Below are 57,671 nucleotides of genomic sequence, written 5' to 3'. Positions count from 1 at the left end.
TTAATCAAATCCTTAGAATCACTTCGTGATATTGGAAATTCCGTTTTAGTGGTAGAGCACGATAAGGATATGATTGAACGCGCAGATTACGTGATTGATATTGGTCCTTATGCAGGAAAAAGAGGTGGACAAATCATTAGTACGGGGACACCCAAAGAATTATTGAAAGAAAATACACTTACGGCAAAGTATTTGAATGGAGAACTAGCGATTGCTGTACCCAAAGAACGTAGAAAAGGCAATGGTAAATCTATCAAATTAGAAGGAGCAACGGGAAATAATCTGAAAAATGTGACGGTTGAGATTCCTTTAGGAACGCTAACTTGTGTAACAGGAGTTTCTGGATCAGGAAAGTCAACCTTGATTAACGGAACGCTATATCCTATTCTAAATAATCACTTTTTTAACGCTGTGGCTAAACCACAACCGTATAAAAAAATTAGCGGTTTAGAGCATATTGACAAAGTGATTGGCATTGATCAAAGTCCAATTGGACGTACGCCCCGATCGAATCCTGCAACCTATACGGATGTTTTTTCGGATATTCGAAACCTGTTTTCACAAACCACGGAAGCATCTATTCGAGGGTATAAACCTGGTCGATTCAGCTTCAATGTTAGCGGTGGACGCTGTGATACTTGTGAAGGATCAGGAGTGCGTACCATTGAAATGGGCTTTTTACCCGATGTATACGTAGAATGTGAAACTTGTCAAGGTAAACGTTTTAACCGAGAAACACTTGAGATTCGCTACAAAGGAAAATCGATTTCTGATGTGCTCGAAATGACCGTGGCAGATGCAACAGAATTCTTTGAAAATATTCCGAAGATATACCGAAAATTAAAGACGATTAATGATGTTGGATTGGGCTATATTACCCTTGGTCAGCAGAGTACTACCTTATCAGGAGGAGAAGCACAACGCATTAAATTAGCAACCGAGCTTTCTAAAAAAGATACAGGAAATACGTTTTATATTCTAGATGAGCCTACAACAGGATTGCATTTTGAGGATATTCGCGTCTTGATGCAAGTCATCAATACCCTAGTTGAAAAAGGGAATACAGTGCTGATTATTGAACATAATTTAGATGTTATTAAATTAGCGGATTATATTATTGATATTGGATATGAAGGAGGAGCCAATGGCGGAGAAGTATTAGCAAAGGGAACACCCGAACAAATAAGTAAAGTAAAGAAGAGCTATACGGCTCATTTTTTAAAAAATGAACTAAAAAAATGATTGCATTATGAAAGAAATTTTAGGAAATGAAGAAGAAAAAATTCAAGAAAAATTCAAGCAAAAGTCTTGGACGGAGATAAAAACAAATGATTCTTGGGGGATTTTTAAAATTATGTCTGAATTTGTCAATGGATATGAAAAAATGGGTCGTATCGGACCGTGTATTTCTATCTTTGGATCAGCTCGAACAAAAAAAGAAGACCCTTACTATAAATTGGCGGAAGAGGTTGCTTTCAAAGTAAGTAAAGCAGGCTATGGTGTTATTACTGGGGGCGGACCCGGAATTATGGAAGCAGGTAATAAAGGAGCGCACTTAGGGCAAGGAGTTTCGGTAGGATTGAATATCGAATTGCCTTTTGAACAACATTTTAACCCCTATATTGACAACGATAAAAATATTCAGTTTGATTATTTCTTTGTACGCAAAGTAATGTTTGTCAAATATTCACAAGGTTTTGTTGTGATGCCAGGTGGTTTTGGAACATTAGATGAATTGTTTGAAGCAATCACGTTAATCCAAACTAAAAAAATCGCGAAGTTTCCCATTATATTAGTAGGAACTGATTTCTGGGGAGGGATGTTGGAGTGGATTAAAAGCGTTTTGTTGGATAAATATGCGACTATTTCACCAGAAGATATGAATTTAATTCAATTGGTAGACACGGCAGATGAGGTTGTGGAGCGCATTGATGCTTTCTATAAAAAGTACACGTTGAAACCTAATTTCTAAGGAGAGAAAACGATAAACATAAAAAAACCAGTGTAACGTAATTTTACACTGGTTTTTTTTATACTTTAAGATTAGCTGTTATTTTAGTTCCAATTGAACCACATTTTCAACGTGGTGGGTTTGAGGGAACATATCCACAGGACGAACCTTAGTTACTTTGTAATTGGCGTCTAAGAGTGCTAAATCACGGGCTTGTGTCGCTGAGTTACAGCTTACATACACAATGCGTTGCGGAGCAACTTTTAGTAACATATCCACAACATCTTTATGCATACCATCGCGCGGAGGATCGGTAATAATTACATCTGGATGTCCATGTGTAGCAATGAATTCATCATTGAATACATTTTTCATATCTCCAACGAAGAAATCACAATTCGTAATGCCGTTGCGTTCTGCATTGATTTTTGCATCGGCAATCGCTTCAGGAACGGCTTCAACGCCCACAACTTTTTTCGCCTTTTTAGAAACGAATTGTGCAATCGTTCCAGTTCCTGTATATAAATCAAATACTAATTCATTTCCTGTTAATTCAGCGTAATCACGTGTAATCTTATACAATTCATACGCTTGGTCTGAATTGGTTTGGTAAAAAGACTTTGCATTAATGCTAAATTTTAAACCTTCCATTTCTTCTAAGATATAATCGCGGCCTTTGTATAGTACCACATCTTGGTCATAAATGGTATCGTTAGCTTTGCCATTAATTACATATTGTAATGAAGTAATCTCTGGGAACTGAGCTGCTAAATGATCTAAAAGCAATTCTCTTTCTTGTTTGTGGTCATGGAAGAATTGGATCATCACCATAATTTCACCAATGGAACTAGTGCGAATCATCAAGGTACGCAACAACCCTTCTTGCTCTCTCGGATTGAAGAAAGAGAGGTTATTGGCATTGGCAAAGGCGCGAATTTCATTGCGAATCGCATTAGACGGATCTTGTTGTAAATGACATTTTTGGATGTCTAATATTTTGTCCCACATTTTTGGAATGTGAAAGCCCAAAGCATTTTCTTTGCCAATCTCGTCTCCGCTCGCAATTTCCTCTGGAGTTAGCCAACGGGCATTAGAGAAAGAAAACTCCATTTTATTTCTGTAAAATAGCGTTTTTTCAGAACCTAAGATAGGCTCAAATTCAGGAAGCTCAATTTTTCCAATTCGCTTGAGGTTGTTTTGAACTTCTTGATTTTTGTAAAATAATTGTTGCTCATAAGACATGTTTTGCCATTTACATCCACCACAAGCACCGAAGTGTTGACACACGGGTTCAATTCGGTTTTTAGAGTAACTGTGAATGTTAATAGCGATGCCTTCATAATAAGCTTTACGCTTTTTAACGGTTTGAATATCAATAACATCTCCTGGAACAACATTGGGAATAAAAATAACTTTCCCGTCAGGAGCTTTAGCTACCGAAACGCCTTTTGCACCTGCATCAAGGACTTCTACGTTTTCGAATACGATTCGTTCTGTTCTCTTTCTTTTCATGCCACAAAAATAGCTTTAATTTCGTTTCCTTACTTATTTTTTACTTTTTCTGAAGATGATTTTGTATGGGTTTAAGTGGTTTATTTTCAATGGATTGTGTTTTTTTAAAAGAGATAATCTAGTAATTTATATTGATTCTATTTAATGATGCATAGAGGCATATACGATTTGCACTTTAGTGTAAAAATTGCGTTTTGTCAAGAGTAAAGATAAATAGTCCTTTGTTTTTTCACGTAGAAAATTGCGCCGTCGTGGAGCTGGGAATAAAGAACTAGTTGTGTCTTATTACACTAAGTCAAGGGGTTAGGGAGGAAAAAAAAGAAACGGTTGCTGGTAAAAATACAAATCAAGCGAACATTATAAAAATATAGTTAGATTTTAACAAAAAAATAATAACATTTGGCTAAATAAATCGCAAGAATGGATTGATTTAATCTGGGGTATTCCTTAAATTTACTAAAAATAAAAGTGATTATGAGTAACCTTATAAGAAAGATAGGGGTTTTAACTTCTGGGGGTGATGCACCTGGAATGAATGCAGCAATCCGAGCGATTGTTCGTACATGTTCCTACCACGATGTGATGTGTGTAGGTGTATTTAGAGGATTTCAAGGATTAGTGGAGGGGGATTTTGAAGTGTTGGGACCTCGCGATGTAAATTACATTATTAACAAAGGAGGAACGATTTTAAAAACGGCTCGTAGTGCAGCCTTTCGAACAGAAGAAGGAAGAAAGACGGCCTATGAAAATTTGAAAAATGCACAAATTGATGCGTTGATTGTCATTGGTGGAGATGGAAGTTTTACAGGAGCAATGATGTTGAGTAAAGAATTCGATATCCCTGTGATGGGGATTCCGGGTACCATTGACAATGATATCAACGGAACGAGTCATACCATTGGTTTTGATACCGCATTGAATACGGTTGTGGATGCAGTGGATAAAATTCGAGATACCGCTAGTTCACACAAACGCTTGTTTTTTGTAGAAGTAATGGGACGTGATGCAGGACATATCGCCCTAAATGCAGGAATTGGAGCAGGAGCGGAGGAAATTATTATTCCAGAAGAAAATTTGGGCTTAGAGCGTTTATTGGAATCGCTGAAAAAGAGTAAGTTATCTGGCAAATCGTCAAGTATTGTAATTGTTGCTGAAGGAGAAAAATTGGGTAAAAACGTCTTTGAATTAGGGGAATATGTAGAAGAACATTTGCCTGAATACGAAGTTCGTGTATCCGTTTTAGGTCATATGCAACGCGGGGGAGCACCTTCGTGTTTTGACCGTGTGTTAGCGAGTCGCTTGAGTGTAAAAGCGGTAGAAACTCTACTAGAAGGAGGAAAAAACTTTATGGTTGGGTTAATCAATGACCAAGTAGCACTAACACCCTTAGAACATATCGTTAAAGGTCATACAGCTGTTGATGCAGAATTATTACGCGTATCAGACATCATTACAATTTAGTATAAGAACTTAATAAGAAAGCAAATATGAAAACAAGAGTAGGTATCAATGGATTTGGACGTATTGGACGTCTAATGTTAAGAGAAGCAGTAAAGAGAAACGATATAGAAATCGTTGCAGTAAACGATTTAATGGCGGTAGAACAATTGGCCTATTTAATCAAATATGATTCGGTTCACGGTCGTTTTGACGGAACAGTTGAGGTGGTGAATGGACATTTGTTAGTCAATGGAAAAGAGATACGTGTTACAGCAGAGCGCGATCCTTTATTGTTGAAATGGGATGAGGTAAACGTAGATGTAGTAGCAGATTGTACAGGGGTGTTTAAAGATTTAGCAGGTTGTCAAAAACACTTGGATGCAGGAGCGAAAAAAGTATTAATTTCTTCTCCATCACCAGATGCACCAATGTATGTAATGGGAGTAAATGAAAAAGAATTAAAAGCAACCGATACGATTGTGTCCAATGCTTCTTGTACGACTAACTGTTTAGCGCCTTTAGCTAAAGTGTTGAATGATAATTTTGGTATTGTTGAAGGGTTAATGACAACGATTCATGCAGCTACAGCAACACAATATACGGTAGATGGTCCTTCTAAAAAAGATTTTAGAGGTGGGCGTTCTGCTTTAGTGAATATTATTCCAGCTTCTACTGGAGCAGCTAAAGCTGTTGGAAAAGTAATCCCTGCGTTAAAAGGAAAAATAACTGGAATGTCTATGCGTGTACCAACGGCAGATGTATCGGTTGTGGATTTAACGGTAAAATTAGCGAAACCTACCACATACGAAGACGTTATGGCAGTATTTAAAAAAGCAAGTGAGAACGAACTAAAAGGAATCATGGCCTTTGTAGAAGACGATGTGGTTTCTCAAGATTTTGCTTCTGATCCACATACGTGTATCGTAGATGCAAAGGCTGGTATTGCTTTGAACGAAACTTTTTATAAATTCGTTGCTTGGTATGATAATGAATACGGATATGCTGCTAAAATGATAGACATGGCTGTATTGTTAACTACGGTAAAGTAATAGATTAAGTAGATGAAAATAATCGTTGATAGCGGTTCTACAAAAGCAGATTGGATCTTTTTTGATCAAAATAACAATGTACTAACTTCGGTGACAAGCCTTGGGCTTAATCCCGAAGTTATTACTTTAGAAGAGTTCCATACGCGAGTAAATACCGTGCCAGATATTGCCAGGAATAAGGATCAAATTACACAATTGTACTTTTATGGATCAGGTTGTGGATCAAACCGAAGTAAAACTACTGTACGTGATTTTTTTACCTCCTATTTTGTGAACTGCCAATCGATTCATGTGCATGAAGATACGTATGCTGCAGTTTATGCTACGGTGGGGCAACGAGAAAAAGGCATTGTTTGTATCAACGGAACAGGGTCTAATGTATCCTATTATGATGGAGGTGCCATTCATCAAAAAGTGCAATCTTTGGGGTATATGGCGATGGATGATTGCAGTGGAAGTGCTTTCGGACGATTGATGATTAAAGCATTTTTTCTCAATTATATGCCAATAGAATTGGCGAAAAAGTTCAATCAAAAGTATGATTTAGATGCGGATGTCGTCAAGTATAATTTTTATAAAAAAGAAAACCCGAATGCCTATTTGGCTTCTTTTTTGCCTTTCTTAATTGAACATAAGGATCATGCCTTTTCTCAAGGAATGATTAAAGAACAAGTGGCATTTTTTGTTACACACTATATTAAAAGTCATCCAGAATCAAGTAGTGTACCTGTTCATTTTGTTGGTTCAGTTGCTTATTTTCTCCAAGATGAATTTAAAGCAGTCCTCAAAGAGCACAGGATTACAGTTGGAAAAATCATTCAGAAACCACTGGATGGATTAATTGATTATCACAAATAAAATAAAGATGGAAATAGCAATAATTGCCCACGATGGGAAGAAAGAGGAAATGTTGGCGTTTATTCAAAAAAACAGAGCCCTTTTGTCTAGCGATGGTATTGAATTAATTGCCACAGGAACTACGGGTGGAATTGCACAAAAAGAAGGCTTTGAAGTCTTGCGTATGCTTTCCGGGCCTTTAGGTGGGGATGCTCAAATCGCAGCCCGTGTAGCAGAAGGGAAAACGAATATGGTCTTGTTTTTTAAAGATCCACTGGGAAAACACGCACATGAACCCGATATTAATATGTTGCTTCGCGTTTGTGATGTACACAATGTGCCTTTAGCAACAAACGAAGCAAGTGCGCAATTGTTGTTGAAAGCTATAATGGTTGACAGTTTATAACTTAAGGGGTATGGGGATTTTTCTCTATGAAAGATAGTTTTTGTTTCTGAAGAAGAAACGAACAGTTCACCGATAACTGTAAACGGTAAACTAAAATAACAAAAGAGGGTGTCTTGATCAGGACACCCTCTTTTGTTATTTTGTAGCAATCATTGAAATTTCAACATTGACGTTACGCGGTAATTTTACCACCTGAATGCACTCTCTTGCAGGAGCGGTTTCTGCTTGGAAAAAACTACCGTAAATTTCGTTTACTTTAGCAAAATCATTCATATCTGTTAAGAAAATGGTTGATTTTACAACGTTTTCAAACGTCATGTCTGCTGAGGTAAGAATAGCTTTTAGATTGGCCATTACTTGTTTTGCCTCATCTTCAATACCTGTAGTTACTAAGGTTTCTGTTGCTTGGTTAAAAGGAATTTGACCAGAGATGAACAGCAGGTCACCAACTAATACCGAATGGTTATAGGGGCCAATAGGCTTAGGGGCTTGATTTGAATTTATGATTGTTTTTTTCATGTTGATATTGAATTAAAAATAGCGTTTATCTGGTGCTTTTCGTTTTTCCCACTTGATATCACTTAACATAGACGATTTGATTCCGATAAAGAAGCCCCAGCTGGTATACGTACCAATAGGAACCCAGGTAAAGTCCATGCGCCAGCTTAATAAATCTCGTTCAAAGCGGAATTGAGTAAAGGTAACTCCTTTTTGAGCAAAGTCATAACCCGAAGAAAAACCAACTTTCCAACGAGGCGTTAGCTCAATATTTCCAGACATCATGACTGAGTTATTGGAAATTTCATTTTGACGAGCCGAGTTACTGTAGGTCAAAGAATAAGCAAAGGTTAAGTCCCACGGGAGTTTAGCATTATAGAATCCTTCAAAGGGACGATCTTCTTTGTTGTTGTCAAACATACTTTCGCGATTGTCTCCTAAATTACCTGCTTGTCCAAATAAATCATCACCACGTCCACCATTGTCAATGGAGTTCTGGTTGGGATTTTCTCTATTGCCAAATAATGGGTCATTGCTGTTTAATGACCAGTTCACCGTTACGTTAGCACTTGTTAAACGGAATAAACTTCCGCCGTTGTTGATATTAAAAACATCAATACGTTGATTGTTGTTATTTAAAGCGTAAGGGTCTAAAGTAGCTCCTACGTTAATTTGCATCTTGTTTTGAAAAAGGGCAGTACCCGTGGATATACGCATCGGAGACCATTTCAAGGAGTCTGCTGACATATTATAACTCGTCGAAAGGTTTAAACTGTTTAATAGCATTAACTTTCTAAAACCGTCTTTTTCTTCATCATCTCGTATTTTGGCTTCAAACGTATTGCTCAAAGACATATTCAACATATTGGAGTTCATCTTTCCAGGTGCACCAAATAGTCCGCCTTGGAAACGCGTATAGTCCTGCATCGTTAAGCCAGTAGCGTCTATACTATAGGTGTCGTAATACTTCTCAAAACTAGGGGTGTAGGAGTATCCCACACTTGGGCGCATCACGTGACGAATGGCTTGAATTTTACTGTCTTTGCTAAAGTTAAATGTACCGTAAATGGTTGTCCCAATATTTGTGTTTAGGTTATAGGTACTAAAACGATCAAATCCATTAACGCGAATATCTTCTACGCGATTGGTCTCTGGATTGTACTGTTTCTTAATTGTATTAAATACCCAGGTTTCATTATACGTACCCCCTGCAGAAACAGAAAAGTATTTAAAAAGCTTAAAGTTTGTAGTAATCGGAATAGTGTGTTGGAATCCAGAATTCAAACTGTCAAACATCGGTTGTTTGAAGAAGTTGTCTTCGTGAATATCCACGCGATTTTCCCCTCTTAAGTTATAGGAAAGGTTTAAGTTTTTGATTAACCCTTTCTTAGAGCCATTTTTGGGAGCAAAAGGGAACATTCGATCCACACTAGCTTGGAGCGTCGGTAATGACATATTTACACGACCCGTATTGGTGGATTGAGAGTGGGTCGCCGACAAGGACATATTCACTTGTGGTGTACTTTCAAAGGTTTTAGAATAGCTGATGGAGGAGTTCATCGTATTGTTTAACGAGGCACCTACATTGTAGGAGTTATTCGATTGCCTAAAGTACTGACCACTACCCATGTTTACCGAGGCAGAGAAACGAGAACCTGGATTGGCTTTTCCATCCTGTGCGTGATTCCACTGGATGTTGTAAATCGTGCTTTTTTGGTAATCGGGCAGTCCTCGTTCACTGAATACGTTATTTTCATAACGAACTAATACACGTCCGTTGTATTTATAGCGCTTCGCATAGTTACTGCTCGATCGCATGGCCCAGCTACCGTTGGTATAGTAATCTCCTTGTAAGGTTAAATCGGCCTTCTCACTTAAGGCAAAGTAATATCCTCCATTTTGAAGGTAATACCCTTGTTGATTGGTTTCCCCTACACTGGGAATGATAAAACCAGATTCAGCCTTTTCTGACATAGGGAAAAAAGCAAACGGCAATCCCAATGGAGTAGGAACATCTGCAATAACCATATTTGTTGGTCCAACAACAACCTTTTTGTTGGGAACGAATTTTACTTTCTTGGTTTTGAAGTAATATTCAGGATCGTCTAAATCTTTCGCTGTCGTAAAAATTACATCTTCCATGAAATACACCGAGTCATTCTCCTTTTTCGTCATTCCTGACTTGATGTTGAACTCTCCCTGTGATGTTCTCGATTGCCATACTAATGCGCGTTGAGATTTGGTGTTGTATACAATAGAATCAGGCTCTACTACTTGCCCTCCTTGTTTGAAAACAGGTGCTTGACTTAAATTCCCTAAGCTATCTTTGATACGACCAGCGTAAATTTGATTTTGTTCGTAGTTGAAAACAATAATCCCTGCAGTTAATTCAAAATCTTGATACTTTATTTCTGCTTCATTGAATAAAGTAATCTGTTTTTTCTTTTGATCGAGTTTATTATAGTCTTTAGCTTTGCGATAGACAATGTCTTCTAGAAAACCCTTAACGGGTGGTTTGATGCTATCCTTTGGATTCGCTAGGGCGGGTAAGGAATCTTGAATTGGAACAATAGTATCCGTGTCTAAACCAGGTAATAGTTTAGAGTCTTTGTTGTTGACTTTCAGTGAAGTAGTGGTTTTGTTGAATTCTTGAGCTTTAACTCTAGGGAATGAAAATACCCCTAAAACAAACAAAACTATGACGATATTGAAAATATTAGTACGCAAATCTATGAATATGTGCTATTTTTGTAAAATCAAACCCGTTGTTTTTAACGTGTCAAACTTACATATATTTTTTCTGAAAAATGTAATTTAATTTATATTAAACGAATTCTAAACGACTTTTTTATGAACAATAGACTTGCTCAATTGCTGTTAGTTTTTTCTTTCCTATGTATTACGGTTACTACCTTGGGACAAAATAAAAAATTTAAAGTAGTATTAGATCCTGGTCATGGAGGAAAGGATTCGGGTACGAACCATTCAAGTAACGTAGAGAAAGACATTGTCTTAGCGGTTGCTTTAGAAACCGGTAAGATTTTAGAAAAGAACAAAGATATTGAGGTGATTTACACGCGAGATAAAGATGTTTTCGTTGAGGTAAAGCAACGTTCGGTGATCGCTAATGATAAGGGAGGAAATGTTTTTGTTTCGATTCACTGTAATGGAGTAGATGGAAATGCTGCTTATGGGACTGAAACCTATGTGATGGGTTTAAGTAAGAATAAGTCGAATTTAGATGTGGCAAAGAAAGAGAACTCCGTAATTATGATGGAGGATGACTATAAGACTAAATATGCGGGGTTTGATCCTAAAGCTCCTGAATCTATTATTGGATTGACGTTAATCCAAGAGGATTACATTCATCAAAGTATTGATTTAGCTAGTAGAGTACAGGATGGATTTACCTATGATTTAAAACGCAAGAATAGAGGAGTGAAACAAGGGCCTTTCTGGGTGCTACACGGCGCATTTATGCCAAGTATTTTAATTGAGCTTGGATTCGTTTCAAACAAGGACGAAGGTGCTTATCTATCGTCTAAAAAAGGACAAAAGGAATTAGCTGAATCTATTGCCAAAGGAATTATTGAGTACAAAAATGCCTACTATGGAGGAGATGCGACTCTTAATCTAAGTTCTTCTTCTGAAACAACAACTTCATCCAAGCCTACCCAGACAAAAACGGAAAAAAGCAAAGAAAATAAGGAGAGCACTAAAGAAGTGAAAACGGTAAAAGGAGTGATTTTTAAAGTGCAAATTGCTGCGAGCTCTCGCGTTTTAGAATTAAAACCAAAGAATTTTAATGGTTTGGCTAACGTGACAATGGAAAAAGCAGGAAAAATCAATAAGTATTTTTATGGACAAACTGCCAATTACAACGAAGCAAAAAAACGATTAGAAGAAGCTAAGGCAAAAGGACATAACTCTTCTTTTATCGTGGCATATAAAGACGGAAAGAGCATTTCTGTAGAGGAGGCATTGAAATAAACACTGCTTTTTAAAAAATAAAAGTTTAATTTTGCGTGTTATATAAAAATATAGAGTTTTGAAAATATCTAGAGAAATTAAAACAGCTGTTTTAGTATTAGGAGCAATCGCTTTATTTATTTGGGGGTATTCTTTTTTAGATGGAAGAAATCTTTTTGATAATAGTACTAAATATTATGTTGAGTATGATAATGTTGAAGGACTGACAACATCTTCAAATGTAACAATTAATGGTTTAGTAGTCGGAAAGGTCTCTCGTATCAATATCAATACACAGACTGGAAAGCTGGTGGTGGAATTGATGATGACGCATCCGATCGATATTGCAAAATCAAGTGTAGCGACGATTTATTCGCCTGGACTATTAGGTGGAAAAGGAATTTCTATTGATCCTAAATTTGGAGAGACTGATTATGCTGAATCAGGACAATACTTAAAAGGAGACGTTCAATTCGATATTACTGAAAAATTAGTGGGGGAGTTAGAGCCACTAAAAGATAAGCTGGATGCAGTATTGACTAATGCAAACGCCATGTTAGTATCGGTTAATGGTATTTTAGATGAGCAAATGCAAGCGGATCTAAAAACGAGTGTGTCTGAATTAAAAGGAACTTTAGCTGGTGCAAATAAATTAATACAAGGAGTTGAACCTCAATTGAAAGGAACAATGACCAACTTAAATGTGATGAGTAAAAACTTTGTCGGTCTTTCTCAAGAGTTAAGCGAGTTGGATATTAACGGAACATTTGCTAACTTACAGAGTGCTTCGGCTAATATCGATAAGTTGTTAGCTGATATTGAGAACGGAAATGGTTCGGTTGGTAAGCTGTTAAAGGATGAAGAACTCTACAAAAACCTAACGGGGGCTTCTAAAGAATTAGAGCAGTTAATGCGCGATTTAAAAGAAAATCCGAAGCGCTATGTTCACTTCTCTCTTTTTGGTAAAAAGGCGACACCTTACCAAGAAAAAGAAGAAAAAACGGAATAACAGAAATTTAGAATCAATCTAACCAAAAAAACTAACAACTTTACAGAAACAATTTATTACAACTATGCAGTATTTAGGGCAAGCATTATTTTTAGTATTACTTATCGCTGGATTTGGCTTCTTTATTCGAAATGTAAAGAAATTAATTCGCAACATTAAGTTAGGTCGAAAACTTGACCGCACCGATAGACCTAAAGACAGATGGCGCAACATGATTCGCGTAGCTCTAGGGCAATCGAAAATGGTTAAACGCCCAATACCTGCTATTTTGCACATTTTTGTGTATGTAGGATTCGTCATTATTAACATTGAAATGTTAGAAATTATCGTTGACGGATTATTTGGCACCCACCGTGCTTTTAGTTTTTTAGGCGCTGCTTATGATGTGTTAATTGGAAGCTTTGAAGTACTAGCTTTCTTAGTCATCTTTGGGGTGGTTGTTTTCTGGATTAGAAGAAACATCATTAAATTAAAGCGTTTCAACCAACCTGAAATGGAAGGATGGGCCAAACGCGATGCCAATAACATTATTTACATTGAAACAATATTGATGGTATTCTTCTTGGTGATGAATGCAGCCGATCACTATTTACAAGTAAATAATTATCCACACTATAGTGTCGCAGGATCTTTTCCGATTTCAGGCTTTATTACGCCTGTATTTAACGGAATGGATTTTGCTACTGTTGCTTTTATTGAGCGTTTTTGTTGGTGGGCTCATATTGTAGGAGTAATGTTCTTTATGAACTACTTATATTATTCCAAACACTTGCACATATTCTTGGCTTTCCCGAATACATATTACGCTAATTTAGAGCCACAAGGCGAATTCGATAACTTAGAATCAGTAAAAAATGAGGTGGCTTTGATGATGGATCCCAATGCAGATCCATTTGCAGCTCCTGCTGAGCCTGTAGGTGAACCAGAGAAATTTGGTGCACAAGACGTTATGGATTTAAGCTGGGTTCAATTGCTAAATGCATACTCGTGTACAGAATGTGGTCGTTGTACTTCTTCGTGTCCACAAAATATAACAGGGAAAAAATTATCGCCTCGTAAAATCATGATGTCAACTCGTGACCGTTTAGAGGATGTAAGTAAGATATTAGATGCAAATAACGGCAAATTTGTAGATGACGGAAAAACACTGTTAAACGATTATATCACCCCAGAAGAACTTTGGGCATGTAATACGTGTAACGCTTGTGTGGAAGAGTGTCCAATCGATATTAGCCCTTTGTCCATCATCATGGATATGAGAAGATTCTTAGTAATGGAACAAAGTGCAGCACCAATTGAGTTAAACAATATGATGCAGAATATTGAAAACAACGGAGCGCCATGGCAGTATAACCAAATGGATCGCTTAAACTGGAAGGACGAAAACTAAGTAACTAACAAAATAAATTGACAACAGCTGTTGATTTTAAATAGACACCAATAAATTATGTCAGAAAATTTAGTAGTGCCTACAATGGCCGAAATGATGGCAAAAGGAGAACAACCGGATGTTTTATTTTGGGTGGGTTGTTCAGGTAGTTTTGACGATAGAGCAAAAAAAATAACAAAAGCATTTGTAAAACTGTTGAATAAAGCTAAGGTTTCTTTCGCTGTATTAGGTACAGAAGAAGGATGTACTGGTGATCCTGCAAAACGCGCAGGAAATGAGTTCGCTTTTCAAATGCAAGCCATGATGAATATTCAAGTATTAGACGGGTATGAGATAAAGAAGATTGTAACAGCTTGTCCACATTGTTTTAATACTTTGAAAAATGAATATCCTGATTTGGGAGGAAAATACGAAGTGGTTCACCATACCCAATTCTTAAAATCTCTGTTAGATGAAGGAAAATTAACCATTGAAGGTGGAAGCTTCAAAGGAAAACGCATTACTTTTCACGATCCTTGTTATTTAGGACGTGCCAATAGTGTGTTTGAAGCACCTCGCCAGTTAATTGAAAAATTAGATGCAGAATTGGTGGAAATGAAACGTTCAAGATTGAATGGGTTCTGCTGTGGAGCAGGAGGAGCCCAGCTGTTTAAAGAACCTGAAAACGGAACAAAAGAAGTACACGTAGAACGCACAGAAGAAGCACTGGGTACGAATGCAGAAATTATTGCTGCAGGATGTCCATTCTGTAATACGATGTTGACCGATGGTGTGAAGTTTAAAGAAAAAGAAGGCGAAGTTAAAGTACTTGACGTGGCCGAATTAATCGCAAATGCAGAAGATTTATAATTATGTTTAAGCCATTTGAAGAAATGCCTGATCATTCCAGAGTTTGGATTTATCAGTCAAATAGGAAGTTTACCGATGAAGAAGTGCAAGATATCGATCAGGTATTAAGCCAATTCACGGAAGAATGGGTGGCTCATGCTACGCCATTAACAGCTTCCTATGAAATTAAATACAATCGCTTTATTATTTTAGCGGTAGACCAAGATATTCACCCTGCTTCAGGATGTTCTATTGATGCCTCTGTACGTGTCATTCAAGATATCGAACAGAAATACAACGTAGATTTGTTGGATAAAATGAATGTAACGTATAAAACAGGTGAATTTATAGCGTTTAAAACCGTGATGGAATTTAAACAGATGGTGAAAACCAAAGCAGTATCTGCTAATACAATCGTATTCAACAACCTGGTGAATGATTTAGGTGAATACCGTGAGTTTTGGGAAGTGCCCGCAGAAGAAAGTTGGCATAGTCGCTTTTTTAGATAGAAGTAATCAAGCTTATATAGCATAAAAAAATCGTCAATACTTGACGATTTTTTTTTGACTCTTTTTTCCTCTCCGAAAGGGTAAAAAAGTAAAGTAAAAATAAATTAGGGGTGTTTTTTAAAATAATCGGGAACCAATTGATAATTAGTAGTGATTTTAATTTTTTAGTATATAAGATTGATGTTTTTTTTATAAAATTGATAAAATTGTAAGGTTATCGTAAAATAAACTTAGGATATATTCTTTTTTAAATAAAGGAGATTTGCTAAGTTTGCACGTATAGGAATTCAAGCCGAAGGGTGATGATTTTCTAATTTTTAAAAAGCTAAAAAAAATATATGAAAAAAGTATTGTTAACACTGTTGGTACTGCCCTTGTTGTCCTATGGACAATATAAAACTAATTCGAATACGATTGAACTTCAAAAACGCCAATGGGTAGATAGTGTTTACAATTCTATGTCCTTGGAACAACGCATAGGTCAATTATTTATGGTTGCGGCCTATTCGAATAAAAATGAAAAACACATACAGGAATTAGAGAGTCTAGTAAATACTAATTATGTTGGTGGTTTAATTTTCTTTCAAGGTGGACCTCAAAGACAAGCGGATATTGCCAATCGTTTACAAAAACAAAGTAAATTGCCGATGTTAGTGGGAATTGATGGGGAATGGGGATTGCGTATGCGTTTGGATTCTACCTATCGATTCCCGTATAATATGACCTTGGGAGCCATTCAAAACCTCGATTTGATCGAGGAAGTGGGGAAGGCAATGGCTCAGCAATCCAAACGCTTGGGGATTCACTTTAATTTTGGCCCCGTAGTCGATGTGAATATCAATCCGCTTAATCCTATTATTGGAGTGCGTGCCTATGGAGAAACTAGAGAAATTGTAACAGATCGTGCTTTGGCTTTTATGCATGGGTATCAAAAGGAAGGATTGTTTGCTACAGCTAAACATTTTCCTGGACATGGAGATACGTCTAGTGACTCTCATTATAAATTACCTCTTATTGACCTAGATAAGGATCGTTTACAACGTGTAGAGTTATATCCCTACAAAAAGTTGATTAAAGAAGGGTTATCGAGTGTTATGGTAGCTCATTTGAATTTGCCAGCCTATGAACCAGACAATGCAATTCCGAGTTCATTGTCTTACAATGTGGTAACCAGACTATTGCGTGAGGAAATGGGATTTGAAGGCTTGATTTTTACAGATGCGCTGAATATGAAAGGCGTTTCTTCTTATTTGTCTCCAGGTGAAGTAGATTTTGCTGCCTTTATGGCTGGAAATGATCTTTTGCTATTTTCAGAGGATGTAGCTAAAGCCGCTTTAAAAATAAAGGAAGCCTATATGCTAGGAACTATTACTGAACCACGCTTAGCATATTCAGTAAAAAAAATATTGGAGTATAAGTACCGTGTAGGATTGAACAAGCCATTGCAAATCAATACGAAGAACCTCGTTGAGGATTTAAATGCTCCGAAATATGATGATTTGAATACTAAGTTGTACCAGGAAGCTATTACGGTGGTTAAAAATAGTAATAAGGTGCTTCCGATTCGAAAATTGGATCAAGAGAAGATAGCCTATGTTCGATTGGGTGATGATGATAGTACCCCTTTTTTAGACATGATGCGCAATTTTACGGACGTTGATGTAGTTGATAGCGCAGATTTAATGCGTTTGAAAGCGTATTCCCTTGTGATAGTTGGCTATCATAAGATAGATAACCCTTGGAGAAATCACAATTTTTCAGCTGAAGAAAAGACCATCATCCATACAATCGCAAAAAATAATCGTACAATTCTAGTTTCTTTCGCTAAACCCTATGCCCTTTCTGGACTTGAGACAGAAATAAAAGAGTTAGAGGCATTAGTAGTCGGTTATCAGAATAATTCGTTCGCAGAAGAGGCCGCAGCCCAAGTCATTTTTGGTGCTTTAGGAGCAAAAGGAGAATTACCCGTAACAATTACCCATAAATACGATGTAGGAACGGGAATTAAAACAAAACCCATTCATCGCCTTGGGTTTTCCACCCCATATAATGAAGGACTGGATCCCAAAGTATTGGCAAAAATAGATAGTATTGCCAATCATGCAATTGTCAACCAATGGATGCCTGGGGCGCAAATCTTAGTCGCACGTCACGGCAAAGTGGTTTACAATAAATCGTTTGGCTACCATACCTATAAAACGGATTTTGCTGTTAAAAATACGGATTTATATGATTTAGCTTCGTTGACTAAAATCTTAGCTACTTTACCGATGGTAGTTAAGTTGTATAATGATCAAAAGATTACCATGCAATCAAAGTTAGGGGATTTAATGCCTGTATTTAAAAAAACGGATAAAAAAGATATTACGTTAAAAGATGTGTTGACTCATCAGTCGGGGTTGCCTGCTTGGTTGCCTTTTTATAAAAGTACCCTAGATAGTACCAGACATCCTGATCAAACCTTATATCGCTTGCAATATTCGCCCGAATTTCCTACCCAAGTTAGTGAAAATCTATTCTTGAAGAAAGGCTATACCCAAGTGATGTTAGAAGAAATAGCCCAAAGTAAATTAGCAAATAAAATTGAGTATAAATACAGTGATTTAGGTTTTATTTCACTAAAAGAATATATTGAATCGAGCTATCACCAACCTTTGAATCAATTGGTTCACGATAAATTTTATGCGAAAATAGGAGCCACTCGTTTGACGTATTTGCCTTTGCAAAAATTTGATATCAACGACATTCCACCTACAGAAGAAGATACCTATTTTCGTTATACAACGGTCCAAGGGTATGTACACGATATGGGAGCCGCTATGCAAGGTGGAGTAGCAGGACATGCAGGACTTTTTGGTACGGCCTTAGATGTGGCAAAAATGATGCAGCTGTACTTGAATGAAGGAGAATATGGAGACGAGCACTTTTTTTCAAAAGCTACTTTTGAAACCTTTAATGCCTGTGTGTATTGTGCTAAAGGAAACCGCAGAGGCATTGGATTTGATAAACCCCAACAACAAGGAAAACCTGGTCCGACCTGTGGATGCGCTTCAATGACAAGTTTTGGACATACCGGGTTTACTGGAACCATGACTTGGGCCGATCCAGAACAGGACCTGATTTATGTGTTTCTTTCCAACCGTACCTATCCCGATTCGAATGTCAATCGCTTGTCCAAAGAGAATGTGCGTGAGAATATTCAACAGGTTATCTACGAATCAATTATCCCTTAATTGTCGCTCTAGTTTGTGTTAAATTCGAACAGTAGTTGAAATCTGAGGGTAAAGTTTATATTGAGTATAAATAATTCGAAGTATCTTTAAGCACCAAATTATTCAACTATGAAAATCGCAATCGTATGCTACCCAACTTTCGGTGGAAGTGGAGTTGTAGCTACAGAGCTAGGTTTGGAACTAGCAAAAAGAGATCACGAAGTACATTTTATTACCTATAGTCAACCCGTTCGTTTAGCCTTGTTAAATCCTAAGATTTACTACCATGAGGTAAATGTGCCTGAATATCCGTTATTTCACTATCAACCCTATGAATTGGCGTTGTCTAGTAAATTAGTAGATATTGTTAAGCTATTCAATATTGATGTCTTACACGTACATTATGCCATTCCTCATGCTTATGCAGGGTATATGGCTAAGCAAATGCTCAAAGAAGAAGGGATTGATTTACCGATGATTACCACCCTACATGGGACGGATATTACCCTAGTCGGGAATCACCCTAATTACAAAAGCGCGGTGACCTTTAGTATTAATAAATCTGACTTTGTTACGTCTGTATCCGAGTCGTTGAAACAATCAACCTATGAGCTGTTTCAAAGTAAAAAAGAAATCTGCGTTATCCCCAACTTTATCGAAGTAAAAGAAGTTGATTGTTCAGAAACTCCGTGTAAACGTAGTGCTATGGCAGAAAAGGGAGAATTTATTATTACGCATATCAGCAATTTTAGAAAAGTAAAGCGCATTGGAGATGTTGTGAAAATCTTCTACGGTATTCAGCAGGCTGTACCCGCCAAACTAATGTTAGTAGGAGATGGACCAGAAAAGGAAAAAGCAGAGCGTCTAGCGATGGAGTTAGGTATCTATGATAAGATCATCTTCTTTGGAAATAGTAACGAAGTCAATCAAATTTTGGGCTATTCAGATTTATTTCTACTGCCTTCAGAAACGGAGAGTTTTGGTCTGGCAGCTCTAGAAGCAATGGCTGTTGGAGTGCCTGTAATCTCCAGTAATACAGGAGGATTACCTGAAGTAAATGAACACGGTGTTTCGGGTTATTTAAGTGACGTAAAGGATATAGCCGATATGGTTAAAAATGCGCTGGCTATCTTGAAAGATGAAGATACTTTATGCCGTTTTAAAGAAGGAGCCCGTCAAACGGCCAAACGCTTTCAGATTAGTGAAATTCTTCCCAAGTATGAAGAACTATATGAAAAAGCAGTTGCCTTAAAAGAAAAAAATTAATACAAGGAGTTATATTGTGCTCGCTTCCCCAAGGAAGCGAGTTTTTTTTGCTTATCTTGTAATCAAGTAAAGGAAACAAAAACGCATGTTCCAATGGAAAAAACAAAGGAAATCGAAACTTGGAGTCAAGCCAAGATAATCGGAGCAGAGACTTGGGATATTACCTTATTTGAGCATGCCGAAAAAGGGAAAAATGATCTTGTTCGCCCCCATAAACACGATTTTTATTTTCTTTTTTTTGTAGAGCAGGGGACGGGAATTCACGAAATTGATTTTATACCCTTGGATGTACACGCCTTTCAAATTCACTTTCTTCGTCCACAACAAGTGCATTATTGGAAATTAGCACCAGATACCAGAGGGTATCAACTGATGTTTTCCGCGAATACCGTCCATCTCATGGATCGTTTAAGTGCATTGCCTTTTTTTCAACTGGATGTTCCTCCTGTATTGTCTTTAAATCAAGTGGATTATGAAAACATACAACAGGAATTGAAAAAACTACAGCGCCTATTGGCAGTAGAAGATACCTTAGGAAAAGAAATAAGTGTCTTACAACTTTTTTTGGTATTGAAAACGATTCAACGCTATTATTTCCAACTAAATCCAGGGATAGAAGCGCAAGTAAAGGACAACAAAGTTCAAGCGTTTAAAATGTTGTTAGAAACCCATTTTAAGACGCAGAATCAAGTCGCTTTTTACGCAGAAAAATTGCATATAACACCCAATTATCTCAATATACGCGTCAAGAAAGTATTGGGAATGTCTGCCAGTCATTGCATTCAACAACGCGTCATTTTAGAAGCAGAGCGTTTGTTAACCACTACGGATCTGTCGATTAAAGAAATTGCCTATACCTTAGGGTTTCACGATACGGGTTACTTTAATCACTACTTTAAGAAATGGAGCAATAAAACACCAGGTCAATTTCGGAAAAGTTATAATATTCTCAATAATGGAGCGTAAAAACACAACAGCTATGTACTAGACTCTTTTTATCTTTGTATTTGAATCATTTAATCCATAACGCTTATGACTAGATATATAAGACGTTCGTTGTTGTTGATTTGTGTGATGGGGTTATCAACAAATCTACTAGCGAGCTGTTCAGATAATCAAACCAAAGAGATAGAAAGTACAATGAAAAACTTCACAGAAAAAGAATTGTTTCAAGCCATTGCTGCTAATGATATTGCAACAGTAAAAGAAATTTTAGCTAATCATACAGTGAATCTGGAAGTGAAAAACAGCAAAGGAGAAACACCTTTGATGATGGCCACTTATAAAAAATACAATGCCTTAGCACTATATTTGATTGATCAAGGAGCTAACGTCAATGCCCAAGATGATCGTTTGAATAGTCCATTCTTATATGCGGGGGCGGAAGGAAATATAACAATCGTTCGAAAATCTTTAGCACATGGAGCTGATTTTACGGTATTCAATCGATATAACGGTACAGCTTTAATTCCAGCTGCGGAGAAAGGACATTTGGAAGTGGTTCAACTTTTAGTGGCAACTCCTAATTTTCCTATTGATCACGTGAATCGCTTAGGATGGACAGCATTAATGGAAGCCATTGTTTTGAGTGATGGAGGAACGGTGCACGTTGCGATTGTAAAGGCATTAATCGAGGGAGGCGTGGACGTAAACATTCCTGATCACGAGGGTAAAACACCGTTGTATCATGCAAAATCAAGAAAATTTACCGCTATTGTTCGCTTATTAGAAGCAGCCGGTGCAAAAGAATAAGTATACGATGAATAGAAAAGAATTTCTTCAATTGACAACAGCAGGAGCGGGTGGACTTTTCCTGGCTGGAAATGCTTGGGCAGAAGAGAAAAAGGAAAACCAAACGGTGTTGACAGATACATTGACTTTTGTGTTGATTAATGCTCGTTTAGAGGAGGGTTTTGTATATAATGATGTAGGACAGGTAAAAGCAACGAAAACTGGATTATACGATCTTCATATTCAATCAGGTAAGATTGCTAAAATTACGCCTGCTCAAAAGGAGATGTATGCTATTCCTGTTTTTGATGCTGGAGGGAAACTGTTACTTCCTGGATTGCGCGACATGCATATTCACATTGATAAAACGTTTTATGGCGAACCTTGGCAGGCAGAACCCCTGCGAGGTAAAACAGTCAAAGATATGATTGATTTAGAGCGTCGTATTTTACCTGAATTATTAGTGAATGCAACGGAGAAAGCAGAAAAAGCTATTGATTTGATGAATAGTAAAGGTACTTATTTTGCTCGCTGTCAGACGAATATAGAACCAACAAGTGGGTTGAAAAGCTTAGAAAAACTACAACAGGCGTTAACCCAAAAGAAAGATACTATTCAAACGGAGATTGTTGCTTTTCCACAGCATGGAATCCTGTATTCTGACGCCGCAGGTTTACTTCGTGAAGCCGCTCAAATGGGGGTTGATTATATTGGTGGATTGGATCCAACGACAGTGGATGGAGAGATGGAGAAATCCTTAGACGTGATGTTTCAAATTGCCTTGGATTACGATAAAGGTGTAGATATCCATTTGCACGAAGGTCGCGCAACAGGATTACCCGCTATTGAATATATGATTGCTAAAGTAAGAGAAAATCCCGTGTTAAGCGGAAAAACTTTTATTAGCCATGGATTTGCTTTGGCACAGTTAGATGCAAAAGAAACGGAAGCCATATGCAGACAGCTAGCAGAGGTAGGCATTGGCGTCATTTCAACAGTTCCCATAGGCAAATTGAATATGCCAATTCCTTCGTTGTATAAGCACCAAGTGGCTTTGATGACAGGAACGGATAGTATTATTGATCATTGGTCTCCCTTTGGCTCTTGTGATATGTTAGAAAAAGCAAAGCTAACGGCAGAGTTATACGGTTGGCGGGATGAGTTTACCCTTTCTAGGGCACTACGTATTGCAACAAAGGATCAGATTCTTCCCTTAAATGAAGAAGGGAAGCAAACTTGGCCTTTAGTTGGAGATGAAGCGAGCTTTGTTTTAGTTGAAGCTTCTTGTTCCGCAGAGGCTGTTGCACGTACTCCACAAAGAAGCGCTGTTTTTAACAGCGGAAAATTAGTCTATCAAATCTAAGACAGCTGTTTTAGTAGTAATAGGAACAACAAACAACAAGAACAAAAAAAGAGCGATGGATATTCCTCGCTCTTTGATTATATATTGTATGTATTATTTTAAGTATACGGATTCTTTTTTAAAGTGAACGGTTAGTAAATAATAAACTACAGCTCTATATTTATGCTTGTTTGACACTCCATATTGCTCAATGACTTTCTTTAATCCCTCCTCTAGCTTTGCATCGTCTTTTAATCCCAATTTTTTAATCAAGAAATTCGTGCGTACAGTTGCCATTTCAGATTCAGATGAACTAGAAACCGTGGAGGAATCTTGATTGTAAATCGAAGGTCCACAACCAATCGTTACTTTTTCTAATAACTCCATGTTGGGTTTTACACCGCATTTGTCTTTCAAATCAGCAGCGTACTTCTCAATTAATTCAGCTCTTTTACTCATAATTTTATTTTTTTTTGTTCCCTACAAGTTACTAAAAATAAAAGAGATAGCGTGAAAAAAATTACAAATTGCGATAATATTTTTTAAATACTTCATCATTCAAGAAGGTAGGTGTTTTTACCTCTAGAATAGCTGGGCCATGAGAGTGGCTAAAAAAGGCTTTTGCTTGTTTAGCAAGGCTTTCTGTTGTATCGGCTTGAAAATAGGTCCAACGGTACATAGCGGCTAAATGTTGTGCTGTATGGTCATGGGTAGTTTCAAAATACGTATTGAAAACATCATTCTCTTGATGTCCTGGTAGGGTTCTAAAAATGCCTCCACCGCCGTTGTTGATGATAACGATTTTAAAGTCTTGTGGTACATACGCATTCCACAACGCATTGCTGTCGTAAAAGAAGCTAATATCCCCAGTGATGAGTAGTGTAGATTTACCTGATCCTAGAGCCGCCCCAATAGCGGTTGATGTACAGCCGTCAATTCCACTCGTTCCTCGGTTGCAAAATATCGTTATACTCGGATCTATCGCTAGCAATTGCACATAGCGAATAACAGCACTATTGCTCACTTGTAGCTGACTGTTTGTAGGTAATTGACGTACAATGTAATCAATAGCGGTAAAATCAGAGAAAATAGCGTCGTTTAGATATTGACGATGCTTGGTCTCCCGCTTAATCATTAGATCATTAACCCATGTTTGGTACGCTGAAGATTGAGGTATTGCGTTTTGGGTTAGTTGCGCTAAAAACGATTGCGGATCAGTGTGAATAGAATCTGTCAAGCAATCATAAGTATTGTAATGACGAATTTTATCTACGTGCCAATGCTGTTTAGGAGCATATTGACGTAAAATTTGCTTGATTTTTTTGCTGACCACCATTCCCCCAAAAGTCAATAAAATATCTGGCTGGAAGTGGCGTAAGCCTTCCTCATCCATCGGAATAACCAAGCGATCAAGAGCGTTAATAACTCCAGGAGCCTGAATATTGCTGATTGTTTCGGCTAAAAATACAACCGAATCATCGCTAGTTAAGGCTTTTATAACACTTGTTGTTAGGCTATGAGGAGGAAGGCTACCGACTAAAATAAGTTTTTTAGAAGCTTTGTTCCATTCTTGGATATAATGGGGGTAATCTAGTAGAGGTAAGGCTGGTAAAACAGCCTGATCTACAAGAGGATTGACACTTAAACGTTCCGTTGTTTGGTATAAAGGCTCTTCAAAAGGCGCATTGATGTGTACGGGGCCGAGTTGCGTGATGGCCGCGTTAATAGCTGCATTTACTTCTTGGTCATTTAATGCATTTGCTTCCTCCGTTAAATTGGCACTGTATAAAATATGGTTTTGATACACGTTTTGTTGACGTATCGTTTGTCCATCTCCAATGTCAATTTTGTGTAAAGGTCGATCGGCAGATAGTACAACCAAGGGAATTTGACTGTAAAAGGCTTCTGCTACAGCTGGATAATAGTTTAATAAGGCAGAACCAGAAGTACATACGAGGATTGTGGGAATTTGCATTTGTTGGGCAAGTCCCATTCCAAAAAAGGCAGCACAACGTTCATCTGCAATACTATAACAGGTAAAAAAAGGATCATTCGCAAAGCCGATAGTCAACGGGGCATTACGCGAACCAGGAGAAATAACAACGTTTGTTAGATTTTTTGCTTTACAAAGTTCAATAATGCTTTGTGCAAGCGGTATAGTAGGATAAACCATAGTAATTTCAAAAAGATAAAATTACGAATAAAATTACTATGGCTTCCTTATTCTAGCTTATTTCTTTTTAATCCATTCCTTGATTTCAGGGTCGTTGGGTAAGATTCTCGGGTTAATTACTTGTACAACATGGCCTTTTTCATCCACTAAGTATTTTTGGAAGTTCCACTCTACGGTACTATCAGCAAATCCGTTCTTTCTCTTTTCGGTTAAGAAGTGATAGATAGGTGCCATATCTTCCCCCTTTACGGATATCTTCTCCATCATCGGAAAGGTTACTCCAAAATTGGCTTGACAAAAACTAGCGATTTCTGCATTGCTTCCTGGTTCTTGATTGCCAAAGTTATTGGCAGGAAATCCAATAATAACAAAATTATCTCCACCAAATTCTTCATATAGACTTTGTAATTGTTCATACTGAGGCGTTAACCCACATTCAGAGGCGGTATTGACAATCATTACTTTTTTTCCCTTTAAAGTGGCAAAGTCAAAATCATTTCCATACAAATCTTTTACCTTGAATTGGTAGATGGTTTGTTGGTTTTTTACAGTTTCTTTCATGGTTGATGTTTGTTTTATGTATTCGTTAGCTTTTACCATTGATGGGCTCATTGCAAGTAATGCAAAGGCCAAAACATATTTTTTCATGCTATAATTGTTGCTGAGTGATTTACTTCCAGGTAAATCGGATTACGATGTATTAAAATTACAAATAGATTTCGTATATACTAGGGTTTTAACGTTTTAAAATGGGGAAAGGGAGGGGGAGCATAAGAAGCCAAAGGAGAAACTGCTTTTTTCTTCTGAAGTAAAGGAATGCTAATAAACCCGTACAATTGTTGTTTTATTCTAAATGTAAATTAAATTTCGTGTTAATTCCCTATTAAACTGCAAAGCAATCAGCAATCTACTAGAAATTCTTGCGTTAGCAGTATAGCATTAACAAGAAAGAATAACAGGATGAGAAAAGCAATTGTGTTTTTGTTTTTTATACTAGCTGTAACGGCTCAAGCAAAGCGAAAACCCAGTCTGAAAAAAGCGGATAAATATTTCGCACAAACCACCTATGTCAAAGCAAAAGATGAATATACACGTTTGTTGAGAGGTAGACATACCGCTACGTATATCTATCAGCAATTGGCCTTGTGCTATGATCATCTAGGACTTTCGGTTCAAGCGGCTCAATACTATGCTAAGGCATTAGAACAAGATCCAAGTTTAGATGTAGCGTTTTACTATCGATTGGCCTATCATCTCACGCAGAATGGTCGATATGAAGCTGCAGAAGCTGCCATGCGAAAGTTTGCTCATGGAGCAGCAGAGGATGCTAAAGCGCGCTATTTCTTACAACATGAGAAAGAATATCCGAAGGCAGGAGCCAATCCTTCAATATACTATGTGGAAGAATCTGGAATTAACGACCCTTTTTACGCAGACCACAGTCTTTCTTGGTCTGCAACGGATACGCTCTTATTCGTATCCAATCGTACGAAATACAACCAAAAATGGATTCGTCGTTGGTTTGAAGTAAAAGAAAAAGGCACGAATGTACCCAATACGGGGATTTATCAAACCACCATCAAATCAAAAGAAGAACCACTATATGAACACAGTTTACTTCGCGGGCGTATTAACCGTCGTTTTATGGAGGGACAAGCAGTTATGCATCCTTCCCATAACTTGATTTACTTTACTTCCGAAAGTTACCGTCATCGGAAGTTTAGAAAAAATAAGGAAGTAAAAAAGCGACAAGGGCTGATGAGTTTGTTTTCGGCAGAACGCAAAGGAAAAAAATGGAAGAAAATAAAAGTGTTACCTTTTGTACAAGCAGGATATATCTATACGAATCCCTTCGTTACCGCGAAAGGGGATTATTTGTATTTTGCTTCTAATCAACCTGGAAGTATAGGAGGATTAGATCTTTGGCGAGTACCTATTTTAGAAGAAGGAAAGGCGTTTGGCGAACCAGAATCGCTGGGTGAACGCATCAATACAGGCTATAATGAAGATTATCCCTATGTCAGTGAAGAGGAGATTTTATATTTTGCATCGGATCGATGGGGAGGCTATGGTGGATTAGATGTTTATGCTATCGATTTAAAAGATCCGCAAGGGCAACCCCAAAATTTAGGAGAGGGAATTAATACCCCAAAAGATGATTTTAATTTTGTGTACAATAGTTCACGTGGTTTTGGCTTCTTGTCGAGTAATCGCATTGGGAGACAGGATATTTATCGGGTAAAGCCGATTTGTAGTACGGTCGTTCAGGGTCGAGTTCTAGATGTTGACACCCAAGAAGTCTTGGGGAATGTTCAACTGGTTTGGGAGGATTTATCCCGTCAGGTTTTGGCTGAAGTACAAACGAATGCACAAGGAGAATTTACGGTTGAGCTTCCTTGTGAAAAGACTTATAAGATTAAAATTGAAAAAGAAGGCTATTTCTATAAAGAAGAGGAGGGAAGAGTTTCAAAAGAAGAAGGAGAACCCCTTATTCTATCGGTAAAAAAGCAGGAGAAGCCAAAGATTGAAGACCATCGAATTGTATTAAATGACATTCCCTTTGCTTTTGATCAAGCGACTATTACCACAGTAGGGGCACGCGAATTGGATCGTTTGGTACAGTTGATGCAAGAACATCCTGAGATGCGTATCTTAATTGTAGCGCATACGGATGAGGTTGGAAAAGCGAAATACAACAAAAAATTGTCACAAGCTAGAGCAGAAGCAACAGCCCAATATTTATACGATCAGGGGATGGAACCTCAGCGAATAGAAGCTAAAGGTGTGGGGAGTAGCGAACCTAAGGTCGCTTGTACGAATTGTACTGAAGAAGAAAATCAACAGAATAGACGTTCTGAATTTATTATTCTTGAGCGATAAAATAAAAGAGTTGATACTATTCCGTTTGTATTTTATTCAACACAAAGTTTGCCTTCAGCTGTTGGACAATCACTTGTTGGGTTGTTGGATTGAAACTGTAGGTCACAGTTCCCTCTGGTGATCGAAAGGTGTTTTCCCCAACAGCGTCAAGTAGTGCGTAGCGATTACACCCGGAGGGCTTTAAAAATAGTTTGTTTTTTTCGATCACAAATTCAATTGTCAGATCTAATTGGGGTTGGTGATAGGTTCCAATATAGGTTTTCAATTGTTCATCTGTTACAGGAATTGTCTCAAATTCAGGCAGGCTATATTTTTTATTGTAGAGAATAGCCAATAAAGCATCAAAAAGTTGATAATGTGAAAAAGCGGCTCCATTGATGCCATAGACTACAGTCAATTTTTCTGCTTCATTGTAGTAAAGCAAAGAAAAAGTTCCAAATGTGCCTCCTGTATGTCCAATGAAGTTCTTCTTTTTGTAGAGGTAGTACATCATCCCTCTTCCGTATTTTTCTTTGTAGGGAATGGGCTTCATACTAGCTAAACTACTTTTAGAGATGAGCTTATGTGCAAATAACGCTTGATTAAAACGCGCTAAATCATCAATAGAAGCAATTAAATCATTGACACCATTGGTGTTTTCGAACTGTATTTCATCCATGACTTCCCACTGGTCAAATAATTGATAGGATTGTACTGGATAAGGTAATGCATCACTCGCTGTATAGGTGTTTTTTAACTGGATTTTTTGGATAATATATTTTTTAACCGCATCATCATAACTGAGGTTGCGTTTTTGTTCCACAATTCGAGCAAGCAAGTAATAGCCCGTATTAGAAAAGAAAAAATTCTTCTTTTTAACGGCATAGTGTGGAGTACCTTGTTGAATGATATTATCGAGAACCTCTTCTTCTGTATGAGGTTCTCTCAACCAATAAAAATCATCCTCTTTACACGTATAATCGTCTAATCCACTGGTATGACTGAGTAAATCACTGACTTTTAGCGTAAATAAATTAGGAATAGACAGTTCAGGAAAAAAGGAAGCAATACGATCATCAAGCTTGAGTTTGCCTTCCTCTACTAATTGGTAGATTAATACTGCCGTATATAGTTTAGTAATCGATCCGATGCGATACAAATGAGGATTTTGGTCTACTTCACCTACCAGTTCGTGTCCAAAATTACGGGCGTAAATTACCTTGTTATTTTTGTAGATAGCCACCGAGCCAATACCTCGTTGATGCGCTGTAAGGCGTTGAATATAATCATCTGCTTTGGCGGTATTGAAGGACTGAGCCTCTATTATAAGAGGGAGAAACAGTAGAATCAAAAAAATAGACCACTTGGTATACATAGGATGGGATATTTTCGAATGAATTCAAATATATTGATTTAATCGTACACAGCCACTTGAAAGAGAAAGGAAAAATAAAAAGGCAGTCCCCCCTAATTGAGAACTGCCCAGGCGTATTAATTTAGGTGAAGAATAATTATCTAAACGTGTATGCAACGCTGAGAGTCAACCAATTTTTTTTCCATTTTGCAGTTGAATCTTCCATGTTGTTAATATTGGTCAAACCAAGGTTATATTTGAGGTTAAGATCAATTTCATCAGTTAATTTATAACCACCTCCAGCAAAAATACTAAGGTCAAAGAATTTTATTCCATCGGGCATCAGCATCATTCCTGACTCTTCTTCACTATAGGGGTTCTTTCCTGCCATTGAGATACCAATGTTACCACCTAAAAAGGTTTTAAAACGATCTTTGATTGTATAGTGAACGCTAGCAGGTTCAATAAGTACGGTATGTAAAACAATATTGGTATTGTATTCTTTTATCTTCGCTCCAAGATTTGCATACCCCATTCCATACCGAATGGCCCAGGTATCGTTAAATTCATAGGAATTGAAAATCCCGACGTAAAGCCCTGCTTTTTCGCTTGCCTCTATTCCGTTGATATTGGCGAGTGTTCCACCTACTTCAACAGTAAAGGTACAGTCATAGCAGAAAAAACCATTACCGCCATAGTATTGCGCATAAGAGGTGTAAAAAGAAAGAAAAAGTAAAAGAAAGGTAAGGTGTAGTTTTAGGTTCATTTGAATTTATTGATTTAAGCAAGCTTCATACGCATCTACAAGAACATAGACGCGATTGATTTTTTTCTCTGATTTTTGTGCTTCGGCATAGCGATCCATAATGTCCTCACACTCTGGAAATAGTAGCTCCTTCGCTCCACCTACTTTAGATTCAAAAGATTCATCAAAGTAAGGATCTGTTGCAACAAGAATATCCGAATCAGGTTTACTCAAGTAAAGCCCTTGGGTAATAGGATCAAAAATAATGAGGATATATTCTTCGTCTTTCTTCTTTTTGACGTCATACATTAATCCTGCAGCAGAAATAATAATGCGCTCGCGCACGTCACTAACCATGGACCAAACATCTACATTTTGTCTTTTGCGGATTTCTCCTGATTTTTTGAAATGCGATATTTTTCCGCGTTTAAAGGTGACTTTTTTAGTGCCATTGTTGATGTAAATATCCATGTAGGATAGGGTACTGGCATCAATGCTTTGTTTTTGGCCGTTTATTTTAACTTTAAGCTTCTTGGCATTTACCTTAATAGGCATTTGTATTTCAAGATTAACAGCTCTATTATCTCCTTTGTAATAGATAGTTCCTTTATAGGATTTAGCAAAAATCAGCAAAGGAAGAAGGAAGAACAGCGTGAGTAAGGTTGTTTTCATTGTTAAAATTTTTAGCAAACATAAACATTTTATTAACAATAATTGCTGTTTATTTTGATTAAAAAAAGTAAAAAAAAAGAGTAAAGTAGATATAATTGCTGGTATAGTTGATTTTTAGCCTTTATGTTGGGATTTATCTATTTCAAATTGCTGATTATGGTTCAATTATTCATGATACTTATGCTAAAGCGGACCTTCCCCTGGTATCAAGTAGTTCTATTTACAGTAATACTGGTGATTGGCGTACCTTATATGCAGATAGTTTTTTCAATGAAATGATGGTATATAATACGATTACCAATGAAATTTGTATCCCCAATACGGAAAATAGTATTTATACCAGTAGCAGTAATTTTAGCTATAATAGTAAAAACTATCATACGGGAATTAGCAGTGATGAAGATGGGATAGAAGTTTATTTGATTGAAATATAAATTGATACGAGAATCAATACAAATAAAACCACAATCAATTTGTTAAAAGTTGATTGTGTTTTTTACTCTTTTAGCTCTTCTAATACGTTCATGTGCGAATTTATTGGGCTAAGCATTTTCCATATGGATCTATGAGTACATAGCCACGATTGATTTTTTTTAAAATTGCTATTTGTTGTCAATTGTTCATCATTACTCCCATACAATCTCGTGCGTAATTGTTTCAAGTATCGTATCATCACTTAAAGTGAAAATCAAAGAGAAGATTTGATTTGGTTGACTACTTGGTTGTTGTCGTATCGTAAATTTTCCTTTATGAAATTCCCATAGTTTAGCTCGACGGCTGAGGTAGTGGTTCCATTGATCTAAAGGTCTGGCTTCACTTTCATTGTTAAAATTATTATAAAATTCAACTGTAATTAAATCGTTAAGAAGTGAATTTGCAGGATAGTCACTTGAAAAATCGGTCAAGGTATATACATCGACCTTACTGATGAAATGGATCGGATCATCTCTAAACATTTCTTCATCATCACAACGACTTCCTTTATATCTAGAGCTTGAGACAATAGAGGTACTATCTTTCATTTCGAATTGAAACGTTTGGTATTTAGGGACTATAGAATCAGCGATAAATTCTACATATTCAATTTTTGTCTTGTAAGTAGTAACCGGCCCAGAACAACAGGCAGATAAAAAAAGAGAAAGGACAAAAAAAAGGAAATAGTTTTTCATAAGGTATATGGGTTTAGTTGCATGATTAGACTTGTTGTTCAGTTCATCTCACCTGTTTTTTTCTCGTAGTAGTGCAAGTAAATATATATAATTTAAGTTAATTTTATCACTAATTTGCTGTGATTTTATTAGATGATAACTGATATTGAGTCAAACAATTCTTGAATCTGTTAATCGTCATCAGTAAAGTGAGTAACGTAGAATTTTAGTTACCTTTATTTCAAAAGGGGAGTAAAATCGGAAGTAGTTCATTGTTCTTAGTAAGCTAGCCTACAGGTAATAGGAGCTAAGCTTTGCTTATTGGTTTTACTCCTAGAAATAATATACAGTAGGTTTAATTTATGTGGTTCCATAGTTTGTTGGGGTTAGGGTATAAAAAAACTACCTGTTGAGGTAATTGTAAAAAAATATATTAAATAGGAGGTAACTTTAATTCCCTTGTAATTTATGATAAAAGTAATATGAAGCTCTGTCTTCTAAACTGTCAAAAATAATTTGAATGCGTGATAATAAATTTTCTAAATCAATTTCAATATTACCAAGTTCTTTTACATAAAAATGATTTGAATATTTATTATCTAATGGATATCTAGAAAAGTCCATTTTATCTTGTTTTTGTGTTGCTTCGATTTTTTTAAATAGTTCATCAATATAATTATGAAGATCTATTGTTGCATTGTTAAAATATTTTAAGGCTTCACTTCCTTCAAGATTTAGAATCTTTGATTTAATGGTGTCTAATATTTGTTTAATATTGTGACTCCCTTCAATCCTATTATGAGAATTAGTTAATTTATTGAGGGTCCAACATAATGCTTTTAAATATAATTCAATACCATGATTTGCATTAGTCAGAATTGGAAAAATTAGAAAATCTGCTTTTTTATCATTATTATTAATCAATGAGATATTAATAAGTTCTATTGAAGATGCAAGAAAACCATGTGCTAATACAAGTATATTTTCAATATCATTATTTGGATTGGTATTCCAGTTTAAAAAAGAAGATTTATTATAATCTTCATTGGGAGAAAAGATTGGTTTTATTTTGCTGTTTGTCATTAGTTAGCAGTTTTTTATAGATTGGATTGATATACTTCTACATTTTTTAAGTTGTATCTCATAAGAACATCTTTTATTAATTCATTGTACCATTTAGGTGCATAAGGAGATACATGTATTTTGGTAATTAATATATTTGTATCAATTTCACAATGTATAACGGGATTTCCATTGTACAATTGGTTTCTATCTAATTTAGTGTTTCTAGCAAGTTCGTCTTCAAGTCTTCTAGGATGAGAAATAATTAATCTAAATTCACTTTCAGATTTGTATTCTTTTCTTTTTATAGTATAAACTGTCATGGCATTTGATTTCCAATCAAATACATTGTTTTCAAAATCTATATAGGCTACTTCTGTAGGAAAGACATTCTCTCCTGATTTAAGAGATAATTTAAGTTTTTCATAAGATGTTTCAATTGCTATACCAAATTCTTTTGAATATATCTTCCACATATGTGTCATTTCAAAATCCTCTTTACACCAACAGTTTATATATGTATTTATGTTGTTGCTATTTAGCATTTCTGAAAAGTTTGAGTACATGTCATGTAACTTTTTTTATCAATTTCTGAGTTGTCTCATTAAGTAAACTAGCTGTGGTTTTTGGAAGAGTACCTTCATATTTATCTTCAAATAAGTCGCTTCTTACAAAAATAAGAGAACTTTTTTCTAGTAGATAAATGAAGGAAGGGATATCCATGTATCTCCATAAAGTTATATCCCCTTTAGGGGCGTTTAGTACTGGATGATTTTCTATTAGAGGCATAATGTTATTATCAGATGTTAATCTATATATTAAAAACAATAAATTTTTTGTGATTGCATAAATATAATAATATAAGACTTAATAGAAAATACCTTGTATAATAGAAATCTTACAAAAATAGGGTATCATATATTGAATGAGGAAAGTAAGATGATAAGTTGCAACCTCCACACAAAACATGCAACCTATTTTGCAACCTTTAAATAAGTGTACTATTTAGTATACAAAATTAGATGTTGAGGTAATCTATTGAATACCTGAGGTATAAAAACAAAAAAAGCCACCTATTAGGTAGCTTTTTACATAAAAGTGGAGAAGATGGAATTTACAAAAACAAAGGAATAAAATATCTAATTTAATCTTGATTAGAAGGAAAAGAAATCGGAGCAAGAAGATGAGAAGAAAATGGAAGGATAGTAGTTTAATCGGTGGGGGATAAATCTTTTTATCTTTTTTATTGAGAAAAAAAGCCTAAGATTACTTGGTTTTATTAAAAATCTCCTTATTTTTTTATTCGATATGCGAAAATTTCAAAGCCCAATTATGTATATTATCTGCTGTTCCAGCTTCTGACATAGTTAATAAATCTGACAGTATACCGCTGTTATTGTCTTTTTTATAGATTGTTTTTAATTTATCGGAAATAGATTTGATCTTATCTATTTTAGAATTCCAACTGCTTTTATCAGCACTTGATAACTTCGTATCATCAAAATAGCCTCTTAGTGTTAAATGTTTTTTTTGAATTGATACTAGTTGGTTTGCTATAATATCTCCTTCTTTTATTAAAGCCTTATAAGAATTAACCATTTCTTTATCTGAAGCAGAATATTCTATTTTTTGATACTGAATAAAATCTGAGTTTGGTTTCGTTGAATAATCTGTAAAAGTTGATGGGTATGTATGTATCGCATAAAGTTCTTTTGTTTTTACATTTTGTATTAAAAATAAATTTTGATTTCTATTAGTTGTAATTTTAGTATAAACTGCATCACTAGCAATATTAGTAAAAGGAATAGCTTCTCCATTATCTATGCTCATACTAATATCTTCCAATTTTATTAGACCATTATAAAATTTCTTTTCATGCTCAGCAATATATAAATGACTTATTCCTTTTGCCAACTTATCCGCTAATTTAGTATTAAGTTTAAAATTTTGTTTTTTTTCACTCGTCCATAAATACCAATCATTAGGGTTCGAATTTGCGATTAAATTTCCATCTTCTGAATAAACTAATTTGTCCTCTACCTGTGCTACTGCACAAAAACTCATTAAAGTTAACCCTAAAGTTAACAGTGATTTATAGTGTTTCATATTTTAAATTTATATATGTTAAGTAAGACTAAGATCCAAATTTACTTAAGTATCATTCAATATGCTAATTTATTATAATACTAATAGTTATTTTTGTGTTTTTACAAAAACGATCGTTTTAATACAGTGTTCCGGTGCTTTTGTAAAATTCAATTTTTTGCTTGTTTTACAATCAATATATATTTTACATTGTGTTTTATCTTTCATTTTCATTTTACTACATTTACTATACCTTAAAGTAAAAAGCTATTGATAATAAGTTTTATCGGACATTAGTGATTTGTATTTAAGAAAAACTTAATTTGGAGATAAATAGTTGCAACCTCCACACAAAACATGCAACCTATTTTGCAACCTTTAAATCAGTATAGTGTGTAGTATACAAAATTAGATATTGAGGTATTCTACTGAATACCTGAGGTATAGAAACAAAAAAAGCCACCATACAGGTAGCTTTTTAAATAAAAGTGGAGAAGATGGGGCTCGAACCCACGACCTCTTGACTGCCAGTCAAGCACTCTAGCCAACTGAGCTACATCCCCGACCTTGTTACTTTTTTATCGTTTTGTACTCTCGACTAAAAGTTCCGCTAACATACTCATTTTTTTCTGATATACATCAGCAATTTCATTATTTATGTATAAATCCATATTGCTAATTGGAATACTATAAGGTAAAGACCAAGCTCTTAATGCTTTAGCAACATTGTCTAAGGCCTGAATTCCCTGCATGGCTTGATTTCCCCCAGACCAACACGTAAAACCAATAAATTTATTGGTTAAATAGGCTGGTGAATCGCGGGAAGTCAGTTCCAACCAATCCAAGGCGTTCTTCATAACCCCTGTCATGCCACCATGATATAAGGGGGTTAACCAAATCATGATATCCGCAGAACGGAAAGCATTTATAAAACGGGTAACATCTTGAGGAGGGGTTTCCATGTGTTTTGCTTGGAATATAGGGATCTGATAATCAGATAAGTGTACTTGTTCTACCTCTAGGTTAGCCTTTATGAATTCGTCCGCATAAAACTGTGCAATACGTCGAGACGTTCTAAAAGATTCTTCATCCAAAGAACCATTAAAAATTAAAGCTTTCATAAAACTATTTCGTATTTTTTTACGGCTCACAATTTACGATAAATATTCATCACCACATCTTTTTAACGGGTGAAAATGCGACTCTTTACTCCGAAATTAACTGTTTTGGAATAAAGCCAAACATCATAAGCAAGGTGTTATCTTGGTATAAATTGAGGGTTTGTTCCGCTACATCAAAGGAAAAGGTTTCCCCTTCGAGTAACTGAATAAACTCTTTTTCGATGGTCTTGCGAGTGTCCGACATACAGGGTTTCTTTTTTACCTCTAAATCAAAAAACTGTATTTTGTTAAAGGTATTGCTAATGGCAATTTTTCCCGTAAAATAGCTACATCCTGTATAGCCCGAAACGGTGTTAGTATGAAAGTCAAACGTTAAATACGGATGATAGACCCGATTGCTTTCTCCTTTGAATTGAATTAATTTCCAAGCGTGTTTTTCGATATACTTCAACAGAGGATTGTGTGGCTGTACAGAAAAAGTAAAGGATTTCTTTTCTTCATTCACAATAGATAATACTCCATGATCGGTGTGTACGCGAAGTTTTTGATTGCTTAAGGCCTTAAAAAAAGCCTGTTCAAATTCATTGACATTTTTCGTACAACTATTTTCATTGGTTACAATCGCATCCGTTACAATTTGCGTGTAGTGTTTGCGTTCCTTGATCTGTTTGATAGGTAAGGTGTAGTTGTTGCAGCCGGCAAATCCCTTAATCTCGTATTTCACCGTATTAATTTGTAATGTTGTTTGGCGTTGAATAGGAAGTGTATGCGTTGTCTGCGTTAAAATCCAAGTAGTATTGAGTATCGAATCCTGAGGAATCTGAGCCTTTGTCGAGCAGATAAAGGAAAACAGAACCAACAAAGTGAGGTAGATTTTATTCATAGGGCAACTATTCATGTTTTTAGGTTCTTAAAGGTAGTGAATTAACTGTCTCAAAAGAAGATAAAATGAGCGTTAACAGCAATCTAACATTTTGATAGGCAAGTAAGAGTGAACAAAGTACTTTATTTCCTTTGGATTTTATCTTTTAATTTATTGAGGATAAATTGGGTGAGAAGTAGAATTAATTGTAATTTTACTCCCCAAACACAACTCTTTTTTATATGAATCCAAAAGTAGTACTTACTTCAAAAGAGATTGATATTATTCTTCATCGTTTGGCCTGTCAGTTGGTGGAAAATCATTTGGACTTTTCCAATACATTGCTGATTGGTATTCAACCTCGCGGTAAATATTTAGCCAAGCGAATCAAAGCTATTTTAGAAACAGAATACCAGATTACCAATATTCCCTTGGGCTATTTGGATATTACGTTTTTCCGCGACGATTTTAGGAGAAATCAAAAGCCACTTGAAGCAAATCGAACTGAAATTGACTTTCTTGTTGAAGATAAGAAGGTCGTTTTTATTGATGATGTTTTATATACAGGACGTAGTATTCGCGCAGCTTTAACTGCCATTCAATCGTTTGGACGACCTGCAGAAATTGAATTATTGGTGCTCATAGACCGACGTTTCAGTCGTCATTTACCGATTCAACCCGATTATAGAGGAAGACAGGTAGATGCTTTTGACCAAGAGACGGTACGCGTGCATTGGTCGGAAGATGGAGCAAGTGATTGCATCTATCTGGAAGAATTTGATACGAAGTAAAACGGAAAAGCAAGTTAAAGGAATGAAAGAATTAAGTGTAAATCACCTATTAGGAATAAAATATATCAACAAATCAGATATTGATTTGATTTTTGAAACAGCTGATCACTTTAAAGAAGTTATCAATAGACCCATTAAAAAAGTACCCTCCCTTCGAGATATTACCATTGCCAATATCTTTTTTGAAAATAGTACACGTACAAAACTGTCGTTTGAGTTGGCGCAAAAAAGGTTATCAGCAGACGTAATTAGTTTTTCTTCGGCACAGTCCTCAGTAAAAAAAGGAGAAACCCTTATCGATACGGTAAATAATATTTTAGCAATGAAAGTGGACATGGTGGTAATGCGTCATAGCAATCCAGGAGCCGCTTATTTTTTGTCCAAAAATGTGAAAGCGAGTATTGTAAATGCGGGAGATGGTGCACATGAACACCCAACACAAGCGCTTTTAGATAGCTATTCAATCCGCGAGCGATTAGGTGATGTAGCAGGGAAGAAAGTTGTTATTGTAGGTGATATTTTACATTCTCGGGTGGCCTTGTCTAATATCTTTGCGTTGCAAATGCAAGGGGCTGAGGTACGCGTTTGTGGACCGAATACCTTACTTCCAAAGTATATTGAGAGCTTAGGGGTCAAAGTAGAATCCAACTTGAGAAAAGCACTAGAATGGTGTGATGTAGCCAATATGCTACGGGTACAGAATGAGCGTTTGGATTTTAGTTATTTCCCTAATACACGAGAGTATGCACAACAATTTGGGTTAACGAAGGAAATTTTAGATTCCCTCAATAAAGAAATTGTGGTGATGCACCCAGGGCCTATCAATAGAGGAGTAGAGATTACTTCTGATGTGGCTGATTCTCAACAGTCTGTTATCTTAGATCAGGTGGAAAATGGAGTTGCTATTCGCATGGCGGTGATTTATCTTTTGGCATCCAAAATTAAATAGCTATTTTAGTACGTTAAAAAAGAAAAAATGAAAGTTACTGAGAAAGGACATACGAAGGTAATCCAACTAGCAAGTGAGACGATAGAAGGATTCTTGCAAAAAATAACAGAGCAGTACAAAACGCAGTTTATGCCGTTTAATCTTGTGCTTGATTTGTCTGGTTCGCAAGAGACGCTGACTGATGATACACTTGAAACCTTAGAAGAATTGGCAATTGAACACATGGAAGAGGCAAACAAATCGTTTGTTATCGTGCTATCAGCTGTGAATTTTAATGATTTTGACGGAGACCTCATCGTCGTACCCACAAAACAAGAAGCTTTCGATTTGATTGAAATGGATGAAATACAACGCGATTTAGAACTATAGGAATAGAAAAGGCTTAAGGTAATTAAGCCTTTTTCTTTTGTAGGCTGTGGGCTTTTTTTGTAACTTACCTGCACGAATTATAAAATTTTGACCCATTGAAACTTACGATATTAGGTTGTTACGCAGCTACGCCACGAACCATGACCAACCCAACGTCTCAGGTTCTTGAGCTGAATGGACATATGTTTTTAATTGACGCAGGTGAGGGAACTCAAATTCAATTGCGAAAGAAAAAACTGAAGTTTCAGCGTATTAATCACATTTTTATCTCGCATTTACACGGAGACCATATGTATGGGTTAATCGGTTTGATTTCTACCTATTCACTTTTGAATAGACAAAGCGATCTCCACGTGTATGGACCGAAGGGAATTAAAGAGATTATTTTACTTCAGTTGAGACTGAGTAATTCTTATACGGGTTATGGCCTGTATTTCCATGAATTAGAAAGCAAAGAAAGTACGGTTGTTTTTGAAGATGAACGCGTGATCGTACGCACCATTCCTTTGGATCACCGTGTATATACCAATGGATATCTATTTGAATCGAAGCCCGGTGATCGTAAGCTGCGAATTGGCGCCATTGAAGATTTGGGCATTGAACGCTGTTACTATCAGAAAATCAAACAAGGTGGGGATGTTACCTTAGATGATGGAACAGTGATACCCAATACATCCATAACTTATGATCCAGAACCGACAGAAAGTTATGCTTTTTGTTCCGATACCTACTATTCAGAGGCGATTGTACCCATCATCAAAAATGTAGATGTCTTGTATCACGAGAGTACTTTCTTAGAATCAGAAAGCCATTACACGGAACGAACCAAACACTGTACGGCCAAACAAGCTGCAACTATTGCTAAATTAGCAGAGGTTAAAACTTTAGTTTTAGGACACTATTCTACACGTTATGACGATATCAGTCTTTTTAAGACCGAAGCTGCAGAAGTTTTCGACGGAACAATCCTAAATGCCGATGATGGTGTTATCTTTGATTTCTCTAAATAACCTATACAATGAACGATTTAAGTAACTATAGAAAATCCTACGAAAAACAAGTGTTAATCGAGGCCGAAGTTAATTCTAATCCCCTGATGCAATTTCGTCAATGGTTTTGCGAAGTGGAAGATTTTGGAGGAGTGGAAGAAGTGAATGCCATGACAGTTTCTTCGATTGGATTAGATGGATTTCCAAAAGCCAGAGTGGTGTTGTTGAAATCCTATGATGAACAAGGATTTGTTTTTTTTACCAACTACCAATCAGAAAAAGGAAAGGCAATAGTAGCGAATCCCAATGTATGTTTATCTTTCTTTTGGCCGTCGATGGAGCGTCAAGTAATCATTAAGGGAAGAGCTAGGAAAGTAAGTGAAAACCAATCAGACAATTATTTTGATAGTCGACCTTTAGGTAGTCGTTTAGGCGCTATTGTATCCAATCAAAGTGAAGTTATCTCGTCTTACGAAAGCTTGGCTAAGGCTTTAAAAGAATTAGAAGAAACAGCTACAGAAGACAATGTACATCGACCTGCTTATTGGGGTGGTTTTTGTGTTGAACCCGTGAGTATAGAGTTTTGGCAGGGAAGACCTAATCGACTACACGATCGTATTCGCTACACGCTAACAGCGGATCAATTGGATTGGAAAATAGAACGTTTAGCTCCATAAAAATGAAGAAGCAACTAAGAATACAAAAAATAGTACTTCCACTAGTAGTGGTAGGAGTTATGATTTGGGCACTGATGGAACAAGCTTCAGAACACCCCAAATTATGGGTGCAGGTTATGGGAGTGGCTGTATTTTTTTTGGCCATGGCTCGCCTAATGCAGAAAACCCCTAGTAATGCACCTAAAAAAACTTTAGAGGTTCGATCAACTGCTCCTTTGGAAACGCAAGAAAAGGAAGCAACGGAGGACTATTCAATAACCGTAGTAAATAAAAAACAGGAATAGAAAGTAAGATGTTAAGTAAAGGAGATTACGTACAAGTATTAGACGAGGATGAAGAAGGGGTGATTATTCAAATTCAAGGGGATCAGGTTACAATCGAAACAAAAGATGGCTTTGTGTTGAACTACAAGCCTTCTGAATTGTTGAAGATTGAAAAAGATCAAGAAGTAGATTTTAAATCCGCCAGCTCTAAAGGCTCTGTTCAAGAAGCTTTACAGAGTAAAGTAGAACCCAAAAAGCGATCATTTATCAAAGAAAAGAAATCGCGTAAGGATGAGTTTGTTTTAGAGGTTGATTTGCATATTGAAAAGTTGACGAAGGATTACAAACGCATGGAAAAACACGATATGCTCACCCTACAGTTGGATGCAGCAAGAGGACAGCTCGAATTTGCCATCCGCAATCGAATTCCGCGTATTGTCTTTATACACGGCGTTGGAGAAGGAGTGCTCAAAGCTGAACTTGAGTTTTTGTTTAGCCGTTATCCCGAAGTAGTAGCAGAAGATGCAAACTATCAAAAGTATGGCGTAGGGGCGATGCAAATTTACATTAAACAGAACGTGAAATAAAAAAACAAATAAAAAGAGGCTGTCTCAAAAGACAGCCTCTTTTTATTTGTTTTTTATTGCCTATAGTGTGGGAGAATGGTGAGTGCGGTGTGACACTATTAAAAACCGTGTTTTACTGGACTCACTATGGACTCACTACGGTGATACTACGGACTCATCACGAATCATCCTTTACGCATCACGCATTACATATCACGCATCTCTCCTAACTATTCCGCAACAAAACTACCAAATGGCAGAATAGATTTTCCAAAGGTTAAATCAGTGAATTGTGCTTTGTTGAAGGTTATATTGCGTACCGTAATTTCGTGTAACAACTTAGCTGGAGCTCCTTCTGCGGGGTTAGTCCATCTGGTGTTGATGACAACTTCTCCACTTGTTGCTAGCCAGTTCTCTACCAGACGGTTGTTGTTCGCTGGTGTATTCCCTGGAATATCCCCTTCGTTTTCGCAAACTTCGATCAAGTTAATTCCTGCACGTGCATACTGTCTATATTGCAAAGGTCGATCTGCGGAGAGCGCAATTACTTTTTCACCTGCTTCTTGAGGGAAGTCTTCCACACTTAAGTGAACTAACATCGCCTCTTTATCTGAAAGCGTTACCCATTGCGTTTGGCAGGGATTAATCGTTTTAAAAGTATTGTCGTTGTTTAAGAATTTAAACCCTAGGGAGTTAGAGCTATAGTTGTTCGTTCCAAAAGGCATGCGGTCGTACTTAATATTCGCTTCACCATCTTTAAAATTGACATTTAAAAGCGTGAAGTTATATTGATAGGTCAAATTAACGCTGTGATCGCCAATCAGTTCTTCGCTGTTGTTGTTTCTTATTGAAACCATGCGCTGGGTGCGTAATGTTGCACCTGGTGAAGCTAAAATTTCCTCTACAACTACGGGTGTACTCGGAGCAGGAAACGAACAAATAGAGGCTGTCTCTACTCTGCCATTGTATTTTCTATAGGCTAAACTTGTATTGGTTCCGTCAATTTCTACATCAACAAGTTGAACGCTTTCGTCACGCATAATGTTATCCATATCAGCAACTAAGATAAACGCTTCTGTATCTTTTGTTTTGTAAAAAACCTTGGCCCCATCACCAAGACTAGAACAGCGATTTACCGTTGTTACAGTAGAAAAATCAATATTGTTATAGCTAAGATCGCCATCATTGCAAGAACTTAATCCAACTAAGCCTAGCACCGCTACCAGGGTATACACCTTCTTCATAAAGTAAATATATCGTTATCGAGAATACAAAAATACTTTTTTTATCTTAAGTAGATGCAATTAACGGCAGATATAGGTTATTTAATTATCTTTGATAACGTTAAAGATAACTTAAAATATAAGCTACTTGCTATGAATTCATTGACGGCCAAAACAAATTATCCTGCTTTATATACCTTAGTGACTGTGTTTTTCTTCTGGGGCTTTTTTGCTGCGGGGAACAGTATCTTCATTCCGTTTTGTAAGGCGTTTTTTGATTTGGATCAGTTTCAATCTCAATTGATTGATTTTTCCTTTTATACGGCCTACTATTTTGGAGCTCTTTTACTTTTCTTGGTCAGCGCGTGGAAAAAGAAAGATGTGGTGAGCAGCTGGGGCTATAAACGCTCGATTGTCTACGGATTACTGTTTTCAACGGGAGGAGCAATCGCTATGATTTGGGCGGTGCAAATCAGTGTGTATGCCGCTTTACTAGTGGGATTATTCATTGTCGCTTTAGGGTTTTCACTGCAGCAAATTGCCGCAAACCCTTTTGCTATTTCGCTTGGAGATCCTAAAACAGGAACAAGTCGCGTAAGCTTAGGGGGTGGAATAAATTCTTTAGGAACGACGATTGGCCCTTTGTTGATGGCTTATGTGTTATATGGAAGTACTAAGACGTTAACGGATGACCAAATTCAACATCTGAGCTTGGACGCTATGACACTGCTCTATGGAGCGGTAGGAGGATTATTTCTATTGGCTGCTTTCCTGTTCTTTTTCTCAAAAAAAATCCCAGATAGCCAAAGTAGTGCGGAAATAAAACCAGCCAAAAAGGCCATCGCCTTATTAATCGGAATGACGGTGTTGTTGATCGCTATGTTTGTGCCTGTATTCAATACGTATAAAAGTGAAGAATACGGCCGCGTATCTACCATGCAAAAGCAAGAAGCAGCGGTTGTAGGTGCCTTGAAAAACGAACAAGATACAGCAATAAGAGCGAAAAGTGAAGCGCAATTAGAGGTGTTGAGAAAAGAGATTAAAACAACCTTAACTCCCATAGAGAATAAGCGTATTTATCTTTTAGGAGGGGCGTTAGTTGTTATTGTAGGCAGTATCTGTTTGGCTTATGTTACCAGTCAAAAAAATAAAAAAGGATGGGGAGCCATGCAATATCCTCAGCTACTCTTAGGGATGTTAGCAATTTTTGCCTATGTAGGAGTAGAGGTGGGAATAGGAAGTAATTTAGGTGAACTTCTGAAATTAGAGGAGTTTGGATCGCTTCAGGCGGTTGAAATTGCTCCTTATGTATCCATGTATTGGGGAAGTTTGATGATTGGACGTTGGGCAGGTGCTGTAAGCGTCTTTCAGTTGAGTAAACGAAAAGAAATAATCGCCCTAATTGCTGTGCCTTTTGTTGCCTATTTTGTTATTCTATTTGCTAATTTCTTTGCAGGAAATGCAATTAAACACCTGTACTACTATAGCATTTGTGTGGCTATTCAAATTGCTTTTTCATTTTGGAGTAAAAATAAATCAGCTCGAACGATGATTCTGTTTAGCCTGTTTGGCTTGCTTGCCATGATTGTCGGTTTGTGTACCACGGGGATGTTCGCTATTTATGCATTCTTAGCTGGTGGATTAGCTTGTAGTGTCCTTTGGCCTGCTATTTTTAATATCGCCATTATGGGCTTAGGAAAATATACTGCTCAAGGTTCTTCCTTTTTAATCATGATGATTCTAGGTGGAGGAATATTGCCTCCAATTCAAGGTAAATTAGCCGATATCATTGGTATTCATGAATCTTATATCTTAAATGCAGTGTGTTTTGGGTATTTGTTGTTGTTTGGTATTTTGGCGAAACGCATTTTATATAAACAGGGAATTGCTATCGATGAGGTAGATTAGAATTTTTGTTCTTTGGCTTTTGTTGTTTGGGGGTTGCTTTTTTGTTGGTGATGCGTGAAGAGTGACTCCTACCAAACCTCACCCAAACCTCACCTAAAAGGCTTTTTTGCTGAAATTCTCCTATACAAAGAATAATGCTCTTAGCAAGAAGGAAAATGAACAACCCCTTACTTGAAAATCTCTAAACGTGATTAATTGCTTTTTTTGTGTTAAAAAAAGTATTTTTGTTTATAAATAATACTTTTTAATTAGATTTTTTTGTTTAAATGTGTGTTTTTGTTGAATAGAAAGTTTTATTTTTGCCTCCCCAAGACAAGTAATAAAAACAATGAATTTATGCAGATGAGGACAAAGGTAGGAGGATGGGTATTTCTATTTACATCCACATTCACGTATGGACAGCGAGTTGAGGTTCTTCCTTCTCATTTTACGGATACGTTGGCTTTAAAGCATATGGTTCAGCCTACGTTCCCGAGTTTTTGGGAGAAAGGTGCCGTTAAAATTAGTTTTGTTCCTACACTCCTCTTTGGAGCTTCTGCCGCTACTTGGAATAGTAGAGAGGATGTGAGAGAGACGCGAAATCGCTATATTCCAACCTTTAAGTACCATTTTGACGACTATTTACAGTATACACCAGCCGCTGCAACGTTTGGGTTGAAAGCTGCAGGGGTAAAAGGGCGTAATGAATTCAAGCGTTCCGCAATTACCTATGCAACGAGTGTGGCGATAATGGCCATGTTGGTCAATGGTATAAAATACACCGCCAAAGTAGAACGCCCTGATGGTTCTTCAAAGAATTCGTTTCCTTCTGGACATAGTGCTAATGCTTTTAATAATGCTGCTCTCTTAGATCGAGAGTATGGATTAGTCAATCCGGCTTATTCCATTGGTGGCTATGGCGTGGCAACTATGACCGCTGTAGGGAGAGGATTAAATAACAGACACTGGGTTTCTGATGTGTTTGCTGGTGCTGGAATTGGGATATTGTCTTCCCAATTGGCGTACTTCTTCGTGGATAAAATCTATGGAAATAAAGGCGATAATGTAAGTGTACTTTCTCAATTTAAAGGCAATGAAAACCCTTCGTTTTTAGCGATAAAATTAGGGTTTGCCGCTGCTTTAGAACGTATTATTGAAGATGAAGATGAGGAGGCGTTAGCGCGATTAGGTTGGGAAGCTGGATTGGAAGGAGCTTACTTTTTTACTAAAAATTGGGGAGTAGGGGGGCAATTTAGCGTTGCTGGTTTTCCTTTCAACAAAAGCAATGTTTCTATTCCTACGAATCCTGATACACCTGAATATATAAGCAAGGCGGATATTATAACAGAATCTTTAGGGTATTTGAACTTTAGCGTGGGCCCTTACTATGCAATTCACTTTTCAGATCAATGGAACTTAATGTTCAAAGGATTAGTAGGATACAGCATCGCAGCACAAGGCCATCTTAAACTGAAATACGAGACGCCAAATTTGCCAGAGGAAAGTCAAGAGTTGATTATGGCTTCGTATAAACCCAAGAATGCGATTCAGTTTATCGCAGGAACGGCCTTGACCTATAATTTTGCCTCCAATCTAGGGGCTACGTTATATGCCGATTTCAACCATAGTCAGATGAAATACAAATACATCGTTAATCCTGACTTTTTAGATCCTGGCGAACCCGAAGTTTTTACAGATCGTAGTCCGTTTAATTATATGACTTTAGGGATTCGATTAACGGCTTATTTCTAAGTGAAACAAAGCGTTAGCTTTCTTTATTAGGCTTGAGATTGGATGATGTTTTGCGCTTGTACCATATGTCTTAAATTGTGAAAAACTACAATTTTAAGGGTATCTCCAAGTCTTAATTTTATCCATTTACTAATTGAAATGGCTGTTTTGGTTTGGTTTAAATTAACCGTTTGAGCTTGCTCTAAAAGAGCGATAAGACTATCTTGTTGTTGAATAAATACAGCTAAAACGTCGCGATTTAAAACACTATGGCTCGGATTCATGGATTTAAAGGTCTTCATCTTGTTTAGCTTAGTTTTAGGTAGCATACTTTTAGCAAAATAATTACCTAGATATCCACTTTTGAATATAGGAGATGGAGTGGTGTATTTGGATGTGCTTATTTTGATTGTGAGTTCAGGAATATAAAAATAACCATATCGATTCAGGTGTTCGATACATTCTATAATACTCCAACTACTAGGCTGAGGTCTAGTGAAAAGTAAAGAGTCTGGAAGCTTTTGGAAGGCAATGGCTTCTTGTTTCATTTGATGAGTTAGTTCCAGTAAGTTTGAGAGTAGTTTGGTTGTTTCCATTTTATTTTTTGACAAAATTGGCGCTAATCTTTGAGATAAAAATTGATTCAAGTCAAGATTTCTTTAATCGAGATAGGGTTTCTGGCGACATGCCTAAGTAAGACGCAATATACTTGTTTGGAATTTCTTGAAATAAGCGCGGACTTCGTTGTAAAACACGCATATAGCGCTCCGTTGGCGATTTAATAAGTAAATCTTTTTCGCGTTCCAATTGTTGTAAAATTAAACCTTCCAAAAGGGTGTCCCAAAGCTGTTGATGAGCTGCATTACTGCGAAAAAATTGAAGGTAATGTTCTTTTTTAATGACTTTAATTGTCGTTTTTTTTAAGGCTTGGATATGAAATTCAGTCGGTTTATTGGTGATAAAGCTATCCAATGCGGTAATAAAGTTATGTCCATAACCAAATCGAATAATGTGTTCTTGATCCTGTAGAAGGATAGAGATTTTGACACTACCTGTTTCAATATAGTAAATATTGGTATCGATAGTATGCGCAAGCGTTAGGTAGTCCATTCGTTTTAAGGTGATGGTTTTGTCCCAGTGATTTGCTTGTTCTAAGCTGTTGTATAAAGCAGAAATGACGTCCATAGAGAAAGGGTTTACAGCAGAAAAAGATACGTTTAAAAGAACTAAAAGTAAAAAGATATGTTGGAGGGAACAATAATATGGAGGGGTTTTTTAGTATTATCTTTTTTGTTTTTACTACCTTTGTTTTCCGAATAAAAAAATGACACAAAAGCAGTTGCTGAATGAAAAGGAAGCAACGCGCTTGCTATAACTAATTGAGTAATGAAACAAATATATCTGGATAATGCCGCAACGACTTCTGTACGACCAGAAGTAATTGAAGAGATGGTCAACGTATTGAGAAATGATTTTGGTAACCCCTCATCGACATACGCTATCGGACGGCATGCAAAGGCGTTAATTGAAGGAGCAAGAAAAACCATTGCCAAGCAATTTAATGTAACTTCTTCCGAGATTATTTTTACCTCTTGTGGAACCGAAGGAAACAACTGGATTCTACAAGCTGCTGTGCGCGATTTAGGTGTAAAGCGAATCATTACCACAAAGTTAGAACACCATGCGGTTTTAAATACTGTAAAATACTTAGCCCAAACCTATGGTACAGAAGTGGTATTCTTGGATATTAAACCCACGAGTGAAATTGATTATGATCAATTAGAACGCTTGTTACAAGAAGATAAAAAGACCTTGGTGAGTTTAATGCACGTGAACAACGAGGTGGGAACAGAATTAGATTTAGAAAAAGTGGCGAATTGGTGTGAAACACATCAAGCGCTTTTTCACTGTGATACGGTACAATCAGTTGGGAAAAAACGCTTGGATTTAAGCACATTGCCTATTGATTTTATTGTAGCAAGTGCACATAAATTTCACGGGCCTAAAGGGATTGGTTTCGCGTTTATCCGCAAGAAAAATGTAGTAAAACCAGTGATTTATGGAGGAGAGCAAGAAAAAGGGTTGCGTGCAGGAACGGAAGGGGTACACCAAGTAGTAGGAATGGCAAAAGCCTTAGACATGGCGTATGAATTGCTAGAAGAAGAAAGCGCGTATATCGCTTCAATTAAGGCCTACTGTCAACAACGCTTGTTAGAGGTTTATCCCGATGTGAAATTCAACGGAAATGAACAAGGGTTTTACAACATCCTTAATATTCTGCTGCCAATGACACAAGAAAAAGCAGCGATGATGTTGTTCCAATTGGATATGAAGGGCATTGCAGTATCTCGAGGAAGTGCATGCCAATCCGGAAGTCAAAAACCTTCGCACGTATTAGCCCAATTCTTAAACGAAGAAGATTTGAAGAAACCGAGCCTAAGATTGTCATTTAGTCATGAAAATACAAAAGAAGAGATTGATCGATTGATTGAGCTTCTTCAAGAAATTTAAGAAAAAAAATCTACTAATTTAAATTAGTAGATTTTTTTGTTTCTCAATTATTCAAAAAGTAAATAAAAAAGAGGTAAAATAATGTTAATGTAAAAAGCTTTGTTTTACAATAACATTCGCATTAAATTTGCACAAACAACACACTATTTATGAGTTCAACTAATCGATACGCGCTTCGCGGAGTTTCTGCTGAGAAAGAAGATGTTCACAATGCTATAAAGAACATAGATAAAGGATTGTTTCCTAAAGCATTTTGTAAAATTATCCCTGATCACTTAACAGGAGATGAGAACTATTGTTTGATTATGCATGCAGATGGAGCAGGAACAAAATCATCCTTAGCGTATATGTATTGGAAAGAAACAGGCGATATTTCTGTTTGGAAAGGCATTGCTCAAGATGCCTTAATTATGAATATTGATGATCTACTATGTGTAGGAGCAACAGATAATATCTTGTTGTCAAGCACGATTGGACGTAATAAAAATTTAGTTCCAGGTGAGGTGATTTCTGCCATCATTAACGGAACAGAAGAATTAATAGAAGAACTAAAATCATTTGGTGTAACGATTCACTCTACAGGAGGAGAAACAGCCGATGTAGGAGATTTAGTGCGCACGATTATTGTTGATTCTACTGTTACAGCGCGAATGAAACGCAGCGATGTAATTGACAATGCAAACATTCAAGCAGGGGATGTGATTGTAGGCTTAGAGTCTTTCGGTCAAGCAACCTATGAGAAAAGCTATAACGGTGGAATGGGAAGTAATGGCCTAACATCGGCCCGTCATGATGTGTTTGATCACAGTTTAGCAGCAAAATATCCAGAGAGTTATGATTCATCTGTTCCAGAGGAATTGGTATACTCTGGAAAAGTACAATTAACAGATGCTGTGGCTAATGCACCCATCGATGCTGGTAAGCTGGTACTATCACCAACTAGAACCTATGCGCCAATCATCAAAGCGATTTTAGATCAATATAAAGCAGACGATGTACACGGAATGATTCACTGTAGTGGAGGAGCACAAACGAAAGTTTTACACTTTGTTGATGCTTTACATATCATCAAAGACAATTTATTTGAGGTACCTCCTTTGTTCCAATTGATTCAAGAGCAATCCAAAACTGATTGGAGAGAAATGTATCAAGTATTTAATTGTGGACATCGCATGGAATTATACGTAAATCCAGCGATTGCAGAAGAGATTATCGCAATTGCTGAATCTTTCAATGTAAGAGCGCAAATTGTGGGTAGAGTAGAAGCTTCGCAAGAGAAAAAATTAACGATTCAATCCACATACGGGACATTTACCTACTAAAATGGGACGTTTACTAGCTATTGATTTTGGTCAGAAAAGAACGGGTATCGCCGTAACTGATGAGCTGCAAATTATTGCTTCCGGATTAACGACAGTACCAACTACTGAATTGATATCTTTTTTGAAGGAGTATTTTCAGCAAGAAAGAGTGGAGAAAGTGATTATAGGGGAACCGAAACGCTTGAATAATGAACCGTCATCGGTTACGCCTATTCTAAATGCATTTATCGACACCTTTACCAAAACTTTCCCCACGATGCCCGTAGAGCGCATTGATGAGCGCTTTACCTCTAAAATGGCTTTTCAAACCATGATAGATAGTGGATTAAAGAAAAAACAAAGACAAAATAAAGCCTTGATTGACGAAATCGCAGCCACGATAATTTTACAAGATTATATGGGACGCAATGCGTTTTAATTCGTTCTCTCTTGAAAATTTAGCATGAAAAAACTGTTTTTCCTGTAGATAAAAATTAATTTTGCACATAAATAAATATTCGATATAATGTCAAGTATACAAAAATCTGAGGTTGATGTTGTTTTGGTAGGAGCCGGAATCATGAGCGCTACGCTTGGAATCTTGCTAAAAGAACTAAATCCGAACCTAAAAATTGAAATCTTAGAGCGTTTAGATCGCGCTGCAGCTGAGAGTTCAGACGCAATGAATAATGCGGGTACAGGACACTCTGCATTTTGTGAATTAAACTATACACCAGAAAAACCAGATGGTTCTGTTGATGCTACAAAAGCGATTAATATTGTAGAGCAATTTGAAATATCAAGGCAGTTCTGGTCATACTTGGTGAATAAGAATGTATTAAAAGATCCTCGAAAGTTTATTAATTCCGTACCACATATGAGTTTTGTATGGGGGAAAGACAATGTAAGCTTCTTGGAAAAAAGATATAAGGAACTTCAAAAATACCCGTTGTTCCAGGGAATGGAGTTCTCTAAAGAGGTGAATCAAATCAAAAGTTGGGCACCTTTGTTAATGGAAGAAAGAAAACTAGACGATGTGTATGCTGCAACGTATATGCCCATCGGTACGGATGTAAACTTCGGAGAGTTGACAAGAGAAATCTTTGATCATTTAACCACCGAAGATGGAGTGAATGTTCACTTCAATAATCAGGTGACCGACATCAAGCGAAAAGGCGACAAATGGAGCGTTTCTGCAAAAGATGAAAAAACAGGTGAACATCGTAAAGTAAAAGCAAAATTTGTTTTTGTTGGAGCAGGTGGTGGAGCAATCTTGTTGTTACAAAAAGCAGATATCCCTGAAAGTAAAGGATACGGAGGATTCCCAGTAGGAGGAGAGTGGTTGGTATGTAACAATCCGAAGATTGTACAAAAACACATGGCTAAAGTATATGGAAAAGCTTCTGTTGGAGCACCCCCAATGTCAGTCCCTCACTTGGATACGCGTTTTATTGATGGAAAGCATTCCCTATTATTCGGTCCATACGCTGGTTTCTCAACAAAGTTCTTAAAAAGAGGCTCCAATTTAGATTTGTTTAAGTCTTTGGAGTTAAACAATATCGGTCCGATGTTAGGAGCAGGCATGCGCAACTTAGACTTGACGAAATATCTAATTGGACAAGTGTTACAATCAGATAAATCACGATACGAAGCACTAAGAGAATACTTCCCAGATGCACAAGAAGAAGATTGGAAAGTAGAACATGCTGGTCAACGCGTACAGGTAATTAAAAGAGATAAAGACGGAAAGGGAATTTTACAATTCGGAACAGAAGTGGTAAATGCTGCCGATGGTTCTATCGCAGCTTTGTTAGGCGCCTCTCCTGGAGCCTCTACAGCTACCGCAATTATGTTGAAATTGTTAGCGAATTGCTTCCCAACAGAGTTTAAATCGCAAGCATGGCAAACAAAGTTCAAAGAAATGATTCCTTCTTATGGCTTAAAATTAAACGAGCACCCAGAACTGGTGGCGGAGATTAGAGAGAATTGTTCGAAAGTATTGAAGATTTATCCTAACAATATATAATGGAAATGGGAGATGAGAAATGGGAAAAACCATCTTTCATCTCCCATTTTTCATTTCTACGCATTACCCTTCACGCATCACCAAAAAAAATGGCAAAAAACAAAACGACTCCATCTGAACAAAGTGTAGCTGATTTTATCGCTTCCTTTGTAACTAGTCCAGCAAAACAACAAGAAAGTCACGCCCTAGTTGCTTTTATGGAGCGTGTAACTGGTTATCCTGCTAAGATGTGGGGACCAAGTATTATTGGTTTTGGAATGTACCATTATACCTATGCTTCAGGCCATTCTGGTGAAGCCCCTATCATCGGTTTTTCTCCTCGAAAAGCGGCCTTTTCGCTTTATGTATACAGTGGCTTAGCCGAACACGAAGCGTGGATTGCAAATCTAGGGAAATTCAAAAAGGGAAAAGCGTGTATTTACGTAAATAAACTACACGATTTAGATTTACAGGTATTAGAAAAACTCATTCAGCAGACTATGGATTATAGTAAGGAGACCTATACGATTTTGTAATTCTATTAGTTTTTTTTATTATAATTCTGTTTTCAATAGATTTAATTTATTCTTGTATTGCATATAGATATCATAAACCCTCGTGTAAGGGATTGATTGTTAGTATATTTGAAATACAAATTAACAGAATAAAGCACAAGACTATGGAAAACAAAAAATTGACAACCGCTTCGGGAAGACCTTATGTAGAACATGAAAATTCAATGACAGCAGGAGAACGAGGACCTGTGTTGTTACAAGATTATATTTTGCATGAAAAAATGGCTCATTTTAATCGAGAGCGTATTCCAGAGCGCGTGGTACACGCCAAAGGTTCTGGAGCATACGGAACGTTTACCGTGACGAATGATATCACCCCTTACACCAAAGCAAAATTATTTAGCGAAGTTGGTAAACAAACCAAAGTATTCTTGCGTTTCTCTACTGTAGGAGGAGAGAAGGGTTCTGCAGACTCAGAACGTGATCCACGTGGATTTGCTCTTCGCTTTTATACAGAAGATGGAAATTGGGATTTAGTAGGGAATAATACCCCAGTATTTTTTATTAAGGATGCAAAGAAATTTAGTGATTTCATTCACACCCAAAAACGCCATCCACAGACCAACTTGAAATCGGCTACGATGATGTGGGATTTCTGGTCATTGAATCCTGAGAGTTTACACCAAGTGCTAATCTTGATGTCGGATCGTGGTACTCCTTTTGGCTACCGACACATGAATGGATATGGAAGTCATGCATTCTCGATGATTAATCAAGACAATGAACGCGTGTATGTGAAATTCCACTTCAAAACCGCTCAAGGGATTAAGAACTTAACTGGACCAGAAGCCGATCAAATGCGTGCAACAGATATGGATTATGCACAACGCGATTTGTTCGAGCACATTGAAAAAGGAGATTTCCCAAAATGGAACTTAAAAATTCAGGTGATGACGGAAGCTGAGAGTCGCGTGGCAAAAGTAAATCCTTTTGATGTAACGAAAGTATGGCCACACAAAGACTATCCGTTGATTGATGTAGGGGTATTGGAATTGAATGAAAATCCACAAAACTACTTCCAAGACGTAGAACAAGCTGCTTTTGCACCGACACATATTGTTGATGGAATTGGCTTTTCACCAGACCGTATGTTGCAAGGACGTATTTTGTCTTACCCCGATGCACAACGCTACCGTTTAGGGGCTAATTACGAGCAAATTCCAGTTAATCGTTGCCCATTTGCGACGAATAATTACCAACGTGATGGCGCAATGCGTATCGATGGTAATGGTGGCAGTGAACCAAACTATTACCCAAATAGTTTTGACTCCATTGTAGTTGATCAAAGTTACAAAGAACCAGCCCTTCATTTAGGAGAACAGGTGGTAGCAGATCACTATGATCGCAATGCAGTAGGCGAGGATGATCACTTTACACAACCTGGAAATCTATACCGCATCATGACAGATGAAGCAAGAACCAATACAGTAAACAATATCGTGGGTGCGATGTCGGGAATTGATGGACCAAAACGAGAGGAAATCATCATGCGTCAATTGTGTCATTGGTTTAGAGCCGATGCTGAATTGGGAATGCGAATTGCCAAAGGATTACAGGTAGATGTGAGCCAGTTTATGAAATAATAGTTTCCTTGTGAATCACAATAAAAAAGCCTCGAATTTTGGAGGCTTTTTTTATGCAATTGACGGAGTGAGTTACTCTTCTCCTTCTATTTTTTTCAAGGCTCGATTTAATGTACGCGTCGTAATCCCTAAGTAAGAAGCCATGTCTTCTTTGGATATAGCCACTTGATTTTTTTCCTGCAAGGCTAATAGTTTTTCTAAGGCGTGTTCTACGGTGTATAGCTGCTGAAAAGAAGCCCGCTCACTAGTGTGATAAACCCGTAGCGCTTCAACAGAAAGTAAAACATTATTGAACGTGATATCCGTTTTTAATAAATGGTCAAATATCGATAAGGGAATAACATAAGCCTCTACTTGAGAAAGCGCTTCTACTGAACACAAACACGGCATCTTACCTAGATATTCTATTTCACCCATGATTTCCCCTCGACTTAAAAATTCGGGAATGTACTCTTTTCCGTTTTCTTCTGTGATATAACACTTCGTTATTCCTTCGCGAATGACAATGATTTTGGTGATTTGCTCCCCTTGAGTGAGAATCGTATCTTTTGGACTGTATGAAATGAGTTGTATTTTATCCGCTATAATGTCTTTATGGGCAATCGATTCGATATAGGATAAAAAATCAAGATTTATTCTTAACATATATTTATCATTAGAAGGACAAATGTCCTATAATAGATTCAAATTAATAGTGATTTTTGTGCTGTTCAAATGTAAAGAATTTAATCTTAGCGATGTGTTGTGTTAAGATAGATTTAAACATATGGAATGCAAATAAGCTAGTCAATCTATACCAGAATAGAAAACAGAAGAAGTGTGTGTAAGTGTAAAAGAATCTTCTGTTTTTTATCGCGTATAAAAATATTGTGTTGAAATATACGAAAGTATATAGCTTGTGTTGGTTTTTCAAATGATAATTTGAAAAATATAAAGTGTGGTTAGATTAAAGAAAGGAAGTCTCAGGAAACAGGCTTCCTTTTTTTTGTTTCATTTGGTACAGTGTCTTAAACAGGTAGAAATTGAATTTCGATGGCTACATTCAACAAAGCCCACGAACCTCAAAAATCAAAAGCCGAATGGCAAACCCCAAAAGCCGGTCCCTTTCCTTTTTTAAAACCGGATCCCCTGTTCCATGTAGAACCATCCTATTTTTGCTGCATAACGAATAAAGTAAAGCAAGGAAATGAAAGAAAAAAAAGCAGTAATTCGACAGGATTGGACTTCTGAAGAAATACAAGCGATTTATGATTTACCTATTATGGAGTTGGTTTATCTAGCAGCAACCATACACAGACAGTATCACAATCCAAACGAAGTTCAGGTGAGTACCTTACTCTCTATTAAAACGGGTGGTTGTCCTGAAGATTGTTCCTATTGTGGACAGGCGGCACGTTATCATACCGATATCAAAGTACAGCGTTTATTGCCATTAGAAACTGTGTTAGCACACGCCAAGAAAGTGAAAGCCAATGGATCTTCTCGTTTTTGTATGGCTGCTGCCTGGCGAGAGGTGCGCGATAATCGAGATTTTGACAAGGTGATTGATATGGTAAAAGGAGTAAATGCGCTTGATATGGAGGTGTGTTGTACGTTGGGTATGTTGACGGATCAACAGGCAAAACGCTTACAGGAGGCGGGATTGTATGCCTATAATCACAATATTGACACATCTGAAAGTCACTATAAAGATATTATCTCTACCCGTACTTTCGACCAGCGATTGAATACCATTAACTCCGTGCGTAAGGCGGGGATTACAGTTTGTTCAGGGGGAATTATCGGATTAGGAGAAACCAAAGAAGATCGCATTGCTATGTTGTTGACCTTAGCTAACATGGAAAAACACCCTGAATCGGTACCCATCAATGCTTTAGCGCGTGTCAAGGGCACTCCCTTAGAAGACTTGCCTAAGACGGATAGTTGGGAGATGGTGCGCATGATTGCTACCGCGCGTATTGTAATGCCCAAAACAATGGTGCGATTAAGCGCAGGTCGTTTAGAAATGGATGAGGCAGAACAAGGTTGGTGCTTTTTAGCAGGAGCTAATTCGATTTTTGCTGGAGAAGAAGAGACTTTACTCGTTACGCCCAATCCATCTTTAAGTCAGGACCAACAAATGTTTCAAAAATTAGGGATTAAACCTATGATTTCTACCCAAAAAAAGTAGTAGAAAAAAGTATAAGATTAAAAATGTGAAAAAAAGTCCCTGTTTTTTGTAAAAAAGGGACTTTTTTATTTTATTCTCAATTTGTGTGTTTTTAGTGAAAGATTCGAAGTTTTATTTAGATTGATTTAAAAGAATAAAAGTAAGATTACCGTTGAGTTAAGAAATAGGTAGTCCGACTTAAAAAATAAACGAAAAGAACCTTTATGGATACACTATGTTAATAAAATGGTAATATTTGGATTTTTATTGTATTTCCTTAACTTAAATATTTGATTCTAAGACTTCTGTATTTTTTGCTGAATGAGCTACTCTAAATATCGGCAAAGTATTGTAAATACTGATGATATTTGTCATTTTCACCCCTGCATTTATCCGATACTTTTGTGAATAGTTAATGAGTAAGAAAGACGTCTTTTTAAAATTTTAATTTATTGTTTTAACTGTTATTGTTGTATATGTATTCTTAATTAGGTTAATATTTGTGTTTAACTGTAAATATTAATAAAAAAACGTTTTTTTAAAACTTTTTTTATTAAATTAGATACGATGTATAAAAAATAGTTTAAAACAAAAAATTAAAAGTAACTGTTGTTTAACCCCTTAATAGACTATGTTATGAAAAAAGTTTTAAAATGGATAATGGCTGTGGTAGTTGCAGCTAGTCTTGGATCGTTAGTAGTAAGTTGTAGTGCAGAAGATGGCGGAAATGACATCGAAGTAAAATCGATGAAAGTGGTGAAAGAGAATAACTTAGAGAAAAATTGGATTGCGGCTCATTTTGTTTTTGATGAATCGTGTAAAGGAGCGAAGCGCTTGGCTTATCAACTTTCATCGGTACACATTGCACTAAATGGCAATACATTCACAGCTGTAGATAAGTATAGCTTGGGTGAAGATAAAGGTTCTTGGGTGCTAGAAGGTGATATTATTCGCCTGTCGAGTACAAATTTGGGAGGTAATTTTCAATTTAAAATTAAAGAATTAAAAAACAATGAATTAATTGTAGAGGTGCTCAATCACGAAGATTTAAAGGAAATTGAGCTTGTTTCTT

General features: G+C 36.7%; 54 protein-coding genes and 1 tRNA gene (2 of these 55 cut by a window edge). 35 read left to right on the top strand and 20 right to left on the bottom strand.

Going from position 1 to position 57,671, the window contains the following annotated elements:
• Both uvrA and ACLJX0_RS09240 read left to right on the top strand, forming a co-directional pair.
• Window positions 1–1,242, top strand: the 3' end of a protein-coding gene (gene uvrA, locus ACLJX0_RS09245; protein WP_410879937.1) for an excinuclease ABC subunit UvrA. Its footprint begins 1,593 nt before the window's first position; 1,242 of the gene's 2,835 nt are visible here — the last part of the coding sequence; the start codon falls outside the window, past its left edge; its stop codon occupies window positions 1,240–1,242.
• Window positions 1,243–1,249: 7 nt separating this feature from the next.
• Window positions 1,250–1,972, top strand: coding sequence for a TIGR00730 family Rossman fold protein (locus ACLJX0_RS09240; RefSeq protein WP_410879936.1), 723 nt, complete (start codon window positions 1,250–1,252; stop codon window positions 1,970–1,972).
• Between the two features lie 78 nt (window positions 1,973–2,050).
• Here ACLJX0_RS09240 and rlmD read toward each other — a convergent pair whose 3' ends face one another.
• Complete coding sequence (gene rlmD, locus ACLJX0_RS09235) at window positions 2,051–3,463, bottom strand: 23S rRNA (uracil(1939)-C(5))-methyltransferase RlmD (protein ID WP_410879935.1); 1,413 nt, start codon at window positions 3,461–3,463, stop codon at window positions 2,051–2,053.
• Between the two features lie 474 nt (window positions 3,464–3,937).
• Between rlmD and pfkA the strand changes: the two genes are divergently transcribed.
• The 4 genes from pfkA to ACLJX0_RS09215 are packed head-to-tail and all read left to right on the top strand — an operon-like array spanning window position 3,938 to window position 7,195.
• Window positions 3,938–4,924, top strand: coding sequence for a 6-phosphofructokinase (gene pfkA, locus ACLJX0_RS09230; RefSeq protein WP_410879934.1), 987 nt, complete (start codon window positions 3,938–3,940; stop codon window positions 4,922–4,924).
• Window positions 4,925–4,950: 26 nt separating this feature from the next.
• On the top strand, window positions 4,951–5,952 hold the full coding sequence (gene gap / locus ACLJX0_RS09225; RefSeq protein WP_410879933.1) for a type I glyceraldehyde-3-phosphate dehydrogenase: 1,002 nt from the start codon (window positions 4,951–4,953) through the stop codon (window positions 5,950–5,952).
• 12 nt (window positions 5,953–5,964) lie between these two features.
• Window positions 5,965–6,810: a BadF/BadG/BcrA/BcrD ATPase family protein gene (locus ACLJX0_RS09220; protein WP_410879932.1), complete on the top strand. Its 846-nt coding sequence runs from the start codon at window positions 5,965–5,967 to the stop codon at window positions 6,808–6,810.
• A gap of 7 nt (window positions 6,811–6,817) precedes the next feature.
• The gene (locus tag ACLJX0_RS09215) at window positions 6,818–7,195 is read left to right on the top strand and encodes a methylglyoxal synthase (protein WP_410879931.1); all 378 of its coding nucleotides are present in this window, start codon (window positions 6,818–6,820) and stop codon (window positions 7,193–7,195) included.
• Window positions 7,196–7,330: 135 nt separating this feature from the next.
• Here ACLJX0_RS09215 and ACLJX0_RS09210 read toward each other — a convergent pair whose 3' ends face one another.
• Together ACLJX0_RS09210 and ACLJX0_RS09205 are read right to left on the bottom strand one after the other, a co-directional pair.
• A complete protein-coding gene (locus ACLJX0_RS09210; RefSeq protein WP_410879930.1) occupies window positions 7,331–7,714 on the bottom strand; it encodes a Rid family detoxifying hydrolase in 384 nt (127 codons plus the stop codon).
• A gap of 12 nt (window positions 7,715–7,726) precedes the next feature.
• On the bottom strand, window positions 7,727–10,420 hold the full coding sequence (locus tag ACLJX0_RS09205) for a putative LPS assembly protein LptD (RefSeq protein WP_410879929.1): 2,694 nt from the start codon (window positions 10,418–10,420) through the stop codon (window positions 7,727–7,729).
• 123 nt (window positions 10,421–10,543) lie between these two features.
• On the opposite strand from ACLJX0_RS09205, the gene ACLJX0_RS09200 reads away from it, so the two are divergent.
• From ACLJX0_RS09200 to ACLJX0_RS09155, 10 genes are all read left to right on the top strand, one after another.
• Window positions 10,544–11,683 carry an N-acetylmuramoyl-L-alanine amidase family protein gene (locus ACLJX0_RS09200; RefSeq protein ID WP_410879928.1) on the top strand — a complete coding sequence of 380 codons (1,140 nt, stop codon included), beginning with the start codon at window positions 10,544–10,546 and terminating at the stop codon, window positions 11,681–11,683.
• Window positions 11,684–11,741: 58 nt separating this feature from the next.
• Window positions 11,742–12,671: an MlaD family protein gene (locus tag ACLJX0_RS09195; RefSeq protein WP_410879927.1), complete on the top strand. Its 930-nt coding sequence runs from the start codon at window positions 11,742–11,744 to the stop codon at window positions 12,669–12,671.
• Between the two features lie 64 nt (window positions 12,672–12,735).
• The gene (locus tag ACLJX0_RS09190; protein ID WP_410879926.1) at window positions 12,736–14,061 is read left to right on the top strand and encodes a 4Fe-4S dicluster domain-containing protein; all 1,326 of its coding nucleotides are present in this window, start codon (window positions 12,736–12,738) and stop codon (window positions 14,059–14,061) included.
• 57 nt (window positions 14,062–14,118) lie between these two features.
• On the top strand, window positions 14,119–14,910 hold the full coding sequence (locus tag ACLJX0_RS09185) for a (Fe-S)-binding protein (protein WP_410879925.1): 792 nt from the start codon (window positions 14,119–14,121) through the stop codon (window positions 14,908–14,910).
• 2 nt (window positions 14,911–14,912) lie between these two features.
• Window positions 14,913–15,398, top strand: coding sequence for an ABC transporter ATPase (locus tag ACLJX0_RS09180; RefSeq protein ID WP_410879924.1), 486 nt, complete (start codon window positions 14,913–14,915; stop codon window positions 15,396–15,398).
• Between the two features lie 338 nt (window positions 15,399–15,736).
• The gene (locus tag ACLJX0_RS09175; protein WP_410879922.1) at window positions 15,737–18,631 is read left to right on the top strand and encodes a glycoside hydrolase family 3 N-terminal domain-containing protein; all 2,895 of its coding nucleotides are present in this window, start codon (window positions 15,737–15,739) and stop codon (window positions 18,629–18,631) included.
• A gap of 108 nt (window positions 18,632–18,739) precedes the next feature.
• Window positions 18,740–19,876, top strand: coding sequence for an N-acetyl-alpha-D-glucosaminyl L-malate synthase BshA (gene bshA, locus ACLJX0_RS09170; protein ID WP_410879920.1), 1,137 nt, complete (start codon window positions 18,740–18,742; stop codon window positions 19,874–19,876).
• Window positions 19,877–19,969: 93 nt separating this feature from the next.
• Window positions 19,970–20,842, top strand: coding sequence for a helix-turn-helix domain-containing protein (locus ACLJX0_RS09165; protein ID WP_410879918.1), 873 nt, complete (start codon window positions 19,970–19,972; stop codon window positions 20,840–20,842).
• A gap of 66 nt (window positions 20,843–20,908) precedes the next feature.
• Window positions 20,909–21,628: an ankyrin repeat domain-containing protein gene (locus ACLJX0_RS09160; protein ID WP_410879916.1), complete on the top strand. Its 720-nt coding sequence runs from the start codon at window positions 20,909–20,911 to the stop codon at window positions 21,626–21,628.
• Between the two features lie 7 nt (window positions 21,629–21,635).
• Window positions 21,636–22,970, top strand: coding sequence for an amidohydrolase (locus ACLJX0_RS09155; protein WP_410879914.1), 1,335 nt, complete (start codon window positions 21,636–21,638; stop codon window positions 22,968–22,970).
• Window positions 22,971–23,063: 93 nt separating this feature from the next.
• Here ACLJX0_RS09155 and ACLJX0_RS09150 read toward each other — a convergent pair whose 3' ends face one another.
• The 3 genes from ACLJX0_RS09150 to ACLJX0_RS09140 all read right to left on the bottom strand — a co-directional run bounded on the left by ACLJX0_RS09150 (window position 23,064) and on the right by ACLJX0_RS09140 (window position 25,770).
• The gene (locus tag ACLJX0_RS09150; RefSeq protein ID WP_410879913.1) at window positions 23,064–23,408 is read right to left on the bottom strand and encodes a DUF2853 family protein; all 345 of its coding nucleotides are present in this window, start codon (window positions 23,406–23,408) and stop codon (window positions 23,064–23,066) included.
• A gap of 61 nt (window positions 23,409–23,469) precedes the next feature.
• Window positions 23,470–25,122 (bottom strand): 2-succinyl-5-enolpyruvyl-6-hydroxy-3-cyclohexene-1-carboxylic-acid synthase, encoded by a 1,653-nt coding sequence (menD, locus tag ACLJX0_RS09145; RefSeq protein WP_410879911.1) that lies wholly within the window; start codon window positions 25,120–25,122, stop codon window positions 23,470–23,472.
• A gap of 57 nt (window positions 25,123–25,179) precedes the next feature.
• Complete coding sequence (locus tag ACLJX0_RS09140; RefSeq protein ID WP_410879909.1) at window positions 25,180–25,770, bottom strand: glutathione peroxidase; 591 nt, start codon at window positions 25,768–25,770, stop codon at window positions 25,180–25,182.
• A gap of 312 nt (window positions 25,771–26,082) precedes the next feature.
• Here ACLJX0_RS09140 and ACLJX0_RS09135 point away from each other — a divergent pair, with 312 nt between their 5' ends.
• Entirely contained in the window at window positions 26,083–28,002 is a 1,920-nt protein-coding gene (locus tag ACLJX0_RS09135; protein ID WP_410879907.1) for an OmpA family protein, read from the top strand.
• A 16-nt stretch (window positions 28,003–28,018) separates the two neighbouring features.
• Here ACLJX0_RS09135 and ACLJX0_RS09130 read toward each other — a convergent pair whose 3' ends face one another.
• From ACLJX0_RS09130 to ACLJX0_RS09120, 3 genes are all read right to left on the bottom strand, one after another.
• Window positions 28,019–29,356 carry a serine hydrolase domain-containing protein gene (locus tag ACLJX0_RS09130; protein ID WP_410879906.1) on the bottom strand — a complete coding sequence of 446 codons (1,338 nt, stop codon included), beginning with the start codon at window positions 29,354–29,356 and terminating at the stop codon, window positions 28,019–28,021.
• Window positions 29,357–29,492: 136 nt separating this feature from the next.
• Complete coding sequence (locus tag ACLJX0_RS09125; protein ID WP_410879905.1) at window positions 29,493–30,101, bottom strand: outer membrane beta-barrel protein; 609 nt, start codon at window positions 30,099–30,101, stop codon at window positions 29,493–29,495.
• A gap of 6 nt (window positions 30,102–30,107) precedes the next feature.
• Window positions 30,108–30,752 carry a hypothetical protein gene (locus tag ACLJX0_RS09120; RefSeq protein WP_410879903.1) on the bottom strand — a complete coding sequence of 215 codons (645 nt, stop codon included), beginning with the start codon at window positions 30,750–30,752 and terminating at the stop codon, window positions 30,108–30,110.
• Between the two features lie 107 nt (window positions 30,753–30,859).
• On the opposite strand from ACLJX0_RS09120, the gene ACLJX0_RS09115 reads away from it, so the two are divergent.
• Window positions 30,860–31,186, top strand: a complete 327-nt coding sequence (locus ACLJX0_RS09115) for a hypothetical protein (protein WP_410879902.1) — start codon at window positions 30,860–30,862, stop codon at window positions 31,184–31,186.
• A 192-nt stretch (window positions 31,187–31,378) separates the two neighbouring features.
• Here the strand turns inward: ACLJX0_RS09115 and ACLJX0_RS09110 are convergent, their stop codons facing one another.
• From ACLJX0_RS09110 to ACLJX0_RS09080, 7 genes are all read right to left on the bottom strand, one after another.
• Window positions 31,379–31,774 carry a hypothetical protein gene (locus ACLJX0_RS09110; protein WP_410879901.1) on the bottom strand — a complete coding sequence of 132 codons (396 nt, stop codon included), beginning with the start codon at window positions 31,772–31,774 and terminating at the stop codon, window positions 31,379–31,381.
• A 576-nt stretch (window positions 31,775–32,350) separates the two neighbouring features.
• Window positions 32,351–32,983 (bottom strand): hypothetical protein, encoded by a 633-nt coding sequence (locus tag ACLJX0_RS09105; protein WP_410879900.1) that lies wholly within the window; start codon window positions 32,981–32,983, stop codon window positions 32,351–32,353.
• A gap of 14 nt (window positions 32,984–32,997) precedes the next feature.
• Window positions 32,998–33,438, bottom strand: a complete 441-nt coding sequence (locus tag ACLJX0_RS09100) for a hypothetical protein (protein WP_410879898.1) — start codon at window positions 33,436–33,438, stop codon at window positions 32,998–33,000.
• Between the two features lie 823 nt (window positions 33,439–34,261).
• Window positions 34,262–35,068 carry a hypothetical protein gene (locus ACLJX0_RS09095; protein WP_410879896.1) on the bottom strand — a complete coding sequence of 269 codons (807 nt, stop codon included), beginning with the start codon at window positions 35,066–35,068 and terminating at the stop codon, window positions 34,262–34,264.
• Between the two features lie 468 nt (window positions 35,069–35,536).
• Window positions 35,537–35,610, bottom strand: a tRNA-Ala gene (locus ACLJX0_RS09090).
• Window positions 35,611–35,625: 15 nt separating this feature from the next.
• Entirely contained in the window at window positions 35,626–36,168 is a 543-nt protein-coding gene (locus tag ACLJX0_RS09085; RefSeq protein ID WP_410879894.1) for an NADPH-dependent FMN reductase, read from the bottom strand.
• An 85-nt stretch (window positions 36,169–36,253) separates the two neighbouring features.
• Window positions 36,254–37,051 carry an META domain-containing protein gene (locus ACLJX0_RS09080; RefSeq protein WP_410879893.1) on the bottom strand — a complete coding sequence of 266 codons (798 nt, stop codon included), beginning with the start codon at window positions 37,049–37,051 and terminating at the stop codon, window positions 36,254–36,256.
• A 221-nt stretch (window positions 37,052–37,272) separates the two neighbouring features.
• Between ACLJX0_RS09080 and pyrR the strand changes: the two genes are divergently transcribed.
• From pyrR to ACLJX0_RS09045, 7 genes are all read left to right on the top strand, one after another.
• Complete coding sequence (pyrR, locus tag ACLJX0_RS09075) at window positions 37,273–37,821, top strand: bifunctional pyr operon transcriptional regulator/uracil phosphoribosyltransferase PyrR (protein WP_410879891.1); 549 nt, start codon at window positions 37,273–37,275, stop codon at window positions 37,819–37,821.
• A 22-nt stretch (window positions 37,822–37,843) separates the two neighbouring features.
• Entirely contained in the window at window positions 37,844–38,770 is a 927-nt protein-coding gene (locus ACLJX0_RS09070) for an aspartate carbamoyltransferase catalytic subunit (RefSeq protein ID WP_410879889.1), read from the top strand.
• A 27-nt stretch (window positions 38,771–38,797) separates the two neighbouring features.
• Window positions 38,798–39,139: a ribonuclease Z gene (locus tag ACLJX0_RS09065; RefSeq protein WP_410879888.1), complete on the top strand. Its 342-nt coding sequence runs from the start codon at window positions 38,798–38,800 to the stop codon at window positions 39,137–39,139.
• Window positions 39,140–39,234: 95 nt separating this feature from the next.
• Window positions 39,235–40,149 (top strand): ribonuclease Z, encoded by a 915-nt coding sequence (locus tag ACLJX0_RS09060; protein ID WP_410879886.1) that lies wholly within the window; start codon window positions 39,235–39,237, stop codon window positions 40,147–40,149.
• A gap of 8 nt (window positions 40,150–40,157) precedes the next feature.
• A complete protein-coding gene (pdxH, locus tag ACLJX0_RS09055; protein ID WP_410879884.1) occupies window positions 40,158–40,805 on the top strand; it encodes a pyridoxamine 5'-phosphate oxidase in 648 nt (215 codons plus the stop codon).
• A 2-nt stretch (window positions 40,806–40,807) separates the two neighbouring features.
• A complete protein-coding gene (locus ACLJX0_RS09050; protein WP_410879883.1) occupies window positions 40,808–41,089 on the top strand; it encodes a hypothetical protein in 282 nt (93 codons plus the stop codon).
• Between the two features lie 8 nt (window positions 41,090–41,097).
• The gene (locus tag ACLJX0_RS09045) at window positions 41,098–41,655 is read left to right on the top strand and encodes a DNA mismatch repair protein MutS (protein WP_410879881.1); all 558 of its coding nucleotides are present in this window, start codon (window positions 41,098–41,100) and stop codon (window positions 41,653–41,655) included.
• Between the two features lie 209 nt (window positions 41,656–41,864).
• On the opposite strand, the gene ACLJX0_RS09040 is transcribed toward ACLJX0_RS09045, so the two are convergent.
• Window positions 41,865–42,878 (bottom strand): hypothetical protein, encoded by a 1,014-nt coding sequence (locus ACLJX0_RS09040; protein ID WP_410879879.1) that lies wholly within the window; start codon window positions 42,876–42,878, stop codon window positions 41,865–41,867.
• Window positions 42,879–43,010: 132 nt separating this feature from the next.
• On the opposite strand from ACLJX0_RS09040, the gene ACLJX0_RS09035 reads away from it, so the two are divergent.
• Both ACLJX0_RS09035 and ACLJX0_RS09030 read left to right on the top strand, forming a co-directional pair.
• Entirely contained in the window at window positions 43,011–44,765 is a 1,755-nt protein-coding gene (locus tag ACLJX0_RS09035; protein ID WP_410879877.1) for an MFS transporter, read from the top strand.
• Window positions 44,766–45,101: 336 nt separating this feature from the next.
• On the top strand, window positions 45,102–46,496 hold the full coding sequence (locus ACLJX0_RS09030) for a phosphatase PAP2 family protein (RefSeq protein ID WP_410879875.1): 1,395 nt from the start codon (window positions 45,102–45,104) through the stop codon (window positions 46,494–46,496).
• A 26-nt stretch (window positions 46,497–46,522) separates the two neighbouring features.
• On the opposite strand, the gene ACLJX0_RS09025 is transcribed toward ACLJX0_RS09030, so the two are convergent.
• Both ACLJX0_RS09025 and ACLJX0_RS09020 read right to left on the bottom strand, forming a co-directional pair.
• Window positions 46,523–47,122, bottom strand: coding sequence for a DinB family protein (locus tag ACLJX0_RS09025; RefSeq protein WP_410879874.1), 600 nt, complete (start codon window positions 47,120–47,122; stop codon window positions 46,523–46,525).
• Between the two features lies 1 nt (window position 47,123).
• Window positions 47,124–47,660, bottom strand: a complete 537-nt coding sequence (locus ACLJX0_RS09020; protein ID WP_410879872.1) for a Crp/Fnr family transcriptional regulator — start codon at window positions 47,658–47,660, stop codon at window positions 47,124–47,126.
• Window positions 47,661–47,861: 201 nt separating this feature from the next.
• On the opposite strand from ACLJX0_RS09020, the gene ACLJX0_RS09015 reads away from it, so the two are divergent.
• The 6 genes from ACLJX0_RS09015 to ACLJX0_RS08990 all read left to right on the top strand — a co-directional run bounded on the left by ACLJX0_RS09015 (window position 47,862) and on the right by ACLJX0_RS08990 (window position 54,450).
• A complete protein-coding gene (locus ACLJX0_RS09015; RefSeq protein WP_410879871.1) occupies window positions 47,862–48,986 on the top strand; it encodes a cysteine desulfurase family protein in 1,125 nt (374 codons plus the stop codon).
• Window positions 48,987–49,135: 149 nt separating this feature from the next.
• Window positions 49,136–50,308: an AIR synthase related protein gene (locus ACLJX0_RS09010; RefSeq protein WP_410879870.1), complete on the top strand. Its 1,173-nt coding sequence runs from the start codon at window positions 49,136–49,138 to the stop codon at window positions 50,306–50,308.
• Between the two features lies 1 nt (window position 50,309).
• On the top strand, window positions 50,310–50,726 hold the full coding sequence (ruvX, locus tag ACLJX0_RS09005; RefSeq protein ID WP_410879869.1) for a Holliday junction resolvase RuvX: 417 nt from the start codon (window positions 50,310–50,312) through the stop codon (window positions 50,724–50,726).
• 87 nt (window positions 50,727–50,813) lie between these two features.
• Window positions 50,814–52,313, top strand: coding sequence for a malate:quinone oxidoreductase (locus ACLJX0_RS09000; protein ID WP_410879868.1), 1,500 nt, complete (start codon window positions 50,814–50,816; stop codon window positions 52,311–52,313).
• Window positions 52,314–52,402: 89 nt separating this feature from the next.
• Window positions 52,403–52,828, top strand: coding sequence for a DUF1801 domain-containing protein (locus ACLJX0_RS08995; protein ID WP_410879867.1), 426 nt, complete (start codon window positions 52,403–52,405; stop codon window positions 52,826–52,828).
• A 143-nt stretch (window positions 52,829–52,971) separates the two neighbouring features.
• Window positions 52,972–54,450 carry a catalase gene (locus ACLJX0_RS08990; RefSeq protein ID WP_410879866.1) on the top strand — a complete coding sequence of 493 codons (1,479 nt, stop codon included), beginning with the start codon at window positions 52,972–52,974 and terminating at the stop codon, window positions 54,448–54,450.
• 72 nt (window positions 54,451–54,522) lie between these two features.
• On the opposite strand, the gene ACLJX0_RS08985 is transcribed toward ACLJX0_RS08990, so the two are convergent.
• Window positions 54,523–55,095, bottom strand: a complete 573-nt coding sequence (locus tag ACLJX0_RS08985) for a Crp/Fnr family transcriptional regulator (RefSeq protein ID WP_410879865.1) — start codon at window positions 55,093–55,095, stop codon at window positions 54,523–54,525.
• Between the two features lie 541 nt (window positions 55,096–55,636).
• On the opposite strand from ACLJX0_RS08985, the gene bioB reads away from it, so the two are divergent.
• Window positions 55,637–56,620 (top strand): biotin synthase BioB, encoded by a 984-nt coding sequence (gene bioB, locus ACLJX0_RS08980; RefSeq protein WP_410879864.1) that lies wholly within the window; start codon window positions 55,637–55,639, stop codon window positions 56,618–56,620.
• Between the two features lie 615 nt (window positions 56,621–57,235).
• Window positions 57,236–57,671 carry the 5' portion of a hypothetical protein gene (locus ACLJX0_RS08975; protein ID WP_410879863.1) on the top strand. The gene runs 11 nt beyond the window's last position, so the window shows 436 of its 447 coding nt (coding positions 1–436); its start codon is at window positions 57,236–57,238; the stop codon falls past the right edge of the window.

This window comes from Myroides sp. DW712, from assembly GCF_046557355.1.
Classification (GTDB): Bacteria; Bacteroidota; Bacteroidia; order Flavobacteriales; family Flavobacteriaceae; genus Flavobacterium.
The sequence above is the reverse complement of the archived record's forward strand: the minus strand, read 5'-3'. Positions and strand labels throughout refer to the sequence as shown.

Bases quoted from the DNA above. Each gene is read 5' to 3' on its own strand.
- ACLJX0_RS09240 (WP_410879936.1), top strand. From the start codon at position 1,250: ATGAAAGAAATTTTAGGAAATGAAGAAGAAAAAATTCAAGAAAAATTC.
- rlmD (WP_410879935.1), bottom strand. From the start codon at position 3,463: ATGAAAAGAAAGAGAACAGAACGAATCGTATTCGAAAACGTAGAAGTC.
- pfkA (WP_410879934.1), top strand. From the start codon at position 3,938: ATGAGTAACCTTATAAGAAAGATAGGGGTTTTAACTTCTGGGGGTGAT.
- gap (WP_410879933.1), top strand. From the start codon at position 4,951: ATGAAAACAAGAGTAGGTATCAATGGATTTGGACGTATTGGACGTCTA.
- ACLJX0_RS09220 (WP_410879932.1), top strand. From the start codon at position 5,965: ATGAAAATAATCGTTGATAGCGGTTCTACAAAAGCAGATTGGATCTTT.
- ACLJX0_RS09215 (WP_410879931.1), top strand. From the start codon at position 6,818: ATGGAAATAGCAATAATTGCCCACGATGGGAAGAAAGAGGAAATGTTG.
- ACLJX0_RS09210 (WP_410879930.1), bottom strand. From the start codon at position 7,714: ATGAAAAAAACAATCATAAATTCAAATCAAGCCCCTAAGCCTATTGGC.
- ACLJX0_RS09200 (WP_410879928.1), top strand. From the start codon at position 10,544: ATGAACAATAGACTTGCTCAATTGCTGTTAGTTTTTTCTTTCCTATGT.
- ACLJX0_RS09190 (WP_410879926.1), top strand. From the start codon at position 12,736: ATGCAGTATTTAGGGCAAGCATTATTTTTAGTATTACTTATCGCTGGA.
- ACLJX0_RS09185 (WP_410879925.1), top strand. From the start codon at position 14,119: ATGTCAGAAAATTTAGTAGTGCCTACAATGGCCGAAATGATGGCAAAA.
- ACLJX0_RS09180 (WP_410879924.1), top strand. From the start codon at position 14,913: ATGTTTAAGCCATTTGAAGAAATGCCTGATCATTCCAGAGTTTGGATT.
- ACLJX0_RS09175 (WP_410879922.1), top strand. From the start codon at position 15,737: ATGAAAAAAGTATTGTTAACACTGTTGGTACTGCCCTTGTTGTCCTAT.
- bshA (WP_410879920.1), top strand. From the start codon at position 18,740: ATGAAAATCGCAATCGTATGCTACCCAACTTTCGGTGGAAGTGGAGTT.
- ACLJX0_RS09165 (WP_410879918.1), top strand. From the start codon at position 19,970: ATGGAAAAAACAAAGGAAATCGAAACTTGGAGTCAAGCCAAGATAATC.
- ACLJX0_RS09160 (WP_410879916.1), top strand. From the start codon at position 20,909: ATGACTAGATATATAAGACGTTCGTTGTTGTTGATTTGTGTGATGGGG.
- ACLJX0_RS09155 (WP_410879914.1), top strand. From the start codon at position 21,636: ATGAATAGAAAAGAATTTCTTCAATTGACAACAGCAGGAGCGGGTGGA.
- ACLJX0_RS09150 (WP_410879913.1), bottom strand. From the start codon at position 23,408: ATGAGTAAAAGAGCTGAATTAATTGAGAAGTACGCTGCTGATTTGAAA.
- menD (WP_410879911.1), bottom strand. From the start codon at position 25,122: ATGGTTTATCCTACTATACCGCTTGCACAAAGCATTATTGAACTTTGT.
- ACLJX0_RS09140 (WP_410879909.1), bottom strand. From the start codon at position 25,770: ATGAAAAAATATGTTTTGGCCTTTGCATTACTTGCAATGAGCCCATCA.
- ACLJX0_RS09135 (WP_410879907.1), top strand. From the start codon at position 26,083: ATGAGAAAAGCAATTGTGTTTTTGTTTTTTATACTAGCTGTAACGGCT.
- ACLJX0_RS09130 (WP_410879906.1), bottom strand. From the start codon at position 29,356: ATGTATACCAAGTGGTCTATTTTTTTGATTCTACTGTTTCTCCCTCTT.
- ACLJX0_RS09125 (WP_410879905.1), bottom strand. From the start codon at position 30,101: ATGAACCTAAAACTACACCTTACCTTTCTTTTACTTTTTCTTTCTTTT.
- ACLJX0_RS09120 (WP_410879903.1), bottom strand. From the start codon at position 30,752: ATGAAAACAACCTTACTCACGCTGTTCTTCCTTCTTCCTTTGCTGATT.
- ACLJX0_RS09110 (WP_410879901.1), bottom strand. From the start codon at position 31,774: ATGAAAGATAGTACCTCTATTGTCTCAAGCTCTAGATATAAAGGAAGT.
- ACLJX0_RS09105 (WP_410879900.1), bottom strand. From the start codon at position 32,983: ATGACAAACAGCAAAATAAAACCAATCTTTTCTCCCAATGAAGATTAT.
- ACLJX0_RS09100 (WP_410879898.1), bottom strand. From the start codon at position 33,438: ATGTGGAAGATATATTCAAAAGAATTTGGTATAGCAATTGAAACATCT.
- ACLJX0_RS09095 (WP_410879896.1), bottom strand. From the start codon at position 35,068: ATGAAACACTATAAATCACTGTTAACTTTAGGGTTAACTTTAATGAGT.
- ACLJX0_RS09085 (WP_410879894.1), bottom strand. From the start codon at position 36,168: ATGAAAGCTTTAATTTTTAATGGTTCTTTGGATGAAGAATCTTTTAGA.
- ACLJX0_RS09080 (WP_410879893.1), bottom strand. From the start codon at position 37,051: ATGAATAAAATCTACCTCACTTTGTTGGTTCTGTTTTCCTTTATCTGC.
- pyrR (WP_410879891.1), top strand. From the start codon at position 37,273: ATGAATCCAAAAGTAGTACTTACTTCAAAAGAGATTGATATTATTCTT.
- ACLJX0_RS09070 (WP_410879889.1), top strand. From the start codon at position 37,844: ATGAAAGAATTAAGTGTAAATCACCTATTAGGAATAAAATATATCAAC.
- ACLJX0_RS09065 (WP_410879888.1), top strand. From the start codon at position 38,798: ATGAAAGTTACTGAGAAAGGACATACGAAGGTAATCCAACTAGCAAGT.
- pdxH (WP_410879884.1), top strand. From the start codon at position 40,158: ATGAACGATTTAAGTAACTATAGAAAATCCTACGAAAAACAAGTGTTA.
- ACLJX0_RS09050 (WP_410879883.1), top strand. From the start codon at position 40,808: ATGAAGAAGCAACTAAGAATACAAAAAATAGTACTTCCACTAGTAGTG.
- ACLJX0_RS09045 (WP_410879881.1), top strand. From the start codon at position 41,098: ATGTTAAGTAAAGGAGATTACGTACAAGTATTAGACGAGGATGAAGAA.
- ACLJX0_RS09040 (WP_410879879.1), bottom strand. From the start codon at position 42,878: ATGAAGAAGGTGTATACCCTGGTAGCGGTGCTAGGCTTAGTTGGATTA.
- ACLJX0_RS09035 (WP_410879877.1), top strand. From the start codon at position 43,011: ATGAATTCATTGACGGCCAAAACAAATTATCCTGCTTTATATACCTTA.
- ACLJX0_RS09030 (WP_410879875.1), top strand. From the start codon at position 45,102: ATGCAGATGAGGACAAAGGTAGGAGGATGGGTATTTCTATTTACATCC.
- ACLJX0_RS09020 (WP_410879872.1), bottom strand. From the start codon at position 47,660: ATGGACGTCATTTCTGCTTTATACAACAGCTTAGAACAAGCAAATCAC.
- ACLJX0_RS09015 (WP_410879871.1), top strand. From the start codon at position 47,862: ATGAAACAAATATATCTGGATAATGCCGCAACGACTTCTGTACGACCA.
- ACLJX0_RS09010 (WP_410879870.1), top strand. From the start codon at position 49,136: ATGAGTTCAACTAATCGATACGCGCTTCGCGGAGTTTCTGCTGAGAAA.
- ruvX (WP_410879869.1), top strand. From the start codon at position 50,310: ATGGGACGTTTACTAGCTATTGATTTTGGTCAGAAAAGAACGGGTATC.
- ACLJX0_RS09000 (WP_410879868.1), top strand. From the start codon at position 50,814: ATGTCAAGTATACAAAAATCTGAGGTTGATGTTGTTTTGGTAGGAGCC.
- ACLJX0_RS08995 (WP_410879867.1), top strand. From the start codon at position 52,403: ATGGCAAAAAACAAAACGACTCCATCTGAACAAAGTGTAGCTGATTTT.
- ACLJX0_RS08990 (WP_410879866.1), top strand. From the start codon at position 52,972: ATGGAAAACAAAAAATTGACAACCGCTTCGGGAAGACCTTATGTAGAA.
- ACLJX0_RS08985 (WP_410879865.1), bottom strand. From the start codon at position 55,095: ATGTTAAGAATAAATCTTGATTTTTTATCCTATATCGAATCGATTGCC.
- bioB (WP_410879864.1), top strand. From the start codon at position 55,637: ATGAAAGAAAAAAAAGCAGTAATTCGACAGGATTGGACTTCTGAAGAA.